The following is a 55805-nucleotide window of genomic DNA, read 5'->3' on the forward strand; positions in this document are numbered from 1 at the left end:
CATCGCGAGCAGGCTCGCTCCCACATTTAACCGAGTTCCTCCAGAAGGAATGCGATCAAATGTGGGAGCGAGCCTGCTCGCGATGGGGCCAGCCCAGCCGCCGCTAAACCTCAACCGGAACAGTGAGCTTCGGGCTGCCGAGCGCATGCGTCTTCGAATCAAAAAACCGCAGCTCACTCCCGGTCCCTTCAAACACCTTCGCGTAATGCCGCTTCTGATGCTGGATAAACGCCTTGCTGCGTGGATAAATCGAGATCGCCACCACCTTCGGTTGCGCCTGGCGCAACGCATGGATGATGTGGCTGTCCTGCTCACCCAAGGCATGCCCGAACAGGCACAAGCCGTCGCCATGGCTCAGTAACTGGTCGTAGCAAAACGACAAGTAATCCGAGCTGCGAATGGTCTTGAGCTTGTCCGCGCTTGGTCCTTCGTTCACAAACAGTGGCACGTCATCCAGCGTCTTGATCGTATTGTTGATCGCAAAACTGCCCAGCAACGTGCCCTCGGTCGACATCAGTTTGCGTGCCGTGCCGTCCTGATTGCGCACCAGATGCAGCCCGCCGTGCAGATACAACAAACGGGTTTTTTCGGTCGCCGTGGCGCTCAAGTCAAAACCCGGTTCGGTCCCCTGGAACAGATCGGTGATTGCTCCTGGCTGATGCTGGATCGCCCAATAATTGAGCAAGTCGTAGTTGGTGGTGAACACCGTCCGATAACGGCCCAGTTCCTGACTGATGGTCGCCAGGGTCGAAGGCACTACCAGCCGCCAAGGGATGTGCACTGCGTGGACCGTGTTGATCAGCGCTTCCTTGATCGCGTAGTAACGATTGCGCGGCGCGGCAGAGCTGACGGCCAGCGCCTTGTTGACGCGGCTGGTGGTTTTCAGCGCGCTCAGCACCTGCTCGAAACTGCGCGTCTGCATAGCGTCGAACACGCTCAGCTCAGACTGGCTCAGGGGCTTTTCTTCAACGGTGCGGGCGTTTTCGAACAGCGAGTCGTAACCGAAATCGTCCCACACCGCACGGCTGGCGCCGTTGCCCACCAGCAAGCCGCTGAACGAGGCTGCGGTGCGCAAGGCGTTCCAGTCTTCAAGTTGGGCATCAACATCCTGGAAATCGGTCATTGCGGTTCAAAGTCTCAAGGCAAAGGGGCTGATGGGCGGCGACTTTATCACGACCGGGAGTTGAGCCAGATCAAGTTACTGCGTAACCGATAGGTCGATCCTGTGGGTACCCGCTGGATCGGCGCTGCCGATTCGGCCCAGCCCAGGAGAATCACTCATGAGCACCACGTTTTTCATTCCCGCCGTGAACATCATGGGCAACGATTGCCTAGACGAAGCCATGGACGCCATTGGCAAGTACGGCTTTCGCAAGGCGCTGATCGTCACCGACGCCGTGCTGGCCAAGGCCGGCGTGGCGAAGATGATTGCCGACAAGCTGGCGATGCAGGACATCGACTCGGTGATCTTCGACGGCGCCAAACCGAACACGAGCATCGCCAACGTCGAGCGCGGCCTGGGCCTGCTCAAGGAAAGTCGCTGTGATTTCGTGGTGTCGCTCGGCGGCGGCTCACCCCATGACTGCGCCAAGGGCATCGCGTTGTGTGCGACCAACGGCGGGCAGATCCGCGATTACGAAGGCGTCGACCGGTCCACCCAGCCGCAACTGCCGCTGATCGCCATTAATACCACCGCCGGCACGGCCAGCGAGATGACCCGTTTTTGCATCATCACCGACGAATCGCGCCACGTGAAAATGGCCATCGTCGACCGCAACGTCACGCCGCTGCTGTCGGTCAACGACCCGGTGCTGATGGTCGCCATGCCCAAGGGCCTGACCGCTGCCACCGGCATGGACGCGCTGACTCACGCCATCGAAGCCTACGTGTCCACCGCGGCCAACCCGATCACCGATACCTGCGCACTGAAGGCGATCACGTTGATCAGCAGCAACCTGCGCCTGGCTGTACGCGACGGCAGCGACATGGCCGCACGGGAAAACATGGCTTACGCGCAGTTCCTCGCCGGCATGGCGTTCAACAATGCATCGCTGGGGTATGTCCACGCCATGGCTCACCAGTTGGGCGGGTTCTACGACTTGCCCCATGGCGTGTGCAACGCGGTGCTGCTGCCCCACGTGCAAAGTTTCAATGCGCTGGTGTGCGCGCCGCGCCTGAAGGATGTGGCCCACGCGATGGGTGCCGATACCCGTGGTGTTAGCCCGGAAGAAGGCGCTCAAGCAGCCATCCTCGCGATCCGCAGCCTGTCCAGAGACGTGGAGATTCCTGCCGGTTTGCGTGAACTCGGCGCCAGGCTAAACGACATCCCGATTCTCGCCACCAACGCGCTGAAAGACGCCTGTGGACTGACCAATCCACGGGTGGCCGATCAGCGCCAGATCGAGGAGATTTTCCGCAACGCGTTTTAATCGGTTAGACGACCGCGCGCGAGCATCACGCAGAGCATCGCGCTCAAGGCCAGCAAGGTGCAAAACAGCGACAGTGGCCATGCCTGCTGGCTGGCGATCAGGCTGGTAATCGCGCCGATGACGGCAGCCATCAGTTGGTGAATGAAACCGCTCAACGCCATCGCATACGCCCCGCCGACCGGCGAGCCGTCGTTGGCCAGGGCCAGGCTGATCGGGTAGTTCAACGACTGCCCGAACACGGCAAAGCAGTACGGCAACCAGAACAGCAGCGCCACGGATGTGCCCGCGATGCTCCCCAGCAACATCACCGCGCAGCCGCCCAGTACCAGGCCCACGCCCGCTGTCATCAGCCAGCGTCGACCGGTGCGAAGCACGAAGGCATTCACCCCCAACGCCCCCAGGAAATACGCCGCGCTGATCGGCCAGCCCAACAGCCCGTATTCCACGGCCGACCAGTTGAACGGGCCTTGCAGAATCAGCGGCGCCGCGGTGTTGAACGCGATGATCACGCCATAACCGAGGCCGCCGGTGAGGGCCGGCAGCAGGAACGCTCGATCCCGCAGAATGCGCCAGTAACTCGGCCAGGCGGACGACAGAACATTGTCTTCAGCCAGCAGCGCAAACGTGACCCGCGACACGACCAGCGCCATCAACAGGCTCACACCACCCAACAAATAGAAAATCGCCGACCAACCCAGCGCCACCTGAATGATCGACCCCAGGTACTGGCCGATGCCCAGCGCCACCACGAAGGAAATCGAGATCCAGGACAGCGCCTTGGCCAGCAAGTCACCGCGGAAACTGTCGCGGATCAGCACCCGCGCCATGACGGAAATCCCGCTGGCGCCAATCCCCTGAACCAGCCGCCACACCAGGAAAGATTCAAGCGTCTGCCCCAAAGGCAGGGCCAGGTTACCCAAGCCGTAGATCCCGAGTGCCGCGAGCAACACCGGTTTGCGGCCAAGGCGCTGACCGAGGCTGCCCCAGAACAGCATCGGCAACGCCATGCCGATCAGGTACACCGCCAATCCCCAGGACACTTGTGAAGCCTCTGCGGACAGATGCCGGGCAATGTCCGGCAGCGCCGGCAGGTAAATGCTCATGCCCAATTGGGCGAGAAACACCGTGCTGCAGGTGACGAGGAGGGTGGTGCTGCTCTTCATTGAGTCTTCCTTGGATTTCAGAAACCGACGTCCCCGTCGTGGGTGCGTAAAGCTACATCAAGTCGCACGACTTTTTCAGCGATCTCCTTGTCGTGATCGGTCAATGAGATTTAAGCGAAGGGCGATGGCGTGTGATGCTGTGGGCTAAAACCGGGCTATCCTGCCGACTCAGCCGACCTGAAGTCATCGAGCCCTCCATGTTGCAAAAAAGCCTGATCCGCCGCCTCGACCTGATCACCCTCCAGCTGTTTGTCGCCGTCCACGAAGAAGGCACTCTGACCCGTGCCGCGACCCGCGAAGCGATTGCGGTGTCGGCAGCCAGCAAACGGCTGATGGAGCTGGAGGAGGCGCTGGGCATCAGTCTGTTCGTGCGCCAGGCCAAAGGCATGACCCTGACGCCGGCCGGTGAAACCCTGCTGCATCACGCCCGACAGATGTTGTTCAACGTCGAGAAAATGGGCCTCGAACTGGGCGAGCACAGCCATGGCATTCGCGGTTATGTGCGGATGCTCGCCAACTTGTCGGCGATTATTCAGTTCTTGCCCGAAGACCTGCGGGACTTTTCCGAGCGTCATCCCCAGGTCAAGACTGACCTGGAAGAACGTCCCAGCAGCGGGGTGATTCAAGGTGTGCTGGACGGTGTCGCGGACCTTGGGATCTGTTCCAGTGACAGCGACGTCAAAGACTTGCACAGCGTGCTGTATCGCCAGGACAAACTGGTGGTGTTGATGCTGCCCGATCATCCGTTGGCCAGTCGTTCCAGACTGGCCTTCGCCGATACGCTTGACAGCGATTACGTCGGACTGCATTCCGCCAGTTCTATCAACATGCGCACCCACGCGGCGGCGCGCAAGGCGGGCAAGGTGCTGCGGTTGCGGATTCATGTGCCGGGTTTTGATGCGATGTGCCGGATGGTTCAGGCCAACATGGGCATCGGCATCCTGCCGCAGAAGGCCTATGAATTGTTTGGCCGGGCGTTGGGGTTGCATGCGGTGCCGTTGACGGATGACTGGTCGGATAGGGCGTTGATTCTGGTGGTGCGCGATGAAGCGGCGTTGTCGCCGGTGAGCCGGATGTTGTTTGAGCAGTTGCGTGGGCCGGTCTGATCAATCTCGGTTGAATGGGCGGGCCTCATCGCGAGCAGGCTCGCTCCCACAGGGGGTTATGTGTTCGCAACAGATCCACTGTGGGAGCGAGCCTGCTCGCGATGGCGGCCTCAAGGTCGCGAAAATTTCAGAGCGTTCGCGTTTCGCGAACGAACGTTGCCAACTGAAGGTTGGATTCATCGCCCCCGGGTCCTCTAGCCTTGGCTCATATTCCAAGAACAACATAGAGGTACCCCGCGATGACTGCCCCCTTGAGTGCAATCAAAGTGATCGAGATCGGCACGCTGATCGCCGCGCCGTTCGCCGCGCGCATGCTCGCCGAGTTCGGCGCCGAAGTGATCAAGATCGAAGCCATGGGCCAGGGCGACCCGCTGCGCAAATGGCGCAAACTGCATGAAGGCACCTCGCTGTGGTGGTACCTGCAATCGCGCAACAAGAAATCCCTGGCGCTCAATCTCAAATCCCCCGAAGGCATCGAACTGGTCAAGCAACTGGCGACCAGCGCCGACGTGCTGATCGAAAACCTGCGGCCGGGCGCTTTGGAAAAACTCGGTCTGGGCTGGGACGTGTTGCACGCCCTCAACCCCAACCTGACGCTGGTGCGCATTTCCGGTTACGGCCAGACCGGCCCGTACCGCGACCGTCCGGGTTTCGGCGCCATCGGCGAGGCCATGGGCGGGATCCGCTACACCACCGGCAATCCCGACTCGCCTCCGGCGCGGGTCGGCGTCAGCCTCGGCGATTCGCTGGCGTCGCTGCACGCGGTGATCGGCGCTTTGATGTCGTTGCTGCGGGTCAAGACCGGGCAGGGTGGCGGTCAAGTCGTCGATGTGTCGCTGGCCGAAAGCGTGTTCAACGTCATGGAAAGCCTGGTGCCCGAATACGACATGCTCGGCCATGTGCGTGAGCGCAGCGGCGGCGCCTTGCCGGGCATCGCGCCGTCCAACACTTACCTCACGGCCGACGGTGCCTACGTGGTAATCGCCGGCAACAGCGACCCGATCTACAAGCGTCTGATGGAAGTGGTCGGTCGTCGCGACCTGGCCGAAGCGCCGGAGTTTGCGCACAACGACGGTCGTGCATTGAAAAGTAACGTGCTCGATGCGGCGATCACTCACTGGACCAGCAGCCTGCCAATCGATGAAGTGTTGTCGGCGCTGGAGGCTGCCGAAGTGCCGGCCGGGCGCATCTATTCAGTCGCCGACATCGTCGCCGATCCGCACTATCAGGCGCGTGACATGCTGCTCAGCGCCGACCTGCCTGGCGGCGCCACGGTGAAGATGCCCGGCATCGTGCCGAAAATGTCCGAAACCCCCGGCGGCGTGAACTGGTCCGGGCCAAGTCTGGGCCAGCACACCGACGGCATCCTCGCAGGGCTGGGCCTTACGGCGCTGGACATCGAACGGCTGAAAGCAGAAGGGGTGGTGCAATGATCACTGATTTTTCCGAGACCCTGATCGTTCAGGAAGTCTCCCCCCGCGACGGCTTGCAGATCGAGCCGACCTGGGTCGAAACCGTCGACAAGATTGCGCTGATCGATCAGCTGTCGCTGGCCGGTTTCAGCCGCATCGAGGCCGGTTCGTTCGTGTCGCCCAAGGCTATTCCGGCGCTGCGCGATGGCGAACTGGTGTTCAAGGGCATTACCCGGCAACCGGGGGTGATCTACGTCGCGTTGATCCCCAACCTCAAAGGCGCGCAGCGGGCGCTGGCGACCCGGGCCGATGAGCTGAACCTGGTGATGTCCGCCAGCCAGACCCACAACCTGGCCAACATGCGCATGCGTTGCGAAGCCTCCTTGGCGGCGTTCGGCGAGATCGTGCAATTCGTCGGTGGCACGCAGGTGCGACTCAACGGCAGCATCGCCACCACCTTCGGTTGCCCGTTCGAAGGCAAGATCGATGAGGATCGCGTGCTGCAAATCGTCGAGGCCTATCAGGAACTAGGCATCCAGGGCATTACCCTGGCCGACACCACCGGCATGGCCAATCCGCGGCAGGTGGACCGGTTGGTAAGACGAGTTCTGCAACGGGTTTCGCCGACGGATCTGACCCTGCATTTCCATAACACCCGCGGCCTAGGTTTGTGCAATGTGCTGGCGGCCTACGAGGCCGGTGCCCGACGTTTTGACGCAGCGCTCGGCGGCCTTGGTGGTTGCCCGTTCGCGCCGGGCGCCTCGGGCAATATCTGCACCGAAGACCTGGTCAACCTGTGCGATGAAATCGGCATTCATACCGGCATCGACCTGCCGCTGTTGCTGAAGTTGTCCCGAGGATTGCCGGCACTGCTGGGCCACGAAGTGCCCGGCCAACTGGCCAAGGCCGGACGAAATTGCGACTTGCACCCAGTGCCTTCCTGAACACCGCAAATACCCTGTGGGAGCGAGCCTGCTCGCGATGACTGAGTCACATCCAACAGAGATGTCGACTGAACCACCGCTATCGCGAGCAGGCTCACTCCCACAGAAAAAAAGCATTCACACCGACCCTCTCAACCAGACAACAAAAACAATCGGACACCCAAGGGAAGTCCGCCTGGAGAAAGCACCATGAGCCTCAATGTACTGGAGGCGGGCGCGAGCCCGTCCGTTAGCCACGATGACGAAAAAGCCCTGGTCAGCAAGGTCGCCTGGCGCCTGATGCCGCTGATCATGGTCTGCTACCTGTTCGCCTTTTTCGACCGCATCAACATCAGCTTCGCCAAGTTCCAGCTGCAGACCGACCTGAGCCTGAGCGACACCGCTTACGGTCTCGGCGCCGGGCTGTTCGTGGTCGGCTACGTGATCTTCGAAGTGCCGAGCAACATGATGCTGTACAAGGTTGGCGCCCGGCGCTGGATCGCCCGGATCATGATGTCCTGGGGCCTCGCCACCGCCGCTATGGTCTTCGTCAACAGCGAATGGCAGTTCTACGCGCTGCGTTTCGTGATCGGTGCGATGGAAGCCGGTTTTGCGCCAGGTGTGCTGTATTACCTGACGCTGTGGTTCCCGCAGCACTATCGCGGACGCATCACTTCGATGCTGTTCCTGTCGTCGGCATTTGCCGGTCTGGTTGGCGCACCGTTCTCCGGGTTGGTGCTGCAACACCTCGACGGTTTTATGGACATGCGCGGCTGGCACTGGCTGTTCCTGCTGGGCGGCGTACCCTGCATCGGCCTCGGCTTGCTGGTGTTGACCTTGCTCAAGGACCGCATCGAAGACGCCCATTGGCTGACGCCGTCGGAGAAAACCCTGCTGGCCAGCCGCATTGCGCACCATGAACCGCACAAGAGTGGCGGCTCGCTGCTCGCCGCGCTGCGCATCCCGGGTTTCCTGACCCTGGGGCTGATCTACTTCCTGATTCAGGTGGCGTCCTACGGCTTGAATTTCTGGGCGCCGCAACTGATCCGCAGCGCCGGCACCGAGAGCCCGGTGATGATCGGTTTGCTGACCGCCATCCCGTACATCTGCGGCGCCATCAGCATGGTGGTGATCGGACGGTTGTCCGACTCGACTGGTGAACGACGCAAGTTTGTTGCAGGTCTGGTCGCGGTGGGCGCGGTGGGCTTCTTCTGCGCGGGGATCTTCGCCAACCACACGACGTTCCTGATTGTCGCGCTGGGCTTGCTCGGTGCCGGGATCATCGCCTCCATCCCAAGCTTCTGGACCCTGCCGCCAAAACTGCTGGCCGGTGCGGGCGCCGGGGCTGCTGGCGGGATCGCGGTGATCAACACCCTCGGCCAGTTCGGCGGCATCGTCAGCCCGGTCATGGTCGGGCGAATCAAGGACCTGACCGGCAGCACCACTCCGGCGCTGTACGTCATTGCTGTCTGCGCGCTGATCGCGGTTGCGCTGCTGCTGTGGGGGTTGCCGCAGAAGTTGCGCACGCTCGACAAGTTCTAAAATCTGCGGTGCTGTTCAGGCCGCCTTCGCGAGCAGGCTCGCTCCTACACTCGATCTATGCCACGCCTTAGATCAACTGTGGGAGCGAGCCTGCTCGCGATGGCGGCCTGACAGTCAGCATCTCACTGTCAGTCATCCTCAACCCGCCGTCACCAACCCCTTCCCTGGCGCAGCACTGAACTGAATCAACGCCACCCCCGCCATCAACAACACCGCCCCAACCACGCGCGGCAACGTCATCTGCCGTTCCACCAACCCAAACAACCCGAAGTGATCCAGCACCAACGAAGCCACCACCTGTCCCGCCAGCGCCAACGCAATAAACCCCGACGCCCCAAGCTTGGGCAGCAGCATCAGCGCCAACGAAATAAAACACACCCCGAACGCACCACCGGCCCACATCCACAACGGCGCCTTGCTGATGAATGCCAGCGACGGCAGGGGCAAGCGCATCGCCAGCATGATTGGCAACAACACCACGATGCTCACCAGCAATGACGCGAGCGTCGCCCACAACGGATGACCCAACCCACGCGTGAGGTTGGCGTTGATCGCACTCTGAAACGGCACCACCGCCCCAGCCACCACGGCCAACAGCAACAGCCCGCTCCAATGCAACGTACTCATGATCATTCTCCAACAGGTTTTGCTGGACTCTAGAGTATTCGTCGCGCAGATTTAAATTCCAAATTGCTATGCAGAACATGCAGCAGATGAATGATCTACGGCGCATCGACCTCAACTTGCTGGTGATCCTCGACGCCCTGCTCAGCGAGCAACACGTCACGCGGGCGGCGCAACGTTTGCACCTGAGTCAACCGGCGGTCAGTCATGCCCTGGGGCGGTTGCGCGATCTGCTTGGCGATCCGCTGCTCGTACGCGCGGGTGCCACGCTCGTGCCCACTCCGCGAGCCCTGGAGTTGATCGCCCCCTTGGCCGAAGCCCTTGCCCAGGTGCAAACGCTGCTGGCGCCGAACGCCTTCGACCCGGCCACGGCCAAGCGCACGTTTCGTCTGGCGATGTCCGACTATGGCGCCGCTATCGTCCTGCCTGGCCTGATTCGCACGTTGCGCCGGGAATCCCCGGGCATCGACCTGCAAATCAGCCATGCCAGCCGCGAAGGCATGCTCGATGCGGTACTCAACGGCGACATCGATCTGGCAGCCGGCGTCTTTCCAGAACTGCCGAACGAACTGCGCAGCACCCCGCTGTTCGAGGAGCACTACGCCTGCCTCGTGGACCGCAACAGTCTGCCTGCCCATGGCGGTCTCGACCTGCCGACCTACCTCGCGCGGCCACACGTCCTGCTGGAAATGCGCGGCAGCGGCACTCCGGAAATCGAACGCGCCCTGACGGCGTTGCGCGAACGCCGTCGCGTCGCGATCAGCCTGCCGCACTGGAGCGTCGCTCCGGAATTCATCAGCGGCACGGACCTGATCCTTACCGTGGCTTCACGTGGGCTGCGCGAGATTGATGAACGCTCGCTGATCGTGGTTCCGCCCCCGTTTTATATTCCGTCGTTTACGTTTGTGCTGGTCTGGCACAAGCGGCGGGGTGGGGATCAGGCGTTGAACTGGTTGAATGGGCGGATTGGGGAGGGGACAGAGTGCGGCTAATGACAAACGGTTTGTTTTGAAAACTGCGCATTAGCTGATATTCGTTACCCACCTGTTAACGACCGCTTTTACATCCTCAGGGCTCACGAAGTCACCGCTATCCGCCTCTTTCAACGCTTGCTCGATTTCGTCGGTCATCGATGCCTCCTGTGATGAGGGTTTGCGGATTACGTCTGTAGCCACACGCGAACCGCTGTAGCTTTTGGCTTTAGTCTTTTCCATTTTGTTTTGCATTCCGAAAACCGTTGAATACCCATGAGGTTATCAAAATGCTCACCGGCCTCAACCACCTGACCCTCGCCGTCACCGACCTGAACCGCAGCGTGGCGTTCTATCAAGATCTGCTGCAACTGCGCCTCGAAGCCTCCTGGGATACCGGCGCCTATCTTTCACTACCGGGTTTGTGGCTGTGCCTGTCCGTTGATCCACTGCTCAAGCCCGAACCCGCCGCCGATTACACCCACTACGCCTTCACCATCAGCGTCACCGATTTCCCCTTATTCGTCGAACACCTGCGTTCCGCCAAAGTGCAGGAATGGCGCGATAACCGCAGCGAAGGCGCGTCCTTCTATTTCCTCGACCCGGACGGCCACAAGCTCGAGGCCCACGTCGGCGACCTGGCGTCGCGGCTGGCAGCCTGTCGCGAGCGTCCGTATGCGGGGATGAAGTTCTTCGACGATCAGTCAGTCGATATTCCGGAGACCTGAGATAGACTTGCGCCCACTCACCAAATAGTTCAAAAGGATTTCCCATGACCCCATCGCTGCTCATGGCCGTTCTCGCCTCGGGCTTTATTTATGGCATCACACCGGGGCCGGGTGTATTGGCGGTGTTCGGGATCGGCGCGGCGCGGGGTCGACGGGCAGGGGCGGGGTTTCTCTGCGGGCATTTGCTGGGGGACGTGGTTTGGTGCAGCACGGCGCTGATCGCCATTGTCGGCGCACGGGAAATCGGCAGCACGGCGTTCGATGTGTTGGGCGTGCTCAGCGGGTTGTACCTGTTTTGGCTCGGTTTACGCGCAATACGGGCGAAGCGCAGCAGCGCCGATGCCCCGCAAGGCCCGGCTCGCCAGCCCTTCTGGCACGGCATTCTGTTCGGCCTGACCAATCCAAAGGCTTACCCCGTGGCGGTGGCGACGTTCACTGCGCTGCTGTCCAGCCGTGCGGAATTGCTGCACTGGTCGATGCTGCCGTGGTTGATTGTCCTGAGCTTTATCGGTGGCCTCATGGCCTACGCTATCCTCATTGGCATTGTCGGTGCGCGGCAGGTTCGCACCTTGTATCAACGCCATGAACTGGCGATCACCCGGTTATGCGGGGTGATGTTTATCGGTTTCGCCATCAACGCCCTCGCTCATGCGCTGCCGGGGCTGGTGACGAACAAGGCTTGAGGTTGAGCGCACGGATGCGTCAGCTGTACTGAACGGGTCAGGGAGGGTTCTTTTTGCTGCATTGTCCGGACACGCTCATCGCACCATGGCAACCAGAAATTCCGCGCCGTTGGCGAGCTACATCGATCTCTTGCTGGACGCCGTCTGTGCGGTGGATAAACAAGGTCGCTTCGTATTTGTCAGCGCGGCCTGCGAGCGTATTTTCGGCTACACACCGGACGAGCTGATCGGCCAGCCGATGATTGACATGGTGCATCCCGCCGATCGTCAGCGCACCCTCGACGCGGCACGCGAGATCATGGGCGGCGAGCCCAAGCTCAACTTTGAAAACCGCTACCTGCGCAAGGACGGCGCGGTGGTGCATATCCTGTGGTCGGCGCGCTGGTCCGAAGTCGATCAACTGCGCATCGCCGTAGCCCGAGACGTCACCGAGCGCAAGCAGGCGGAGTCCCGGCAAGCGGCATTGTATGCAATCTCCGAAGCGGCCCATGCGGCGGAGGATTTGCTGGCGTTGTTCAAGCGCATCCACTTGATCATCGGCGAATGGCTGCCAGCGCTGAATTTCTCCGTGGCGCTGTATGACGAGCACTGCGCGCAGCTGAATTTTCCCTATCATGTCGATGACTACGAACTGCAACCCGAGCAACCCGGAACCATCACCGGGCGCCTCTGTGCCGAGGTGATTCGCACGGGCCTGCCGATTTTGCTGACCCCGGACCAGCAAAGTCCGCCAGAAGGATTCGAGGTGCTGGTCGCCGGACCGGATTCGCCTTGCTGGCTGGGTGTGCCGTTGAACTCGCAGAACGGTACCATCGGCGCGCTGATCGTCAAAAGCGTACCCGGGGGCGAGCGTTACACCGAGCAGGACAAGGAATTGCTGCAATACGTCTGCGCCCAGGTCGCGACCGCGATCGAGCGCAAGCAACTGCATGCGCGACTGCAGCGCATGGCCCAATACGACCAACTGACCCAACTGCCCAACCGGGAGTTGCTGCGCGACCGGCTCAAGGATTCACTGACCCTGGCTCGGGCGGATGGCGGACGGATGGCGCTGCTCTACGTCGACCTCGACCGCTTCAAGGAAGTCAACGACACGCACGGTCATGCGGTCGGCGACATGCTGTTGCAAGCGGTCGCCAATCGGCTCAAAGGCTGCGTGCGCGAGACCGACACGGTGGCGCGCATCGGTGGGGATGAATTTGTGGTGTTGTTGCACAGCATCCACGCGGCGGAAGACGCTGATAGCGTTGCGGGAAAAATCCGTCAGGTTCTGGCGCAACCCCTGCGCCTGGATGGGCACAGCGTGAACATCCAGCCAAGTATCGGCGTCGCGCATTACCCCGAACACGGCACAGAAGAAAACCAGCTGTTCCGGCATGCCGATGAGGCCATGTACGCTGCCAAACGCCAGCATCACCAGCGCCTTGGAGCCTGAAAAATCGGCCACCGTTCGTCGCGGGGATTCCATTTTTTCTAAACCTTTGCGGTGATCGAAATTCAGATTCTATGCGGGCTCCTGCTCGCTGCGATCATCACCAAGAGGTAGAGAATCATGCCTAATTCAAGAAACTCGAACTCGGGAAACTTCGCCAACGATCGAACGAAGGCGTCTGAAGCCGGTCGCAAAGGTGGGAAAACTACCACCACGACTGTCGATAAAGACCCTGCGAAACCCGATATGGGCCGCAAAGGCGGTCAGAAGTCGAAGTAGTCGGTGAAGGTAGTTTTGATTGAGAGGCGGGGGCGAAAGCTCCCGCTTGAATTTTTTCAGAAGGAGGGCGCGACCATGAGCCGGATGGCCACCCGATTACGCACTGCCAGTTTTGCTATGTTGCTGGGCCTGTTTGCCAATAGTGCCTTCGCCCAGTCGCCCGCCGAATTCATCAACGATGCCTCGGCTATAGGCATGGCCGACATCGAGGCCAGTCGCCTGGCGCACCAGAAAACCGAATCCAAAGAGGTCAAGGACTACACCATCGTGGTCATCAATGACCGTACGACCGCCAACCAGCATCTGGCGAAAATCGCCAAGCAGCTGGACCTGCCGGTTGCCCCACGGGAAGAAGTGGTCGACAAGGCCAAAACCTTGATGCCTGAAGTGAAGGACGGAACGTCCTTTGACCAGGCTTATACCGCTAGCCAGGTGAAGACGACCCAGGAAGCCATCGAGCAGCTTCAACAAGTCGCTCAGACAACCGACGTGCCGGAAATCAAAGCCTTCGCTGAGGAAACGCTGCCAAAATTGCAAAACCATCTGCAAATGGCCAGGGCGCTTCAAGCCGGTCGATAGCACCGCGTTTGACGACGTTAAAAGCAAACGGCGCGTGATTCACATCACGCGCCGTTTTTGTTTGTGCTCAGCACTCATTCAGATCCTGTTTGCGCTTGCTCGAAGCTGCCAGCCCCGCCAAGCCATGCACGTCTTTTTCGCCCATGGCGCGATAGTGTTTACGCAACGCCTCCAGTTGCTTGAGGTCCAGTGCCTCAAGCCCCAGCATCGCGTTTTGTGCCTCCTTGTTAACCCGCAGCAACTCATCGATTTTCAAGTGCAGGATGTCGGTGTCGCGGTTCTGCGTGTTCTGGATCAGGAACACCATCAGGAACGTGATGATGGTGGTTGAGGTATTGATGATCAGCTGCCAGGTGTCGTTGTAATCAAAAATCGGCCCGCTCAACCCCCACAGCGCAATCAGGATCAACGCCCCCATAAACGTCTTGGGACTGCCGGCCCACAGGGCGAGTTTCTGCGAGATTTTTGCGAATTTCATTACCGTGTTCCTTATAGGGATGCGCCTGAATTTCAGACAGCGACGGCGTGTTGAAAATTCGACTTAAAACACCAATTCTGCGATGTCCCCTACCTTTGTACGGAGGCACCTATGGCCCAGGGTGTCAGCTTCACATCGACTGCCCAGCGGAAGTAGCCCAACGCCTCGCAGCTCTTATCAATCAGCATGAAGTTCAGCTCACACGCCTCAACCCCCGCGGCCAATTGCGTGCACTGCCAAAAATGATCATCGGCCGTGTGGCTGCCCGGTTCGGTCGGGTTTTCGGGGTCGGGTGCAGGCACGGTCAGGTTTTCCTTCACCACCAATTCAGGTGACGAAAGTACGCCGGCATCGCCAACAGTCATTTCATAAAACACCACGCTGTGCTCAGCGAGCAAGCTGACGGTTCTGCTGCGGATATGGATAGTCGATCCGGTGCCGAGGCTTAGCGTAATAGAGCTGTCATTTATTGTACTTTGCGGTGTCGAAGATCCGTTGATGGCGAAGATAAAGCCGTCGGCAATAGACGTCGGTTTATCGGGCTCAAGGCTGGGATCTGGATAGCGTGAAAGCAGGGATTCAGCATCAACAACCAGCAACACATTGTGGGTGGTCGCGACACTGGATGAAGGGGATTTGATCGGTTCGGAAGTCATCATGGATTCCTTTCATGATGTTGACGTTACTACGGCAGCCGCTTCGGTTCATGCAAGACATCCCGTTCCTGTCGAGGCGGCATCGAACTCGGCTGGCCCCTTGTCGCCAAGGGGCCAGACCATCGTCAGTTACGGATGGTGATGAACGGATCCCACGAACAGCAGCCGACGATCTTGCAGTCGCGATCCACGATCAGGAAGTGAAAGTGGTAGGTCACGCTGCCGCACGACAAGGTTTCCGAAGACCAGTAATGGTTATCGACTTTCTGGCAGCTCGGCACCGACGGATTGCTGGTGTTGGGAACAGCGACGCAGGCGGTAGCCTTGCGCGGCGTGGGTGTGGAGATTAATTCGTTGCCGACGTTGCCAATGAATTTGTAGAAAATCACTGCCGTCTCGAAGCTCTGCGACAGGCTGGTTTCACGCCAGCGAATCAGGTCGCCCACCTGGGCTTTCAAGTTGAGCTCGCCACCGGCCTGGCCATTTATCACGTTGTCGCGGTTGGTCACCATGTACACATGATTGACGTCGATCAGCGTCGGCGAGGCGGGATTTTTGCTGATGTTCGGGTAGTTTTTCAGAATGGTTTCAGTGTCGATTGAAACAAGAACATCCGTGACTCGAGACATAATAAAGCTCCTTGTACATAGTGAGCGCCTGGCATCTTTCCAGGCACAACAACGCTTGCTTGCCTTGCGGCCGCTGCGAAAACACTACGGTTGGAACCCAATGATCACGGGAGTAAATTGGCCTTGCTCCTGCGTGCAAACTGATGAGTCGGGTTCCTTCCGACAGGCCGCGATTAGGACTATAGATGCGATATGCAGGCTGTCAAAATTGCTTGGTTGCTGGCTCGACGAACGGTCGGTTTTGTTATGGCGCAAGAAGATTTCGCGATAAAAATGCTCAATAAGATTCCTGACTTTTGCAACGCTATCCAAACGTCGGGATAGGGCGCGCGCACCGGTCGAGGTATCGTAGCGAACCGGTTGTGCGCCGCTGCCCACAACAACGCACCGACAGGAGAACGCAATGAGTTGGTCCGCCAAACAATACGTCGCTTTTGAAGATGAACGCACACGTCCGGCCCGTGATTTGCTCGCGGCGATTCCGCCCGTGGATGCGCGTTCGGCCATCGACATCGGTTGCGGCCCCGGCAATTCGACCGAGTTGCTGGTGGAGCGCTTCGCCGATGCCACGGTGCGTGGCCTGGACAGTTCGACCGATATGATCGAGGCCGCCCGCAAGCGATTGCCGCAGCTGCAATTCGACACGGCGGACATCGATACCTGGAACGAACCGGGTCCGTTCGATGTGATTTTCGCCAACGCGGTGTTGCAGTGGGTACCCGATCACGCGACGTTATTGCCTTCGCTGGCCGCCCGATTGACTCAGGGTGGCAGCCTGGCCATTCAAATGCCCGACAATCTCAACGAACCGTCCCATCGCCTGATGCGCGAAGTCGCCGCCGATGGGCCGTGGGCCGGCAAGCTGGCGGACGCGGCAGGGCAACGCACGGACATGGCGAGCCCCAGCGATTATTACTCGATGCTGCGACCGCACTGTGCGCGAGTCGACGTGTGGCGCACCACCTACCATCACCCGCTCGCGGGCGGTGCGTCGGGTGTGGTCGAGTGGTTCAAGGGCAGTGGCTTGCGGCCGTTTCTCGAACCGCTGAATGACGCGGAGAAGGCGCACTACCTCAAGCAGTATCACGCCGCCATCGAGCAGGCTTATCCAGCATTGAGCGATGGGTCGGTGCTGCTGCCGTTCCCGCGGTTGTTCATCGTCGCGACGCGCTAGGGCAAAAAGGGACGGATCACGCCGAACGTTATCTGTCCCTTTGCTTGGCACTCAGGTATTCAAAAATAAACGAAGCAAAGCCGAACAACCCGATCATCGAAATGATCATGATCCCCAACTCTGAATGGTCCATGTTGATCTCTAGGTGAAAGGTGAGCCGGCAGAATAAGGTATCTGTGGACCGGCCCAACGCCGCGATACGTAGTCTTTACCGGGTATCGGGAATTCTTACGCAAAAGTTACGATCACCCGGCATCGCTCTCAGCGCTGCACGCTGACCAGCATCATCATCGGCCGCTCCCGCTCTTCGGCCAGGGCCGGTTGCGCCGTCACCTCTGCATCGCTCGGGCCCCATTCATTGACATGCCGGATGCTGAAACCTGCGTCAATCAGCGTATTAAGCAACGTGCCGATGGTGCGGTGCTGCTTGATCACGCCTTCGGCCAGCCAGTTGGTTACCCGCTCGCCTTCCCGTTGATAACTGTCCACTGGCCAGCGCTTGTTCCCTTCGCTATCAATCAGCCAGCCCGGATTGCGCGGGGCCATGAAGATTGGGTGTTCGATGGAGAATACGAAGTGTGAACCGGGTTTAAGGGCTGCGTGGATTTTGGCGAACAGGCCAGGGATATCCTTGATGTAGTGCAGTGCCAGAGAGCTGTAGACCAGATCGAAACTGGCTGCGGGCAGATCGAGTTGTTCCAGATCGGCGCGGACGTACTGGACGTTGGTTGTCGACGTCGTCTTGCGTGCCTGCTCCAGCATTTTTTCCGAGACGTCCAGGCCGAGCACGCTATCGGTACCGTTTTCACTGGCCCAGCGGCAGAACCAGCCATAACCGCAGCCGAGGTCCACGACCTTCAGGCCTTTCATGGGCGGCAGCATTGCTTTGAGCGCAGGCCATTCAGGCGCTGCGTCGAGACCGCCAATGGAACGCGCCATCTGGCTGTAGCCCTGGAAAAATGCTGGGTCGTCGTAGATGTTTTGAGTCATGTTTGGAAGGCTCTGTTGAGATCGTTCATGGGCGGCACTTGATGTGCGGCCGATTGGGTTCCCTCGAAGAGTGATGGCGCGTGTTCGTCGATGGCCGCGCCGGGGAGAGGGTGGTTGAGGATAGGGGTGATGCTAGCGGGTTGGGCGGGGAGGGGGAACGGGTTGAGCGTTGGGGGGGTGTAAGCTCTATTCAATTACAAACAGCCATCCAGAGCGATGTAAGGCAGTTAAGCGTGACACCGAACCTGTGGCGAGGGAGCTTGCTCCCGTCGGACTGCGCAGCAGTCCCTTTTTGGGGCCGCTTCGCGACCCAGCGGGAGCAAGCTCCCTCGCCACAGTGATAGAGCGCTCGTGCAATCTCTTGGTGACCAATGACAGCCGGTCATGACACGCAAAGGGCGCCTCGAAAGACGCCCGCTCTAAGTCAGAACTATTCCGCATCCATGCGTCGAGCGATCACGTCCAGCACATCGCAACCATCGCGCAAGGGCACGCAGCAGAGCAACGCAAAGTCGCTCAGGATCACCGCGTCAGACGTGATGTCGCCTCGCATAGCGAGGTTTTCAAGAAGCTGCGTCACGGCCCGGATTCTGTAACTGGCGGTGCTGAGCAGTGAATGCAGCGGTTGGGTGGTGTTGACGAACAGGGAGGGAAGATCGTCGGCGTTGCTGGTTAAAGCCATGTATTCGTTCATGAGTGATTACCGTTAGTAGGTGAAAGATCTACCACTCAATCGTCGCCAAACAATAGGGTGGCAGCTGCACGCGGGTTGGCGAACCGGACAACGGTGAAACCGGCAGACCCGAAGGTCTCCCACGCACAGCTACCAAAAAAAGCGCAGCAAAGTGCAGTCAGAAAAAACTCCGAAAAAGCTCGGAGTGTTTCTGAATCGTTGTCATCGAGTCGCCAAACCCAATACGCCATTTGGGCGCGGAACGGACTATAGGCCTCGTGACAACAGTGCAGCAATGCGCAAGTCTACGGACAATTCCCACCGTAGTGTAGGACCTTGCCTTTTCGATAATTGGCCACTTTCATGCCACTGGCGATTGGGCTCGACAGCTAATGGCAGGCGTTGATTGAGCGTTCAGGATGAAAAATCAGCGGTTCACTTACTCCCGATCTCGAAGAGTCAGGCCTTTCTGATCCATACGAAATTTAATGGCCTCAATCGGATCGGAGGGTGGTATTGGGTAATGCTCGTCTTCGTATTTTTCGATGAGCAGCGCCAGAGTTTCCAGGTCATCACCTTCAGGCGAACCAATGTCTGCACCCCACAGCAGTTCCACACGAGCAAATGCAGCGTTCAGGTCTTCTTGGCTGCGAATTGACTTTAGGTTCATTCCACGGTCTCCGCGTTGATCTGGTCAGACTGGGCAAAGGGTGACGACAAAAACGTTACTGAGGCAAGAAAAACGCTAACAAAACATCGGTTTTGCGCGAAAACGTTAATTTCCGCCTTCGAATCACAAACCCCAGACACAAAAAAACCGGCCATCAAGGCCGGTTTTTTCTTTACCTGCATCCCCCGTCAAAAAACCACGTGAGACAAAAATTCGATTGGAGCGGGTGAAGGGAATCGAACCCTCGTTATCAGCTTGGGAAGCTGGAGTAATGCCATTATACGACACCCGCTCAGAGCGGCTGACTTTGTACCAGATGTGCGCGTGGAAATGAAGTTTTTCTTTGTGCGCGATGCGTTTAGCGCAGGTGAAACGGTCTATCGCGGGCAAGCCTCGCACCTACAGGAATGCGTTCAACACTGTAGGACGAAGCTCGCTCGCGATGACGCTGTTTCAGATGGCCAATGCATGTTGGTCCTGGACGTAGTGGTAACGCGGTCGGCTGGCGTGTTGCGCCGGTTTCAGGAAGCCCAGCAGTGCGTCGCGGCTGTCTCGGCAGGCGGCTTTGTGCTCCATGTCGAGAAAGTGGCCGGTGGCCTGAAGGGTGCTGAAGGTGGCGTGTTGCACGTGGTTGGCGAACAACCGGGCGCCATCGGCGGCGGTGTATTCGTCCCATTCGCCGTTCATGAACAGCACCGGTACGTTGATTTTCTCTGCGGCTTTGAGAAAGCACTGGCGATCGCTGTTGAGCAGGTCGCTGATGTGAAAGTGCATCTGCCCGTATTCATGCTCGGCCAGGCTGCTGACGTGGCGGTAGTTGAAGCGCTTGAACAACGTTGGCAGGTGTTTGCCGATGGTGCTGTTCACCAGGTTGCCGACCCGGTCACCGTCACGGCTGCCGAGGTAGTCAACACCGCGCTCGAGATAGTCGAGCATGTGCGAGTTGATCTCCGGAGAGAACGAGCTGATCACGGCTTTTTCGATGCGTCGTGGCTGTTGGGCCAGGGCGACCAGGGTCGCGGCGCCACCCCAGGAAAACGACAGCACGTGTTCGGCGGCGAAGTGGTCGATCAGCTCCAGCAGGATCTGCCCTTCGACTTCCTTGGTCAGCAATTTCTCATGCCGGTTGTGGGCTTTTGACCTGCCCGCGTAGGGCTGGTCGTAGCAGACCACGTTGAACTGCGGATGAAGATTTTTCACGGTTTGTGCAAACGACGCAGTCGTGGCCATCGAGCCGTTGACCAGAATAATGGTCTTCTCTGCGGCGTCTGCGCGATAGAACTCCGTGTAAACCCGATACTGACCCTGTATATCCAGCACAGCGATTTCTGGCCTCATGTCATAAGACTCCAAGCAAGCGGGTATGCGCGCAAATGAGATTGCACGAGCTTTGTGACAGGTAGGCATACGCCTGAAATTTGGAGGCCCATGTCGATCCGGTACAGCAGGTCGACGGGTATTATTATTGGCGGGCAGTCTGCCGGTCTGAGGCGGAACCTGAGGGTTCTCTAACCGGCAAAAAGTTTCTTAGAAGTATGTTGTGACTCGTCGGTCACATTTCGGCCGACGTCCTGATTCAAGCAGGGGTCACGTCATCGCGCAAGTGTCATTCGTAAATTGTTCGACAACTTCTGCTGAGCGGTCGCCTGCTTAGATCAAATGGATCTCTTCGGTGCGCAATGCGCGGTACTCGCCCGGTTTTAGCGCGTTATCGAGCACCAACGGGCCCATGCGTTCGCGGTGCAGGCGTAGCACCTTGTTGTCGAAGTGGCCGAACATCCGCTTCACCTGGTGATAACGGCCCTCGACGATGCTCAGCCGCGCCGACTTCGGCCCGAGCACGACCAGCTCGGCCGGTTGCGTGGTGAGGTCTTCGAACGCGAAGTACAGACCTTCGGTGAATTTCAGCGCGTATTCCGGGCCAATCTCCTGCTCGGTCTCGACGTAATAGACCTTGGGCAGTTTGGTCTGCGGCTGGGTCAGGCGCCGCGACCAGCTGCCGTCGTTGGTGATCAGCATCAGGCCGGTGGTATTGAAATCCAGGCGCCCGGCGATGTGCAGGTCATCGCTGTCCGGCTCATGGATCAGGTCGAGTACGGTCGGGTGTTCAGGGTCGCGGGTGGCGCTGACGCAGCCGGGCGGTTTGTGCAGCATGAAGTAGCGCGCGGGTTTGCCGGCTTGCAGCACTTCGTCATCCACTTCGATCCGGCTGAATTCCAGTACCTCGGCATGCGGGTCGCTGATGATTTTTCCGTCGACCCGTACGCGCTTTTCCACCAGCAACAGGCGAACCTGCTTACGGTTGAAGCGGGGCAGGTTGCTGAGGAAACGGTCAACGCGCATGAGTCGAAATCGGCAGAAAGCGGGCCGCGCATCTTACGTGATCGGCCACAAGGATGCTTACAGCTGCGCTTCTACCTGCGCGCAGCGTGGGCACAGGCAGGATTTGTCGCGCAATTCGGGCGGCAGCGCTTCGAGGACCGCCGGGTCGATGCTGACACCGTAGCACCAGCAGGTCCGATCAGCGGTTCGCGGGTCGGCCAGGGTGCAGTCGTTGTACGCGCCGCAGGCCGGGCAAAATTCAGGTTTGTTCATGTAGGACTATGCATAACTGGTGTGAGGCATTTCCGCGCAAGTACGGTTTCGGCCGGATTGCTTGGCCCGATACATCGCATGATCGGCCCTGGAGAGCAGGGTGTGCAAGGTTTCATCCGGTTGCAGCGTCGTGAGGCCAATGCTGACCGTCAGCTGCAAGGCATGATTGTTGTAGGCATAACGCTGTTGCTCGACATGTTGACGAATTTTCTCGGCGATGATCAGACCGGTCTCACCGTCAGTGTCCTTGAGCAGCACGATGAACTCTTCGCCACCCCAGCGGCAGACGATATCTGAGTGCCGCAAACAACTCTCCAGATCCCGGGCAAAGCCGATCAACACCTGATCGCCGGCCAAGTGGCCGTAGGTGTCGTTCAAGGTCTTGAAGTGATCCAGATCCAGCAACATCGCAGTCAGCGGCTTGGGCTCGCGCTCGGCTTCGAGCATGGCTTGTGCAGCCAACAGGTCGAAACCGCGACGATTCGGCAGTTCTGTCAGGCTGTCGAGCGTCGCCTGCGCCTGGATTTTGCCCTGGTAGCGCTTGATCACGCGGTTGAGCAGGGCCAGCACGATCAGCGTGACGAGCAGGCAAATCAGCAGATTGAGGTACAGCGACTGGCGAATTTCACTGAGGGCGCCATCTTCGCGCTTGTCGACGAACAGGTACCAGTTCAGCTCCGGAATGAACCGCACATTGAGGAAATGTCTCTGGCCGTGGACGGAATATTCGTAGCTGCCGCTGTGGGGTTTGGGTAGCTGGCGGACCAACTCTTTCATGTTGTCCAGTTCGTCGAGTTTCTGGCCGATGTGCGCACCTTGTGGTCCGCCCTCGGCGCCGGTGAGTACCAGGCGGCCGAAGTTGTCGACGAAGTACACGCTGCGCTGGTAACGCTGCTGGTATTTGTCGATCAGCTTGATCACCGCGTCGACCGTCAGCCCGACGCCCGCGGCGCCGATGAACCGGTTGTTGTAGTCGTACACCTTGTAGTTGATGAAGAAAGTCTGGTTGTCCTTGTTGGCAAGGTCCGGGTCGACATTGATCTCGTAGGGATCGGCCATATCGCGTACGCGGAAATACCAGGCGTCGCGGGGCTCCGTGGATTTGACCTGTTTGAGTACGCCTTTGGCGTGGTAGTAGGTGAGGCTGGTGTTGGAGACAAAAAATGCGGTGTAAGCGCCATAGTGAGTCATGACCTCGTTAAGGTAGCGGGTCATTTTCTCGGGGTCTTGCTCACCGTTTACCACCCAGTCACGCATGAAGGTGTCGCGGGACATCATCGAGGAAATCAGGATCGGTCTGACAAGGTCTTTCTGGATTTCCGAGTAGACCGTGTCTGATGTCAGCGGCAGCTCGGTGTTGATGATGCTGTCGCGGATGGAGGCTCGCGAGGCGTAGTAGCTCAGGAACGAGGTCGCGAGAAAGCCTGCACCCAGCAACGTGACAAGCGTGAGGACCAACGAACGTTGCGAATACAGCGGCGAGCGAAGCGGCATGACGATTCCGTTGGCAGTGACCCGATGGCAGGCATTCTAATGTCACAGCGGGGAAATAACTCCTGCATTTGTGAGGGGAATGGTGTCAGGTAGGGCCACCCCTCACTCCAGCCCTCCCGAAGCGTCGGACCGCCCCAGAGGGGAGAGGGGGAAAGGGGGCCGATCTTCATGCTTCTAAAACCTGAGTTCGACTTCGAAATTTCAGGTCGATGTAACTTGAACAGTCACCTCGGTCAGTCCCCTCTCCCCCCGGGCGGTCCGACGTTTCGGGAGGGTTAGGGTGAGGGCTGATTCCGGATCAGACACCAGCCTCAAGATACGCACGCCACCCACCAAGGTGACTAATATCCACCGCCCCCTCCAACCCATACCCCTCACAAATAAACCCACTCTCCCAACGCCCATCCGCCAGTTGCACCTTGCCCAACCCCAGCGGCGCCGCAATCCCGGTCAGAAACGATCCCAACTCACTGCTCGGCAACTCCCACACCTCCACGGCAATCGCCACACCGCCATCCATCACCCGAACCATGCCCGGACGAAACGGCGGGCCGCCGGCCAACGCATACAGCTGATAGTCAGGCGAACTAAACGTCGTTTCGACCAACCGGGCGCCGCGTTTCTTCAATTGCCAGTTCAACGCCAGCCCATCCAGATGCGCGCCACACACCACCAGTCGTGCGCGATCATTACGGGCGACAGTCGTCGGGGCAGGCTCAGCCGAACGGCGCTGCAAAGCATCCGCCACACTCAACAAATACTGATCGGTGAACGCCCGACCAAACACCGTCACGCCCCACGGCAATCCATTGCCCATGAACCCGTTGGGCACGGCGACGGCGGCGTAATCGAGCAGGTTCATGAAGTTGGTGTAGTAACCCAGTTCCGAATTTCGCAGGACCGGTTCGGCGTCCAGTTCCGCTAACGTAACGGGGCGGCCGATAGTGGGCGTGACGACACAATCAAGATTTTCCAGCGCCTGGTCACACAGCGCTTTCAACGCTTGCAGCCGATACTGGGCGCGGAACGTCTGCACGCCGCTCACCGCCGGTGCCTTGGCCAGCACCGCGCGAATCACCGGCAGTACGGCTTCAGGATTCTGCTCCATCAACTCGCCGGCCACGCTGTAGCGCTCGGCCACCCACGGCCCTTCATAGAGCAGCCGCGCCGCTTCGAGGAACGGCGACAGATCCAGTTCCACGGCTTCACCGCCCAACGCCTTGAGCTGGTCGATGGCATCGCCGAACAACAACGGGCCTTCAGTGCAGCCAAAGAATTCCAGGTCCTGCGCACGTGGCACGCCGAACCGGAAAGGACGCGGAGCGCCAAACGCCGAGTCGTCATTCCACATCGGGTTGCGGCGGCTGTATTCATCTCGCGGGTCGAGGTGTGCAGTGAGCGCCAGCAACTGACTGGCCTCCCGGGCTGTTGCGGTGAACGTCGTGACGCAATCGAGCGTGCGACAGGCCGGCACCACACCCGCCGTGGAGATCAGGCCTTTGGTGGCTTTCAAGCCGACCAGATTGTTCAGCGCCGCCGGCACACGTCCCGATCCCGCCGTGTCGGTACCCAACGAAAAACTCGCCACACCCAGCGCCACCGCCAGGGAAGATCCGGCGCTGGAGCCGCCCGACGGATACTCCGGCAATACGCTGTTCGGACAGGCGCCATACGGTGATCGGCTGCCATTGAGGCCGGTGGCGAACTGGTCAAGATTGGTCTTGCCCAACGGGACCGCACCCAGCGCCAGCAACTGCTCGACGACGGTCGCCGACCGTTGCGGCACATAGGCAAACGCCGGACACGCCGCCGTGGTCGGAATGCCCGCCAGGTCGATGTTGTCCTTGATCGCAAACGGCACACCAAACAGCGGCAAGCTGTCGAGTTCGCGGCCGTCGAGCGCGGCGAGGTACGGTTCCAGTTCTTCAACACTCAGCAAGTGGATGAACAGGTGATAATCCGGATTCAGCGCCGCGGCTTTATCGCGCAGGCTCAGCAGCAGTTGCCGAGGCGTGGTGCTGCCGTCACGGTAAGCATTGCGCAGGGCGTCGAGTTGCAGATTGATGTTCAAGGCGTCATTCCTTTTCCAAATGGGATCAGTCGAGTTCCAGCACGACGACGCGCTGTCCGGCGCGCACCGCCGAACCCGGTTGCACGCGGATCTCGCGCACCACGCCGGCCATGGGCGCGAGCAGCGGAATTTCCATCTTCATCGACTCCAGAATCACCAGCACATCACCGGCGGCGACGCGGCTGCCGGTCTCGACCTGAACCTGCCAGAGGTTGCCGGCGATGTGGCTGTCGACGCTCATTTCACCGTTGGCCAGCGGTGCATCTTCGGCCGCTTCCGGGGCCGGTTCTTCACTGTCGAAATGCGCCTGGCCGCTGGCGATCCAGCGTTCGCGCTCGGCGTTGAACGCGCCTTGTTGCTGATCGCGAAACGCGGCGATGGTCTCGGCTTCTTGCGCCAGAAACGCCTGATAATCTGCCAGGTTCAGCTGACTGTGTTCGATGTTCAGATCGAAACGCCCGAGCGGGAAGTCCCGGCGAATGCGCAGCAGTTCATCGGCGCTCACCGGGTAGAAACGGATCTGGTCGAAAAAGCGTAGCAGCCACGGTTTGCCATCGAACGCGGCGACTTCGCGGTAGCGGTTCCACATCTGCAGCGTGCGACCGACAAACTGATAACCGCCGGGGCCTTCCATGCCGTACACACACATGTAGGCACCACCGATGCCCACCGAGTTTTCCGCGGTCCAGGTGCGGGCCGGGTTGTATTTCGTGGTGACCAGACGATGACGCGGATCGAGCGGGGTGGCGACCGGTGCGCCGAGGTAGACGTCACCCAAACCCATCACCAGATAGCTGGCGTCGAACACCGTGCGCTGCACTTCGTCGAGGTTCGGCAGGTCGTTGATGCGGCGGATGAACTCCAGGTTGCTCGGGCACCACGGCGCATCCTTGCGCACGGTGGTCATGTATTTCTCGATCGCCAGTTGGCAGGCCGGGTCGTCCCAGGACAGCGGCAGATGCACGATGCGCGATGGGACTTGCAGGTCTTTGGCGGCGCATACGGCGTCCCATTCACCGGCGACGATGCCGAGCAGATCGGCCAAGGGAAGTTGCTCGGGCTGGTAGTGCACTTGCAGCGAGCGGATGCCCGGGGTGAGGTCGATGACGCCGTGCAGGGTTTTGCTTTCCAGGGCTTGCATCAGGGCGTGGGCGCGGAAGCGCAGGACCAGATCGAGTTCCGGCGCGCCGATTTCCAGGAGCAAATGCGTATCCCCCGACAACCTCGCAACCAGCCGCGTATCCCCCAGACCCAAATCCAATACCACAGGCGACAAAAGACCCTGTGGGAGCTGGCCTGCCAGCGATGAAGCTGATGCGGTGTCTGGTCGGTCCCCATCGCTGGCAGGCCAGCTCCGACAAGGGGTATTCCATTTCAAGGCGAGATTTCGGGCGGTTTTGATGTCGACTGGTGAGAACTGGACTTTGTCCCCGGCCTTGAGTTGGCCCAGTTGCCAAAGATCCGCCTCAATCACCGTCACCGGGCAAACAAACCCACCGAGGCTAGGGCCGTCGGGACCGAGGATTACTGGCATGTCCCCGGTAAAATCCACTGCCCCAATGGCATACGGATTGTCATGAATATTCGACGGATGCAGCCCCGCTTCCCCCCCGTCGGCCCGCACCCATTCCGGCTTCGGCCCGATCAATCGCACGCCGGTACGGCTGGAGTTGAAGTGCACTTCCCATTGAGTAGCGAAGAAGGTGCCGATGTAGTTTTCAGTGAAGTATTCCGGCGCACCATGCGGCCCGTAGATCACCCGGATCTGCCGCACGATGGGTAACTCGGTGACGTGGTCCAGTTGCTGATCGACGTTGCGGTCGATCAAGGCAGGCACATGCAACACATCACCCGCTCGCAACGCACGACCGCCATGGCCACCAAACTGACCCAGCGTGAACGTGCTTTTACTGCCCAGGTAGTCCGGCACTTGCAAACCGCCGCGCAGGCACAGATAACTGCGAGCGCCAGCACCGGCAATCGTGCCGAGGCTTAACGTGGCGCCGGCCGAAATCAGCAGCGTCGTATTCATCGCTACGGCTTCACCGTTAAGCGTCAGTGAAATCACCGCGCCGGTCACCGCCACTACCGCATCGCAATTGAAGCGCAGCAACGGCCCGCTCATGGTGATTTCCAGCGCTGCGGCACCTTCATCATTTCCCAGCAGAAGATTGCCCAGACGCAACGCGCGACTGTCCATCGGCCCCGACGGCGGCACGCCCACCGCCCAGTAACCGAGCCGGCCGGGATAGTCCTGGACGCTGGTCTGAGTACCGGCGCTGAGCACTTCAAATGTATTGGCCTGATACACCAGACCTTCCAGGCAACGGGTCCACGGCTGCCCGCTGGCGAACGGCGCATCCAGCAGAATTTGCCGCAGGTAATCACGGTTGGTTTCCACGCCATAGAGGACGCTGTCGCCCAACGCCTGATGCAAATCGGCTGCCGCCTCTTCACGGCTTGGCGCCCAGCTGATGACCTTGGCGATCATCGGATCGAAGTACGGCGGGATCTCGCAACCGGCCTCGACCCAGGTGTCGATGCGCAGGTGTTTGCCATCGGCAACAGGGAAGTTCACGGCGGTCAGCAAGCCTGGGCTCGGCTGGAAACCGCGGCCCGGATCTTCGGCATACAGCCGCGCCTGAATCGCATGGCCGTCGGCTTTCAAACCTTGGCTCAACACATTCAATGGCGGCAAATCACCGGCCGCCAGTTCCACCATCCAGCGCACCAGATCGACGCCCCACACTTGCTCGGTGACACCGTGTTCCACCTGCAAGCGGGTGTTCACCTCGAGGAAGTAGAAACGCTGAGCCTCACTGTCGAAGACAAATTCCACGGTCCCGGCGCTGCGGTAATTCACCGCTTTCGCCAGTTTGATTGCTGCCGTGCAGAGCTCTTCAGCCATGCCTGCGGGCAGGTTCGGTGCCGGGGTTTCTTCGAGGACTTTCTGGTTGCGCCGCTGCACCGAGCAGTCGCGCACGCCGAGGGCAATCACTTCGCCGCGGCCGTCGCCGAACACCTGGACTTCCAGATGCCGGGCGCGCTGGATGTATTTCTCGATGAACACACCGGCGTCGCTGAAGTTGTTCTGGCCGAGACGTTTCACCGCTTCGAAAGATTCGCTCAACTCGGCCGCACTGCGGCACACGCGCATGCCGATGCCACCACCGCCGGCGGTGCTTTTGAGCATCACCGGGTAGCCGACCTGTTCGCCTGCGATCAGCGCCGCGTCGAGGCTGTCGAGCAGTTCGGTGCCTTCGAGCATCGGCACGCCGTGTTGCCTGGCCAGGGCGCGCGCGGTGTGCTTGAGGCCGAACACCCGCAGCTGCTCCGGCGTCGGGCCGATGAAAGCGATGTCGGCGGCTTCGCAGGCTTCGGCGAACGCGGCGTTTTCCGAGAGGAAGCCATAGCCGGGATGGATCGCCGTGGCGCCGGTGGCTTTGGCGATGGCGAGGATTTTGTCGACCGCCAGATAGGTGCCGGCGGCTGCGCCTTCACCGAGGCTGTGGGCTTCATCGGCTTGCACGAGGTGCAGGCTTGCGGCATCGGCTTCGGAGTAAACGGCAACGCCTTTGACCTGCACTTCTCGCAGTGTGCGCAGGATGCGGCAGGCAATGGCGCCACGGTTGGCAATCAGGACTTTTTCGAACATGGCATAACCCCTGAAGGGGATGCGGGCCGTCCCGCAGTTTTTCGATGTGCGCCGGGGTCGTCCCCGACGGCAAAATCACAACTCTTCAGAACACCACTGAACCCCTGTGGGAGTGAGCCTGCTCGCGATGGGGCCAGCACATTCGACATTGATGTCGACTGACACACCGCTATCGCGAGCAGGCTCGCTCCCACATTTGGATTGTGGTGTTCTTACTTTTTCAGGCACTGCCCGGAACGGGCCTGGCACAAGGCAAACAACCACTGCCGCAACCGCGCCATTTTCAGTTCCATACCAGCAGCTCCGCAGGGGTGGGGTTATAGGCGTTGCACGGATTGTTCAGCTGCGGACAGTTGGAGATCAGCACGATCACGTCCATCTCGGCCCGCAGGTCGACGTACTTGCCCGGTGCCGAAATCCCGTCCTCAAACGTCAGCCCACCGTCAGCGGTCACTGGCACGTTCATGAAGAAATTAATGTTCGGCCCGATGTCGCCCTTGCCCAGTCGCCCGTCGTGGACGCAGGCGCGCAGGTAGTTGTCGCGGCAGCTGTGCATGTAGCGTTTCTCCAGCGCGTAACGCACGGTGTTGCTCTCTTGCGCGCAGGCACCGCCGAGGGTGTCGTGACGACCGCAAGTGTCGGCAACGATGGTCAGCATCGATTTGCCGAGGTTGGAATACAGCACGCTGCCGGTGCTCAGGTAGACGTTGTTCTGCCGGCGCAACGTGCGCTGCACGTCGTAACGTTCCTTGGGGTTGGCGACGCTGTAGAACAAGGTATCGACGGCCTGATTGCCTTCCAGGTCGAGGATGCGCAACGTCTGGCCAGCCTTGACCTCCATCAGCCACGGTTCGCCTGCCGGGATTGTCGCGCGGTAGACCGCAGCTTCTGGATGCTTTTGAGTAGTAGCGATTGCAAGTGACATGGCAGCGATCCTCAGGCGAACAGGCGGTCGGTGTTGATGAAGCCGCGCTCGTTTTCCGGGCGCGAGGTGCGGCAGTGTTCGGCGACGCTGGCGTCGGCATTCATCCAGCTGAGCTTCAAGGGTTTGGGGGCATATTCCGGTGACGGGTCCATCGGATGTTGCAGAGCGGTGAGCACCACCAGCGTGTCCATCGGCGCGTACAACTCGATATAGTCGCCGGCCTTGGAATGGCCTTCGACGAAGTGGAAACGCCCGGCTTCATCGACGTTCACGCGGCTGAACAGGTTGAGCGTCATCAGCAGGTCGGACAGGCCCAAACCCCACTTGCCCAATTCCACCAACAGGTTGTCGGTGCCGTTGCGGAAGAAGCCGTTGCGCAGTTCCTGATAACGACCGGCGCCGTATTTTTCCGCGACCTCTTCAGCGCAGAGCACGCCGCCGAGGCTGTCGCTCCAGCCGCAGGTGTCGGCGGTGATCGCAGCTAGCACGCGACCCATGTCCGAGTAGAGGCAATGGCCAGTAGTGAGCTTGGCAGTGTGTTGGCATTTGAGGCTGTCGGGCAGGTTCAGGCGCTCGGTTTTTTCGTTGGCGTTGAGCAATGTCAGGCTGACATTGGCGCCGCCGCGCAAGTCGGTAAGTCGCAGCAGTTGGCCGCGCTTCAACACGAAAGAACGATGGCCGCCGCCGGGGATCATTTCTTCAGCGAAGGGGGGGAACAGTTGAGTCGAATCAGTCATGTGCAAATCCTCTAAGCGATACGAAGCGTGCCCGCCAGCTCAGCCGGCAAGGCGTCGACGGCGGCGCGATGGGCGCGGCGGTCGCTGTTCAAAGGGATGTCGTAGGTGATGCGCGCGCCATAGGCGCCGGGGGCGTGCGGGTCGATGCGGACCTTGTCGAACACCAGCAGTCGGGTGCCAAGACTGAAACCTTCGGACAGGTCATGGGTGACCATGAACACCGTCAGTTGCGTCTCGCGCCACAGCTCCAGCAGCAAGGCGTGCATGTCTTTGCGGATGCCCGGATCGAGGGCGCCGAACGGTTCGTCGAGCAGCAACACGCGGGGTTTCATGATCAACGCCTGGGCGATGGCCAGCCGTTGTTGCATGCCGCCGGACAGCTGCGCCGGGTACTTGTCCAGCGAGTGGCCGAGGCCGACTTTGTGCAGCAGCACCGAGGCTTGTTCCCGTGCATCGCGTTTGGCGCTGCCGAACAAGCGCCCGAGTAACGGCGAACGCGGCAGTTCGAGGCCGAGGGCGACGTTGTCCAGCACGGTCAGGTGCGGGAACACCGAGTAACGCTGGAACACCACGCCACGGCTCGAATCCGGTTCGCCGGCCAGGGCCTGGCCATCCAGCAGAATCTCACCGCGACTGGCGCGTTCCTGACCCAGCAGCAGCCGCAGGAAGGTCGATTTACCGCAACCCGAGGCGCCGACCAGGGTGCAGAACTCACCCTCGTTGACGCTCAGGTTCAACCCTTCCAGCACCACCTGATCGGCGTATTGCTGCCAGACGTTTTTCACCGTGATGAAGCTCATGCCCGCGCTCCTTCATACCAAGGGAACGCACGCTGAGTCAGGCGCTTGAGCCCCCAATCCATCAGCCAGGCGAGGAGGGTGATCCACACCACGTACGGCAGAATCACGTCCATCGCCAGGTAGCGACGCACCAGGAAGATCCGGTAGCCAAGACCGTCGGTGGACGCGATGGCTTCGGCGGCGATCAGGAACAACCACGCCGAACCGAGCATCAGTCGCAGCGAGATCAACAAGCGTGGCAACAGTTGCGGCAGTACGACGCGCAGCATCAACGTCCAGGTCGATGCGCCGAGGGTCTGGGCCTTGATCAGCAACTCGACCGGAATTTCCCGGGCGCGCTGTTCCAGATCACGGGCCAGGCACGGGGTGATGCCGATCACGATCAGCATCACTTTCGACAACTCCCCCAACCCGAACACGATGAACAAAATCGGCAGGATCGCCAGCGGCGGCACCATCGACAGCACCGTCAGTAACGGCGACAACGGCGCGCCAAACAGCGGCAACGTCCCGGCGGCGATGCCCAGACATAGCCCGGCCAGCGCGCTGATGCCGAGGCCGATGGCCAGGCGGCGCAGGCTGGACGCGGTGTCTTGCCACAGCAGGTATTCACCGGTGCGCGTATCGGCGGTGAAGGCCAGGCGTTTCACCGCGTCGGTCATCTGCACCGCGCTCGGTAGCAGCTTGTCGTTGGGATTGTCCGTCAGCCGCTCGGCCGAGCCCATGAAGTAGGCGAACAGCACCAGGGCGAACGGCAGGATCACCAACAGCAGGCGACTCGGGCGATCCGGGTGGCGATTGATCAGGCGCATGGCCAGTCCTCCGGTTTACAGCTTGGCGTCAGCGGCCATCTGCACGTAGGTCGGGTCGAAGCGCAGCTTGAGGTTGGTCTTGTCGCCGCTGGTCACGCCATTGGCGAAGGCCATGCCGACCGCGCTGGTGTCCTTGGCGCCTTCACCCAGCAAGCCGTGCTGGAACGAGAACTCGGCAACTTTGCGCATGGTTTCCGGCAGCTGCTTGCTGGTGGAGAAGTCCAGGGCTTCTTTGGGCGTGGCGAACAATTTGGTGGTGTCGAGTTGCGACTGGAAACCGGCCAGATCGGTGCCCGAGGCTTTGGCCATGTGTTCGAGCGCGGTTTTGCTGGCGGCGTTTTTCGCGTTCATCAACGCGACCACTTCGAACCAGGCACCGGTCAGCGCTTTGCCCAGGGCCGGGTTGTCTTTGAGGGTGGCGCTGTTGACCACCATCATGTCCATGATTTCGCCGGGGATCTGGCTGGAGTTGAAGACTTCGGTCACCCCGGGCTTGGCCTTGATGTCCGAAAGCATCGGGTTCCAGGTGGTGACGGCGTTGACCTGATCGGTGTTGAAAGCGGCGGAGATGTCGGCGTCGGAGGTGTTCACCACTTTCAGGTCTTTCTCGGTGAGATCGACCGAGTCCAGCGCCCGGGCCAGCAAGTAGTGGGAAACCGACAGCTCGACCAGATTGACGTCCATGCCCTTGAGGTCGGTGACTTTCTTGTCGTCGCCCTTGAGCACGACGCCGTCGTTGCCGTTGGAGAAGTCGCTGACGATCAGCGCGGTGCTGTCGACGCCACCGGCCGCCGGAATAGTCAGCGCGTCCATGTTAGTCATGGTGCAACCGTCGAACTGGCCGGCGGTGTACTGGTTGATGGATTCGACGTAATCGTTGAGCTGCACCACATCGATCTTGATGCCGTACTTCTTCGCCCATTTGTCGACGATGCCTTGGCTGCCGGCGTATTCCCACGGCATCCAGCCGGCGTAGATGGTCCAGCAGACGCTGAAGTGGTCTTTCTGTGCGGCCTGGGACGAGACGCTCACGAGGGCTGCAAAAGCAGCGGCGAGCAGGGCGGGTAAACGAAGCTTGAGCATGGGTGGTTCTCCAGTTGATCAAGGGCGGGCAGGAGTCAACGCGGCACCGCGAACGGTGGCTTGTCTCCCGGGCTTTTGTCCCGCCGTGTAACCCCAACTGGAGGTCGCCAACTCTCGGACCAGCCACTCGCCTTAGCGAGCCGGAACCCTAGTCAGCCATTGCAAATTGTGGTGCCGCGAACCTGTGATGACTCCTGCACGGGTTTGCTAAAGCGAGAGCCGTGCCAAGTCGGCTTGAGGGCTCTAGTGTGGGGAGTTACGCGGTTCGTGCGCTGGGAAGGGCGAGCGGGTTGCCTTTTGATGGTGCGTGGGTGCACTGCAATGGATCGGATTGGCCGCTGATCTGAAGGTCCGCGCCGCTCGGCACTCGGTGCAGCGTTGCCAGTCAAAAGGGATGTCAGCCGGCCTGATCCGGTTGTGGTCTTTCAGGAGGCCGCCATGTTCCGTCGACTGTTGTTCGGTGTCGTTCTCGGTCTGGGCTTGTCTGGCTGCTATTACTACGCCGGTGGCTACGATGTTTATTCCGCGCCTTATTACTACCCCGGCTATTCACCCTATTCCTACTATTACGGACCGCGTTACTACTACGGCCCGCGCTTTTATGGTGGCTATCGTTACTTCTATTGGGGCGGGCACGGGCCACGTCATTACGGTGGTGGATATCGCGGTGGCCACCATTAATCAGCGGGTGAATAGATGAAAAACCTTTCATCGGCGACTTGTTTCAATCTGTTTCAAGAACGCACCGGATTCCGAAATCGATGTCTGATCTTTCGACAGTCACCGAATAATTGACTGTCGCCTGCCAGCGTCGCTGGTGTGGCTCACTCGCGGTCCAGGAGGCCGCCATGCTCTGTCGAAAACAGGTCCACCGAATTCTTCTGATTGCAGTATTGGGATTGTCTCTTGGTGCGTGCGTGCCCTATTCCGATGGAGGAGGCAGCTACTACAGTTCCGAGGTCTATACCTCGCCAGCGCCCGCCTATTATTCCGGTGGCGGCCCTTATTATTCAGGCGGCGGGGGTTATTACACGCAGCCCCGCCGGTACTACGCGCCACCCGCGCGGTACTACCAGCCAACACCTCGGTACTACCATCAGCCGCGGGTTTATCAACCGGCACCCCGTTATTACCAGTCGCAACGGAACGACTACCGGGCCCATCAGAATCATGGCTGGGACGGCCGCAACCGTGGCGGATGGAACAATGACTACCGTGGCAATGGCGGGCGCAACAATCACGGCGGGCGAGGTGACCATGACGGTCGTCGCGGCGATCACAATGGCCGAGGCGGTCATCGTTAATATGAGCTAGACGCAATACCAATGTGGGAGCGAGCCTGCTCGCGATGGCGGACAGTCAGTCAACATATTGTTGGATGACACACCGCTTTCGCGAGCAAGCCCGCTCCCACATTTTTATTCAGTATTCCGTCAGATCCGCCAATGGATGTCGGCCTTCCCAGACTTTATGAAAGTGCGCTTCCACCACCGCATCCGGCACCGTGTTGATGTCCGGCCAATGCCAATGCGGTTTCTGATCCTTGTCAATCAACCGCGCCCGCACCCCCTCGCTGAACTCCGGATGACGGCAGCAGTTGAGGCTTATCGTGTATTCCATCTGAAAGACCTGAGCCAGCGACATGTGCCGGGCGCGGGCGATCTGTTCCCACACCAGATGCGCGGTCAGCGGCGAACCCTCGGTCATGGTTTTCGCCGCACGGCTGAACAGCAGATCCGTATGGTCACGCAGATGGCTAATAGCTTTCCAGGCGCAGTGCACATCGCTGACATCCAGCAGTTCATCGATTTGCTGGCGCCGGGGCAGCCACTGAGCTTCGGGCATCTGCGACATGGCTTCCTGCTGCAAAGCCTTGAGCAGACTGTTCAGCTGCATTGGCGTCTGTTCCTGCCAGTTCAGCTGCAGCAAGCCTTCGATCAGCTCTTCTTGCTGTTCATCGAGCAGGAAACGGTCGGCGAGGTCCAGATCGATCGCATCGCGACCGTTCATTTGCGCGCCGGTCAATCCAAGAAACAATCCGAGCTGGCCGGGCAGCCGTGACAGGAACCAGCTGGCGCCGACATCCGGGTACAGACCGATGCTGATCTCCGGCATCGCCAGGCGACTGCTCGGCGTGACAATCCGGATGCTTGCGCCTTGCAGCAGCCCCATGCCACCGCCCAGCACATAACCATGGCCCCAGCAAATCAGCGGTTTTGGATAGGTGTGGAGGTTGAAGTCCAGGCGATATTCCGCCGCGAAGAAGTGAGCGGCCAAGGGCGGAACTTCCCCCGGGTGAGCGCGGCAAGCCTCCACCAGGCTGCGCACTTCGCCGCCGGCGCAAAAGGCCTTGGCGCCGTTACCACGCAACAGAACGCAGACGATTTGTGGGTCCTTGGCCCATTCGTCCAGCCGATCGCGCAGGGCGTTGATCATTGGCAGGGACAGCGCATTGAGCGATTTTTCGGCATCCAGGCTGGCGACGCCGATGCGCGCGCCGTCGGTGCCGGTGAGTTCTTCGAAGTGCAGATTCATCGTGACCTCGATTGGGAATTTGAGCGTTCAGTATGATCGCTGTGCAGGAAAGTGCCGGATCTGTGTCAGATCAATTGACAAGCGTGATGGGCTTTCCTAGGGTTCGCCCCATTGTTTTTGCCGGATGTAACCATGACTGCTGATGACCGTATCAAACTCGAACCGGGCTGGAAGGAGGCATTGCGTGCCGAATTCGACCAGCCTTACATGGCAGAGTTGCGTAATTTCCTGCAACAGGAGCGCGCGGCGGGCAAGGAAATCTATCCTCCGGGGCCGATGATTTTCAACGCACTTAACTCCACACCGCTGGAAAAGGTCAAGGTCGTCATCCTCGGCCAGGACCCGTATCACGGCCCGGGACAGGCCCACGGGCTGTGCTTCTCGGTGCAGCCGGGCGTACCGGCACCGCCGTCGCTGGTGAACATCTATAAAGAGTTGAAGCGCGACCTGAACATCGACATTCCCAATCATGGCTATCTGCAGAGCTGGGCTGATCAGGGCGTGTTGATGCTCAATACCACCATGACTGTTGAGCGCGCCAACGCCAATGCGCACAAGGACAAGGGCTGGCAGTTTTTCACGGATCGGATCATTGAAGTGGTCAGCCAACAGCAACCGCATCTGGTGTTCATGCTGTGGGGGGCACATGCCCAGAGCAAACAGAAGCTGATCGATGCAACCAAGCACCTGGTGCTGACCTCGGTGCATCCGTCACCGCTGTCCGCCTATCGCGGTTTTCTGGGGTGCGGGCATTTCAGCCGGACCAACAAGTTTCTTGAGCAGAATGGCGAAACGCCGATTGAGTGGCGGTTGCCAGCGTTGGACTCACAACCATGAGCGCTTAAGCAAAAGAGACTGCTTACCTAATCAGGCAGAGCATCTACGAGAATATCTACAATGCTTTCGGCCTCGGTACGATCCTCGTTATATAGACGCTGAAATGAATTAATGCATGAGGTGAACTGGCTTCGGGGGCTGCAAAGCGAAGCGATAACTCTTGTCGCTATTTTTTTAGCAGCAGTTGACGCGTCTGTGGAGTTCGCCGTTTCCATTGCTATCCATAAATTGATGATTTCCTGAGCTCTTCGCGACGTCAGGTCCTCATGATTAAGCTGAAAAAACTCGATGTTGGTGACTGCTCGTTCGTAGGCCGGTCCAGCGCTGTGCGTTGGGACGGCTAGCACCCCGTCGAAGGTAATGATGTCTTGAGGGTCGTCGGGGTCGGTCATTGAAACCGGATATAGCAACAGTGCCGACTCGTCGAGCATCTTTGCCGGATCGCCGTTCTGAGTGTCGCGATTGCCGCGAATCGGAAAGTAGCTGGATTTAAGCGTCGAGTTGCAGCGGGTGCAGGCAATCGCATAGTTCAGGGGGTGGTAAGCGAGCTTGTAGTAGCCAGTGTTGCTGGCCGTTCCCGTGGCCCAGGCAGGCTTGAACTTTTTCCAGTGATCAACGTTGTGGTTTGGCCACGCCTTGACTTCGCTCTTGGGTCGATAGTGTTCAACTTCGTGGACTTTGCTTGCCAGGACCGCCCCTTGAAGCTTGGTTTCGCAGTATGCGCATTTTTCATATTGCAGCGTAATGTAGACCTGTTTGATTTCTCCCCAGAAATCCGAGTCATCGGTATAACCGCCCGCGTCGATGTAATTCTGGATGCGCTTCTTGGCGCGACCCATCCAGCTCGGTTTTTCGCTTTTGATCAATTCAATCAGTTCAGCCTCCGAGATGGCGTATCGAATCATATTCCTGGCCCCGACGACCCCGACGGCTTTTTAACCGCGCGTCGAGCGGCGGTCGGCTTCGGCTTCTCAGCTCCGGCCATGCTTTCGACGCTCATTCCTTTGGCAAGAATTTTAAGATAATCGACAGACGCTTTGGTATTGCCGGAAACCGCACTGCGCGCCAGTTTACTGAGGGCCGTTGCAGTGGTGGCGGCCCGGGTGCTTTCCAGGCCGAAATAAGGCGATAGCAGAATTTGCTCGGCGCTTTTCCCTCGGACATGTTCAGGCAGGCGTTTAACAATGCTCGAGCCGTTTTCCTCGGCCAGCACAAACAGGTTTTGCGACATCAGTGAGCCGACAACCAGCGGGCTATGGGTTGTCAGGATGAACTGAACGTTGGGCAGGGCCTTGGCCAGCGTGGGGACAACGCTGCGCTGCCATTCGGGATGAAGGTGCAGATCGATTTCGTCGACCATGATCACGCCGCGCATTTCTCGCAGCTTCAAACCGCTGGCGATGCCTTTGCAGACGTGGAACAACATGTCGCCGATCCAGCCGATGTAGGCTCTGTAACCGTCAGACAATGCGCGGAAGGGCAGAACGAAGCCGTTCATTTCGAACAGGTGCTCACGGCCCGTGGGCATGCTCTGAATCTGGCAAGCCGGCGGGAGCAGCTCGTTGATCAGGTTGATGACTTGCTTGTACCGACCCTTGTTTTCCACGGAAAACGCCGGCAACCAATAAGACAGCGGCATGAGTGTCAGGTGGTCTTCGAAAAGACCTGCAACACGTTCATAACGACGAAGACGGGATCGGGTTCGGGCGCTTTCGTCTACTCGTGCTGATGCTTCTACGCGTCGGGTGGCTCCGTATCCGACAATGAAAAATGCTGGGCTTTTTTCATCGAGTTGCATCGCCTCGATGGTTTCATCCGCGTTTTTCGGAGAAATATGCCAGCTCATCCGCTCTACCGAGCTGACCGTACGGACTTCTGTGCTCACCGAAAACTTTTCGGGCATGGACTCCGTCGGATCTTTCTGCGGTTTTTCTTCTACTGTCGAGAGGATGTCAGCGGTCAGAATCGCTGTATTTTTTTTGAGGTTGATCTTGCCGCCAACTTTCGCCGGAGCGCGCCGGATCAAACCTTCGGGTACAAAACCGGAGTTGCCACTCAGCAGAGGTCCCAATACCGCCAGTGCAACGGCTTTGAGAATGCTGGTCTTGCCGAGGCCATTGTCCCCCAGCAATACGCTGACGTTGGGATATTGCAGACCTTCAGTGCCCGGCAGATTGAACTCAAGGGTGGCATTCTCGAAAGACCGCAAGTTTTCTATCTGTAGTTTGCTGATGTGCATCTATTCACCTCTCCCGAAGTAGAGATGGTAGCAAACTCTTTCTCAGCGGGTATAACAAGCCGACTGGCAATTGCAGGCTAGGGCTCCGGCTCGCGATTCCAATACCTGAACAACGGCTCTGCCAGAAACAACACAAACAACAGCCGCATCACCTGCATCGCCGTCACCAGCGGTACAGACAATTGCAGGGTCTCCGCCGTCAGGCTCATCTCCGCAATCCCGCCAGGCATCATGCCCAACGTCAGCGAACGCAAATCCAGATGCGTCAGCGCGCTCAATCCCAATGCTGCCGCCGTGGCGATCAACATGGTCAGCACCGTCCCGATCAAGGTTCGGCCCATAAAGGAAGGCGCCCGCCGGAAAAACTGCCGATTGAAATGACAACCCAAGCCGCTGCCGATCAGCCATTGGCCGATCTGGCTGCCGCCATTGGGCAAGCCGATGTGCAAATCCCAACCAATGCTCACCGCTGCACTCACCAGCAACGGCCCGAACAGCCACGGATTGGGTTGACGAAGACGTTCCCAGAGCCAGGCTGCCAATGCACCTGCCGGGAATAGAAGGGCCAGCCACCACCAATTCACGGTGCTTGGGTGCAAGACCGGTGCGCCGTAACCCAGCAAATATTTGAATGCTGCTGGCACACACAGCACCACCACCAACACTCGCAGACTTTGCCCCGCCGCGACGCGACTGAGCACCGCGCCGTTGCGCGCGCCGAGGTTGACCATCTCCCCGGAGCCCCCGGGCATGCTTGAGAAAAATGCGGTGGCGCGATCCTCTCCGGTGCGCCGCATCAACCAGACCCCGACCACGGCGGACAGGCAGGTGATCAAGGCACCGAAGAAGATCAGGCCGAAGTGACTCAACACTTGCTCCATCACCACCGGGGTGAAGTGCAGGCCGATGCCGATACCGACAACCCACTGGCCGCACTTGCGGCCGCCAGGGATTTCCGCCAATTGCCACGGGGTCAGGCAGCGCACCAGGATGATCGCCAGCAACGAGCCGACCATCCACGGCAGCGGCCAGCCGACCAGGCTGGCCAGGTAACCGCCCAGCGCGCCGACCAGCGGCGTACCCCACCAGGCTTTGAAGGGTGTTCGATCAGACATCGGCGACTACGCGCCGGGCAACCGAACGTTTGCGCCAGATCCGCAGGATCGGCACCAGCAACATCACCGCGATCAACGCCCAGACACCCATGGTTATCCCGCTCGACCAGAGTATTTCCAGCGAACCGTTGGAGATCGACAAGGCGCGGCGCAGATTCTGTTCCATCAAACCTCCGAGGATGAAGCCCAGCAGAACGGGCGACAGCGGAAAGTCGAGCTTACGCAGAATGTAGCCGAAGATGCCGATGCCGATCATCAGGAACAGGTCGAAGGTGGTGGCATGCACCGCGAAAACACCGATGGCGGTAATGATCGCGATCATCGGCACCAGCGCCCAGTTCGGCACGGCGAGGATGCGGGTGAAGATGCGGATCATCGGGATGTTGAGGATCACCAGCATGATGTTGGCGATGAACAACGACGCGATCAGGCCCCAGACGATGTCCGGTTGCTGTTGAAACAGCAGCGGGCCCGGCGTGATGTTGTACAGCGACAGCGCGCCGATCATCACTGCCGTGGTGCCCGACCCTGGAACACCCAATGTCAACATCGGCACTAGCGCACCGCAAGCTTCAGCACCGATGGCGGTTTCCGGGGCGGCGAGACCGCGCTTGTCGCCTTGTCCGAATTTTCCGCTGGGGCCAGCGATACGTTTCTCGGTCATGTAGGCCACGGCACTGGCCAGTGTCGCGCCGGCACCCGGTAGCACGCCCATGATGAACCCGAGCACACCGCAACGCATGTTCACCCAGAACACCGACGCCGCTTCCTTGAAGTTGAACATCATCCGGCCGGTGGCTTTGAACGCTTCCTGGCCACGGTGGGTTTTTTCCAGCAGCAAAAGGATTTCGCTGATAGAGAACAGGCCCAGTACCAGCACCACAAACTGAATGCCGTCAGTCAGGTGAATGTTGTCACCGGTGAAGCGGTAGACACCGCTGTTTGCATCGATGCCGACGGTGGACAGGAACAGGCCGATCAACGCCGCAATAAACGTTTTCAGCGGTCGATCACCGGCCATGCCGCCCAGGCAGACAATCGCGAACACCATCAATACAAAGTATTCCGCCGGTCCGAAGGCAATCGCCCATTTCGCCAGAATCGGCGCGAAGATCACCATCCCGCAGGTGGCGATGAAGGCGCCGATGAATGAGCTCCAGGCTGACAGCGACAGTGCCACGCCCGCCATGCCTTGACGGGCCATCGGGTAGCCGTCGAGGGTGGTCATCACGGTGGAGGCTTCGCCGGGAATGTTCAGCAGAATCGAACTGATCCGGCCGCCGTACTCGCAACCCAGGTAGACCGCTGCCAGCAGGATCAACGCCGATTCCGGCGGCAGACCGAGGGCGAAGGCAATCGGTATCAACAACGCGACGCCGTTGATCGGGCCCAGGCCCGGCAGCAGGCCGACGACGGTGCCGATCAGCGTGCCGCACAGTGCGGTGATCAGGTTGTAAGGGGTGAGGGCGACGCCGAAGCCGTGACTCAAATAACCAAGCGTATCCATATCAGTTCTCCAGAACGTCGAGCAGGCCCAGAGGCAGTGGCACGTCCATGACTTTGTCGAACAGCAGGTACAGCCCGATACTCATCAGGCTGATAATCACCGCGCCCGGCAACCAGCGTCCGCCGTACAGGCGGGCCATCGGAATCCCGATCAGCATGCTGCTGAGAATGAAGCCCAAGGGCTCGAACAGCCCGGCGAAGATCAGCAGCAGCAACACGCAAAGGCCAATCTTGGTCAGGGTTTCGCGATCCATCGGCGGATCTTCATCGGTGTGTTTGATAGGCGAAGGGCGGTACACCATGTAAACCAGCCCCAAGCCCATCAGCCCCAGCATCAACAGCGGGAAGGCCCGTGGTCCGATCGGTTCGTAGGAAAAAGGCGCCTGGTAGGGCCAGGCCATCAGCACCAGGCTGAGGCAGGCCAGCAACAGCACCGAAGCAAAAATGCGTTGTAAGAGCATGGGAAACTCCTGGGCCGCAGCCCCCGACAGTCAGGGGCCGCCACCACTAGAAAGAGGCGATCACTGGATCAGGCCGAACTCTTTGGCCAGCACTTTGTAATCCGACACTTGCTTCTTCACGTAGGTGTCCAGTTCCGGGCCGGTCATGGCGAACGGGAAGAGCTCACGCTGATCGCGCAGCTTGGCGAAGTCTTCGGACGCCAGCAGTTTGTCGAAGGCCTCTTTCCACCAGGCGTAGTCTTCGTCGCTGACCTTTGGCCCGAGGTAGAAACCGCGAACCACTGGCCAGACGATGTCGTAGCCTTGCTCTTTGGCGGTTGGAATGTCTTTCATTTCCGGCTCGTCCAGACGCTTCTCGGAGAACACCGCCAGCAGGCGCATATCGCCGCTCTGGATGTGCGGCATGGAGTCGGAAATGTCGGTGCTGCCGACCTGGATGTGGCCGCCGAGCAGGGCGGTGGCGATTTCACCGCCGCCTTCGAGGGCGACGTAACGCAGGTCGCGCGGGTTGATCCCGGCGGCCTTGGCGATCAGCGCGGTCTGCATCCAGTCCTGGCTGCCGACGGTGCCGCCGGAGCCGATCACCACTTTGCTCGGATCTTTCTTCAGCGCCTGGACCAGATCGTCCAGGGACTTGTAGGGCGAATCGCTTTTCACCGCGATAGCACCGTAACTGGTGCCAACGGCAGCCAGCCAGCGAACGTTGGTTTCATCGAAACGACCGAACTTGCCCTGGGCCAGGTTCAGCAGCGAACCGCTGGACCACGCCACTAACGTGCCGGCGTCGGCCGGACGCTGAGCGACCACCGCGTTGTACGCCACCGCGCCGACACCGCCGGGCATGTAGGTCACGCGCATCGGTTTGGTCAGCAGTTTTTCGTTCACCAGCGCGCTTTGCGCCAGTTTGCAGGTCAGGTCGAAACCGCCGCCAGGCGAGGCCGGGGCGATGCATTCAGGGCGTTTTGGCTCAGCCATCAGTTGACCGGCGAACAGCATGCAGCTGGCGGCGAGGGCGAAACGGCGCAGTGATCGATTCATTGTTGTCTCCACGGGAGTTTTTGTTTTTGGGGATGTTTCAGGTGCGACGGTTTCGCGTCGTGCAGCCGGTATCGGCGCTGACAAGCGTGAACGATGGGGATTGAAAAAACGGGCGGGGCGGGTAAACCTGAAGCTGTCTGGCCAGCATGGTGCAGTACCTCGTTATTGTTCTTATTGGCGAAAACGCATCAAGGCGTTTTTCGGGAGCTACATTTCAAAGCACGATCGGGTGGTCCGCAGTCGAAACCATCCGTGGGCCGACTCTAACGGGCCAACCTTTCACTAACCTTTCAGTTGGCTTTCACAGTTTTCAGGCTTCACAGCGGCGGATGCGGCTGTAAACTCCGCGCCGAAGAATGGCGTCGACCATCCCTGAATGAGGTAAAGATCCATGCGTGTCCTGCTCGTCGAAGACCATCTGCAGCTCGCCGAAAGTGTCGCCCAGGCGCTCAAGAGCACCGGGCTGACCGTGGATGTGCTGCACGACGGCGTGGCAGCCGATCTGGCCTTGAGCAGCGAGGAATACGCGGTAGCGATTCTCGATGTGGGCTTGCCGCGCATGGATGGTTTCGAAGTGTTGGCGCGTTTGCGAGCAAGGGGCAAAAACCTGCCGGTGCTGATGCTGACCGCCCGCAGCGACGTCAAGGACCGGGTTCACGGGCTCAACCTCGGTGCTGATGATTACCTGGCCAAACCGTTCGAGCTGACCGAACTCGAAGCACGGGTCAAAGCCTTGCTGCGGCGCAGTGTGCTGGGCGGTGAGCGTCAGCAGCGCTGCGGCGTGCTGGCCTATGACCTGGACACCCGGCGCTTCACCCTCGGTGAAGAATTGCTGACCCTGACTTCCCGCGAACAGGCGGTTCTTGAAGCGTTGATCGCCCGGCCCGGTCGGGTGATGAGCAAAGAGCAGCTCGCCTCCCAGGTGTTTGGCCTGGATGAAGAAGCCAGCCCGGACGCCATCGAAATCTACGTCCACCGCCTGCGCAAGAAACTCGATGGCCAACCCGTCGCCATCGTGACCTTCCGCGGCCTCGGCTATTTGCTGGAAAGCCGCGATGCATAAGCCCAGCAGCCTGCGCTGGCGGTTGTTGTGGAACCTCGCGCTGTTGTTGGTGGTATTAATGCTGGCCAGTGGTTTGAGCGCGTACTGGAATGGTCGCGAAGCCGCCGACACGGCTTATGACCGGACTCTGCTGGCGTCGGCGCGGACCATTGCCGCAGGCGTGTCCCAGCGCGATGGCAGTCTCAGCGCCGACGTGCCTTACGTGGCCCTCGATACCTTCGCCTACGACAGTGCCGGGCGCATCTTCTATCTGGTCAACGACATCAATCAGAAGCTGATTTCCGGTTACGAAAACCTCCCGCCGCCGCCCCCGGGAACCCCGCGTACCGATGACTATCCGGCACTGGCACGTTTCTATAACGCCCAATACCGTGGGCAAAACGTCCGCGTGGTAAGCCTGCTCAAACCCGTGAGCGAGCCGAACATGAACGGCATGGCAGAAATCCGCGTGGCAGAAACCGACGAGGCCCGGGTCGCCATGGCTCGCAGTCTGGCGGCGGACACCTTGCTGCGTTTGGGCATGCTGGCGGTCGGTGCATTGCTCATGGTGTGGTTTGCGGTCAGCGCGGCGTTACGTCCACTGGAACGCTTGCGCACAGCAGTGGAGGAGCGTCAGCCGGATGATTTGCGGCCATTGCCGCTGGTGGAAGTGCAGCATGAATTGTGGCCGCTGGTGCGCGCGCTCAATCACTTTACCGAGCGCCTGCGCGGACAATTCGAGCGGCAGGCGCAGTTCATCGCCGATGCCGCCCATGAACTGCGTACGCCGTTGGCGGCGCTCAAGGCGCGACTCGAACTGGGCCTGCGCTCAAACGAACCGCAAACCTGGCGCAGTACCCTGGAAACCGCTGCCCAGGGCACGGATCGCTTGACTCACCTGGCCAATCAATTGCTTTCGCTGGCGCGGGTAGAAAACGGGGCCCGGGCGATTGCCGAAGGCGGCGCGCAGTTGTTGGATCTGAGTCAGTTGGCGCGCGAACTGGGTATGGCCATGGCGCCGTTGGCCCACGCACGCGGCGTAGCCCTGGCGTTGGAGGCGGACGAACCGGTGTGGCTGCGCGGTGAGCCGACGCTGTTGAACGAACTGCTGAGCAATCTGGTAGACAACGCCCTCGCGCATACGCCGCCGGGCGGCAATGTGATTCTGCGGGTCACGGCGCCGGCGGTGCTGGAGGTCGAGGATGACGGGCCGGGGATTCCGATTGATGAGCGGGATCGGGTGTTCGAGCGCTTTTACCGGCGCAATCAGCAGGTCGCTGGCTCAGGGCTGGGGTTGGCGATTGTCGGCGAAATATGTCGCGCGCACCTGGCGCAGATCAGTCTTCACGATGGTGAACAGGCGGGTTTGAAGGTGCGGGTGAGTTTTATTGCCGGAGAGTGAGAACCCCATCTGTGGCGAGGGAGCTTGCTCCCGCTGGGCCGCGAAGCGGTCCCACTCCATACCTGGAAAAGAAGGGGACTGCTGCGCAGTCCAACGGGAGCAAGCTCCCTCGCCACAGAATTCAGTAAAACATCGACCGCGACTCTTCCAGATCCCGGCACATCGCCTCGTTCTCCGGATCGATCCCCAGTTTCTTGAAGGCCGGCACGCTGAACGCATCAATGCGGGCCAGCGGGTGGTCGGTGTCTTTATGGCAATACAGGCTGGCCACCTGAACCAGATCGACATAATCGACCCGCTCGGACTGGCGTTTGAAGTCCAGGTACAGCCCTGGCAACTGCACCAGCATTTCCGGAAATTCCCAGACCCTGAGCAGCTTGTCGCCGATCAAGGGGTGAATGCGGTCGATGACATGGTTGAGGCTGACCGGATCAGACAGCAATTCATAATGGTCTTCGGCGTAGGTCAGAATAGGCAACACGCCAATCTGATGCACCAGCCCGCCGAGGGCTGCCTGATCAGGTTTGAGTTGTGTGTAACTACGGCACAGCGCATAGCTGACGCCGGCGATTTCCAGGCTTTTGCGCCAGACATCGCGCATTTTCTGTTCCACCACCTCCGAGCGGGCATGGAAAATCTGTTCCATCACCAGGCCGATCGCCAGATTGCTGCTGTAGTTGACGCCCAGTCGTGTGATCGCCGTGTGCAGGTCAGTCACTTCCTGAGTCGCGCGCAGCAGCGGGCTGTTGACCACTTTGATCAGGCGCGCCGACAACGCCGTATCACGGCCGATCACTTTGCTCAGGGTACTGACACTGATCTCCGGATCTTCAGCGGCCTTGCGAATCTGCAAGGCTACTTCCGGTAATGTTGGCAGAACCAGGTCATCGTTATCGATGGCCTCAACCAAATCCTGTTGGACCTTATCCGCCAGCTCGCTCATTTCTTTTCTCTAGGGTGTTGCAACAAGTGCTGCGGTTAACGCTGGATTTCGCGATCGCGATCCAGTTGATAAGGCAGGTCTAGCAGGTGCAAGGCTGGCCCTTCGAGGGTGCCCAGATGAATATCGCCACCCTCTGCTGCTTCGGCTTGCAACACGGCCAGGAGTTCAATGTGTTGCCCGGTTTTGGCGGCCAGTACCACTTCGCCGATAGAACTGCCGTGGGACGGGGAAAACAGTTGGGTGCCGGGCTCGGGCAATTCGCTGGCATCGAGTGTCAGGCGATACAAGCGGCGCTTGAGTTTGCCCAGGTACTGCATGCGCGCGACGATTTCCTGGCCGGTATAACAACCCTTTTTGAAACTCACGCCACCGACGGCTTGCAGGTTGAGCATCTGCGGGATGAACAACTCGCGAGTGCTCGGCATGACCTGGCCGATCCCTGCGCGGATCTGGCCCAGCAGCCATTGATTCAGATCGCCTTCACTCAACAGGGCGGACAGCTTGCCTTTAATGGTATCGGCCTGATCGACCGCGACCCACAGTTCGGCGCGATCCGGCGAGACGCGAATGGCGATCAGGCCTTCATGGCGCGCGACGCTGTCGGTGTCTGTCGGCAGCTCAAGACCCAGGCTGCTCAGTGCGGTATCGCCATGATCAAGGCCGAAGCGCACCCAGGCGGCGCTTTCATCGGTCAGTCGGGATTTGGAGAACACGGCGTACTTTTTCAGGTCCGCCAACTGCGGTTCGAGCAATTCGGTGGCCATCGCCAGCAGAACGCCGTCACCTTCAAGCAGAATGCGGAAACTCGATTGCATCCGGCCTTTCTGCGTGCAGCGGGCGCCGAGACTGGCCTGGGTGTCGCTCAGGTAATTGAGGTTGCAGGTCAATTGGCCTTGCAGGAATTTGCTGGCGTCCGCGCCGCGGACTGCAAGAACGCCTTCATGGGACAGGGTGCAGAAAAAAGCAGAATCGGCCATGGGTCATCGCAGGGTAAAGAGTCTGGGGGACATCATAAGGGGGCGCTCTCGAAATGGGTAGTTCACAAAGGATCGATGGCGCCCGACCAAAGCCGACTGTTCGACCGTGTCTGGGGCTGTATACTTGCCGCCTATTTGAGGAGCGCTCCATGGTCGAAGATGTTGAACTGAATCGCCTCTACTGGCACAGCCGCCGTGGCATGCTCGAGCTTGACGTGTTGCTGGTGCCATTCGTGAAAGAGGTCTACCCGCACCTCAACGACGTCGACCGCGATTGCTACCGCAAGCTGCTTGAATGCGAAGACCAGGACATGTTCGGCTGGTTCATGGAACGCGCCGAATCGGAAGATCCGGAACTTCAGCGCATGGTTCGCATGATCCTGGATCGTGTCCAGCCCAAGTAATGCGTTCGAATGCCGCTGGCATGCCTCGCGGCAGTTGCTGGCGGCATATCTTGTGGCCCAGCTGTTCGCGCTGGGTTCGTTGTTTCTTCTTTCTATTCCAGTCTGGGCGCTTTTGCTCGGTATTACGCTGTGTGTAATTCACGGCGTCTGGCTGCTGCCGCGGCAGATTTTGCTGACACATCCAATGGCATTTCGCGGCTTGCGTCGCGATGCCGATGGCTGGCAGTTGTGGAATCAAGTGGCGGGTTGGCAACCGGTGCAGTTGCTTCCGGACAGCCTGGCGCTGCCGTTGGTCGTGGTGCTGCGTTATCGACTGCGAGGCGAACGACGGGTTAGATCGATCTGCGTTCCCCACGATTCGCAGGCGGCAGATGTGCACCGACGCCTGCGGGTTCGACTCAAGTTCAGTCGGCGTAGGTGGGCGGCACCAGAATAGTGTCCAGTGCGACCGGCAGCAGGTTCGGGTAGTCGAGGGTGTAATGCAGACCGCGACTTTCCTTGCGCTCCATGGCTGACTGGATCATCAGCTCCGCCACCTGGGCCAGGTTGCGCAACTCGATCAAATCCCGACTGACCTTATAGTTGCTGTAGAACTCGTCAATCTCGTCCAGCAACAGCCGCACGCGATGCTGCGCGCGTTGCAAGCGTTTGTTGGTGCGCACGATGCCAACGTAGTCCCACATGAATCGCCGCAGTTCATCCCAGTTGTGTGCAATGATCACGTCTTCGTCGGAATCGGTGACCTGGCTTGCATCCCAGACGGGCAGGGCGATCGGAATCGAAACCTGCGGCAACTGATCCAGTATGTCCGCCGCCGCCGAACGGGCGTAAACGAAGCACTCCAGCAGCGAGTTGCTGGCCATGCGGTTGGCGCCGTGCAGGCCGGTGAAGCTGGTTTCGCCAATGGCATACAGTCCCGGCACGTCGGTGCGACCGTTCTGATCGACCATCACGCCGCCGCAGGTGTAGTGCGCCGCAGGAACCACCGGGATCGGTTGCTTGGTGATGTCGATGGAAAACTCCAGGCAGCGTTCATACACCGTCGGGAAGTGCGTCTTGATGAACGCTTCGGGCTTGTGGCTGATGTCCAGATAGACGCAGTCGATACCCAGGCGTTTCATCTCATGGTCGATGGCGCGGGCGACGATGTCCCGGGGCGCGAGTTCGGCACGCGGATCGAAGCGTTGCATGAACCGCTCGCCGTTGGGCAGCTTCAGGTGCGCACCTTCGCCACGCAGGGCTTCGGTAATCAGGAAACTCTTGGCCTGCGGGTGATAAAGGCAGGTCGGATGGAACTGGTTGAATTCCAGGTTTGCCACCCGGCAGCCGGAACGCCAGGCCATGGCGATGCCATCACCGCAGGCGCCGTCGGGGTTGCTGGTATACAGGTAGACCTTGGCCGCGCCGCCGGAGGCGAGGATCACGAACCGTGCGCCGTAGGTGTCGACTTCGCCCGTGCTGCGATTCAGCACGTAGGCACCCAGGCAGCGATCGCCTTCCAGGCCCAGGCGTTTTTCGGTGATCAGGTCGATGGCGACCCGCTGTTCCAGCAGTTCGATATTCGGTCTCAGTCTGGCCTGGGCGAGCAAAGTTCTGAAGATCGCTGCGCCCGTGGCATCGGCGGCATGAATGATACGTCGATGACTGTGACCGCCTTCGCGGGTCAAGTGAAATTCGAATCCACCGTCTTCGGTGCCGGATTGTTCGTCGCGGGTAAACGGTACGCCTTGATCGATAAGCCATTGAATGGCTTCTTTACTGTGCTCGACGGTAAAACGCACGGCGTCTTCGTGGCAGAGCCCACCGCCGGCATTGAGGGTGTCGTCGACGTGGGATTCGACAGTATCGGTGTCATCCAGAACGGCAGCGACGCCGCCCTGGGCCCAAAATGTCGAGCCGTTGGCGAGGTCGCCTTTGCTCAGTACGGCGATGCGCAAATGACCGGGCAAGGTCAGCGCAAGGCTCAAACCGGCAGCGCCGCTGCCAATGACCAGAACATCGTGTTGAAACTGTTGGCTCATTTCAGGATTCCGCTCAAAGCGACCCGGGTCGGGGTTGGCGCAAGACTGCTGGAACGGCGAGTCAAGGCAGCCACACAGCCCACTAGTATATAGAGGGGGGGAGCGGCACAATACCCGAGCGCATATGGCATTGTGAAACTACTGTGACGGAAAATCCTTGACGCTTCGTCGGATGGTTTTTTGGACGGTTAGGCGACAAGGCGACTGTATCAACGATTTAACAGTCTTTTTCTGTTCACGGTTGCACAATGTCCCTTTCGTCCGGCTATAAATATTTGGAACTTTTGCCAAAGGCCCAAGATCAATAGACGGTGCCTGAAAAGAAGGACAGTGTCGGTTTCAGGACGGGACTAGCGGTTTGGTCCTTGCGATTGAATCCGATGACAAGATTATTCGCGCAGCCGGGTCATGCCGAGCTGCGCTTTTCGTGCGTGCCAAATCAGAGCCCGCAGGAAACTTGCTTGGAGGGGGAGAACTTTTGCGAAAAGCCCGAGTCTATGTTTGCAAGTCTGGTCGTTTAGTTATGCAAGCCTCCTCCGAGCTTATCGAGGAGTGTTCATGCTAACCCAGGAAGAGGATCAGCAGCTCGTCGAGCGCGTTCAACGCGGCGACAAGCGAGCTTTCGATCTGCTAGTGCTGAAATACCAGCACAAAATTCTCGGGTTGATCGTGCGTTTCGTGCACGACACCCATGAAGCCCAGGATGTGGCACAGGAAGCCTTTATCAAGGCATACCGCGCACTTGGAAATTTTCGCGGAGACAGCGCGTTTTATACGTGGCTTTACCGCATCGCCATCAACACGGCGAAGAATTATCTGGTTTCACGCGGCCGTCGGCCGCCGGATAGCGATGTCAGTTCCGAGGATGCAGAGTTCTACGATGGCGATCATGGCCTGAAGGATCTCGAGTCGCCAGAGCGTGCATTGCTGCGGGATGAGATCGAAGGCACCGTCCATCGAACCATCCAGCAACTGCCAGAAGATTTGCGTACGGCTTTAACTTTACGTGAATTCGATGGTCTGAGTTACGAGGACATTGCGGCAGTCATGCAATGTCCGGTGGGTACCGTGCGCTCCCGGATTTTCCGCGCTCGGGAAGCCATCGATAAAGCCCTGCAGCCGTTGTTGCAGGAAAACTGAGACAGCGGCGATAGCCAAGAGAGGAACGCCATGAGTCGTGAAGCCCTGCAGGAATCGCTGTCCGCAGTGATGGATAACGAAGCGGACGAACTGGAATTGCGTCGGGTATTGAATGCCTTTGACGATGTTGAAACCCGTGAAACCTGGGCTCGTTATCAAATCGCTCGGGCAGTTATGCACAAGGATCTGCTGCTTCCACGTCTGGACATCGCCGCGGCAGTTTCTGCTGCTTTGGCCGACGAAGCCGTACCGGCAAAAGTTTCCCGTGGTCCATGGCGCAGCCTGGGTCGTTTGGCTGTTGCTGCCTCGGTGACCGTTGCTGTGCTGGCAGGTGTGCGTCTGTACAACCAGGACGAGATCGCTGGTGTCGAACTGGCTCAGCGGTCCACTCAACCGGGTCTGGCCGTTCCTCAGGTCAAGGGTCCAGCTGTATTGGCAGGCTACAATGAGAGTTCGGAAGCCACTGGCCCTATGGCCAACGGCGTATTGCAAGGTCAGCCAGGCTGGCACGATCAGCGTCTGCCAGGGTACTTGCGCCAACATGCTCAACAAGCTGCACTGAAAGGTACTGAAAGCGCTCTGCCTTATGCTCGTGCAGCAAGCCTGGAAAACCGTTAAGGAGGATCATGCGCGCCATACCTCTACTTTCGCTTCTGCTCGGTGGCTGGTTTGTTGTTCCAGCCCACGCCGATGAAGCCCAGGACTGGTTGACCCGTCTTGGTCAGGCCGAGCAACAGCAAAGCTTTCAAGGCACTTTTGTTTACGAGCGTAACGGTAGTTTTTCTACCCATAACATCTGGCACCGCGTCCAGGATGGCAAGGTCCGCGAGCGATTACTCCAGCTCGACGGCTCAGCACAGGAAGTCGTGCGCATTGATGGGCATACTCAATGCGTCAGCGGCACCCTGATAGCAGGGCTTGGGGATTCCCCCAACTCCTCTGGTCGTGCACTCGATCCACAAAAGCTGAAGAATTGGTATGACCTTGCCGTGATTGGCAAGTCGCGTGTGGCTGGGCGTGCGGCAGTGATTGTTTCACTGACGCCACGTGATCAGCATCGTTACGGGTTTGAGCTTCACCTTGATAAAGAGACCGGCTTGCCGCTGAAGTCATTGTTACTCAATGACAAGGGGCAATTGCTGGAGCGCTTCCAGTTCACTCAACTGAATACCGACAATATGCCGTCTGACCGCGACTTGCAGGCAGGCGACGATTGCAAGGCAGTCAATCTCGACGGTGACAAGGCTTCCGCCGTAAAAGCCGCCCAGGTCTGGCATTCGGACTGGCTTCCACCCGGTTTCGAGTTGACCAGCAGCAGCGCCCGCAAGGATCCAGAGACTAAAACCCAGGTCAACAGTCTGATGTATGACGATGGTCTGGCGCGGTTCTCGGTATTCCTGGAGCCATTGAACGGTGCGGCTATCACCGACACCCGCACCCAGTTAGGCCCGACCGTTGCTGTTTCTCGTCGCTTGACGACCCCTCAAGGCGAGATGATGGTGACCGTTGTCGGTGAGATTCCGATTGGTACCGCTGAACGGATTGCGCTGTCCATGCGCTCCGATGCCACTGCAACCAAGTAGTGAGCTGATACCGAAATGTTTGGTGAGCATTTCAATTTGCAAAAAAACCTGAATTTTTCTATAGGTCAGAGCCTCACGGCTCTGGCCTTGTTTTGTTGTTCCCGGAACAAAAATACCGGCGTATCTTTCCCGGTGTTCCTTGCTCCATATCGCTTAACCATGCTCGTCGTAACGGGAGCCGTATGTCGATACCACGCTTGAAGACTTATCTTTCCATTTTTGCCACCGTGCTGGTCCTCGGTCAGGCGGTCACTGCTCAGGCCGTCGAATTGCCTGACTTCACCCAACTGGTCGAGCAAGCCTCGCCTGCGGTGGTGAACATCAGTACCACGCAAAAACTGCCGGACCGTCGAGTGTCCGGTCAGATGCCAGACCTTGAAGGCTTGCCGCCAGCGCTGCGCGAGTTCTTCGAGCGTGGCATGCCGCAGCAGCCACGCTCGCCTCGCGGTGATCGTCAGCGCGAGGCGCAGTCCCTGGGCTCCGGTTTCATCATCTCGCCAGATGGCTACATCCTGACCAACAACCACGTGATCGCCGATGCCGACGAAATTCTCGTTCGTCTGTCCGATCGCAGTGAGTTGAAAGCCAAGCTGGTTGGTACGGATCCACGTTCCGACGTGGCGTTGCTGAAAATCGAAGGCAAGGATCTGCCAGTCCTGAAACTGGGTAAATCCCAGGATCTGAAGGCCGGTCAGTGGGTGGTGGCGATCGGCTCGCCGTTCGGTTTCGACCATACCGTGACCCAAGGCATCGTCAGCGCTGTCGGTCGTAGCCTGCCGAACGAAAACTATGTGCCGTTCATTCAGACTGACGTGCCGATCAACCCGGGTAACTCCGGTGGTCCGCTGTTCAACCTGGCCGGTGAAGTGGTCGGGATCAACTCGCAGATCTACACCCGCTCCGGTGGCTTCATGGGCGTTTCGTTCGCGATCCCTATCGATGTGGCAATGGACGTTTCCAATCAGCTGAAAAGTGGCGGCAAAGTCAGCCGTGGCTGGTTGGGGGTAGTGATTCAGGAAGTGAACAAGGATCTGGCGGAGTCGTTCGGTCTTGAGAAGCCGTCCGGTGCGCTGGTGGCCCAGATCCAGGAAGATGGCCCGGCTGCCAAGGGTGACCTCCAAGTCGGCGACGTGATCCTGAGCATGAACGGGCAACCGATCGTCATGTCAGCCGATCTGCCGCACCTGGTGGGCGCACTGAAAGAAGGCGAGAAGGCCAAGCTTGAAGTGATTCGCGACGGCAAGCGCAAGAATGTCGAGCTCACGGTCGGCGCGATCCCTGACGAAGGCAAGGAACTGGACTCGAAACTCAAGTCAGGCGTTGAAACCAACAGCAACCGTCTCGGCGTTGCCGTCGCGGATCTGACCGCTGAGCAAAAGAAAACCTACGACCTCAAAGGTGGTGTGGTGATCAAGGAAGTCCAGGACGGTCCGGCATCGCTCATCGGCTTGCAGCCTAATGATGTGATCACTCACCTGAACAACCAGGCAATCAACGACAGCAAAGAATTCGCTGAAATTGCCAAGGCACTGCCGAAGAATCGCTCGGTATCCATGCGGGTTCTGCGTCAAGGTCGTGCCAGCTTCATCACCTTCAAACTGGCTGAATAAACCGGTTGTCGGCTGAATAAAAAACCGCCTCGAAAGAGGCGGTTTTTTTGTGCCTGAAGCTTTTGTGTTGCTGAAGCAGGTCAGCCCATCATGTCCTTGACCATGCGCTCCTGCTCCATCAACTCACGTTGCCGGGCGTCAATACGCGACGACAACGGGAAGTTGGTGCCGGCCTTGCGCTTGGCGAAGTCCAGTTGTTGAATGGCCTGACGATAATCGCCAACCAGGGCAAAGTACTCCGCGCGAGCCTGATGCAGGCCGATGATGTTGCCTGACAGACCGCGCGTCTCGGCCACTTGATACCACACGTCCGGATCATCCGGGCGCGACTTGAGCAACCCTTCCAGCGCCTTCTCGGCATCGGCGGCACGGTTTTGTTTCAGCAGCAGATCGACACGCACCTGGTTCAGCGGATAGTTACCCGGGTATTGGGTCAGCATCCGGTCAACCCGTGTTTGAGCATCGGGCAGACGATTGTTGGTGATGTCCAGATCGACCTGCGCCAGGTTGTAGATAATCTCGTTCGGTGATTTGGCCAGCAGCAGCTTGAGGTTCTCGCGAGCTTCATTCAGCTGGCCACCCTTGATCTGGGCAATCGCCAGGCCATACCGGGCGACGTCGTTTTTCGGGTTCTCGTCGAGCTGCGCGCGGAAACGCTTGGCGCCCAGGCCTGGGGTTTCTTCATAGACCAGCTGAACGCGTGCACGAATCAGCTGATAACGCATCGTGTCTTCGATGCCGCCCGGTTTTGCCTGTTCGGCGCGGTTGCGGGTGTCGGCGATCCGGGATTCGGTCACCGGGTGAGTCAGGAGGAATTCCGGCGGCTTGGCGTCGAAGCGGTATTGACGCATCAACCGCTCGAACATGGTCGGCATCGAGCGCGGGTCGTAACCGGCCTTTTCCAGGTTGACGATGCCGATGCGGTCGGCTTCCTGTTCATTCTGACGTGAGAAGCGTCGTTGTTCCTGAATCGCCGCCGCCTGAGTACCCGCAATGGCCGCGATCCCGGCGTCGCCGGCACCGGCAGCCGCAATGACAATACCGGCCAGCAGGGCAGCCATCATCGGCACTTGCATGCGCTGTTGGGCTTCAACGCCACGGGCAAAGTGGCGTTGCGACAAGTGAGCCAATTCGTGCGCCAGTACCGAAGCGTATTCGCCCTCGGTCTGCGCATTGAGGAACAGACCGCCGTTGACCCCGACGATCCCGCCTGGCGCCGCAAAGGCGTTGAGCTGCGGGCTGTTGATCAGGATGAACTCCAGGCGTCGGTCATTGACCTGGCTGGTTTCCACCAGTCGGTAGACGCTGGATTCGACGTAATCCTTGAGCTGCGGATCGTTGAGTTGCGAGACCTGGCTGCGCAACAGTGCCAGCCACGCACGGCCCAATTGGTATTCCTGTTGCGGCGAGACAATGGCAGAACTGGCGTCGCCGAGTGACGGCAGGTCGTCGGCGAAGCCCGGTGAGGCGAGCAGGCAAGCGAGCGTCAGCAGGGTAGGGCGCAAAAAAGTCATGCACAAAGCCTTAGTCGACAAAGACCTTACTGTAGCCGGACAGTACGCTTCGGACCAGATATTCTAAGCCGCTCAACCACCTGACCCGGAGTGACGCAATGACCGACGCTGTAGCCCATGACCTG

The 55805-nt window shown here is 59.5% G+C and carries 54 protein-coding genes, 1 tRNA gene, 1 pseudogene and 1 riboswitch (1 of these 57 running past the window's edge); of the genes and pseudogenes, 24 read left to right on the forward strand and 32 right to left on the reverse strand.

The genetic code is table 11. The features are described from left to right. Positions 1–103: 103 nt before the first annotated feature. Positions 104–1123 carry a DUF4917 family protein gene (locus ACRC4F_RS17675; protein WP_438660511.1) on the reverse strand — a complete coding sequence of 340 codons (1020 nt, stop codon included), beginning with the start codon at positions 1121–1123 and terminating at the stop codon, positions 104–106. Positions 1124–1280: 157 nt separating this feature from the next. Between ACRC4F_RS17675 and yiaY the strand changes: the two genes are divergently transcribed. Continuing rightward, positions 1281–2429, forward strand: a complete 1149-nt coding sequence (gene yiaY, locus ACRC4F_RS17680; protein WP_438660512.1) for an L-threonine dehydrogenase — start codon at positions 1281–1283, stop codon at positions 2427–2429. Here the strand turns inward: yiaY and ACRC4F_RS17685 are convergent. Next, on the reverse strand, positions 2426–3592 hold the full coding sequence (locus ACRC4F_RS17685; RefSeq protein ID WP_438660513.1) for an MFS transporter: 1167 nt from the start codon (positions 3590–3592) through the stop codon (positions 2426–2428). The genes yiaY and ACRC4F_RS17685 overlap by 4 nt on opposite strands. A 197-nt stretch (positions 3593–3789) precedes the next feature. Here ACRC4F_RS17685 and ACRC4F_RS17690 point away from each other — a divergent pair, with 197 nt between their 5' ends. The 4 genes from ACRC4F_RS17690 (at position 3790) to ACRC4F_RS17705 (ending at position 8575) form a co-directional block, all read left to right on the forward strand. After that, positions 3790–4698 (forward strand): LysR family transcriptional regulator, encoded by a 909-nt coding sequence (locus tag ACRC4F_RS17690; RefSeq protein WP_438660514.1) that lies wholly within the window; start codon positions 3790–3792, stop codon positions 4696–4698. A gap of 239 nt (positions 4699–4937) precedes the next feature. Beyond that, positions 4938–6131, forward strand: a complete 1194-nt coding sequence (locus tag ACRC4F_RS17695) for a CaiB/BaiF CoA transferase family protein (RefSeq protein WP_438660515.1) — start codon at positions 4938–4940, stop codon at positions 6129–6131. Next, positions 6128–7054, forward strand: coding sequence for a hydroxymethylglutaryl-CoA lyase (locus ACRC4F_RS17700; protein WP_438660516.1), 927 nt, complete (start codon positions 6128–6130; stop codon positions 7052–7054). The genes ACRC4F_RS17695 and ACRC4F_RS17700 overlap by 4 nt, the downstream gene beginning before the upstream one ends. A 189-nt stretch (positions 7055–7243) precedes the next feature. After that, positions 7244–8575 carry an MFS transporter gene (locus ACRC4F_RS17705; protein ID WP_438660517.1) on the forward strand — a complete coding sequence of 444 codons (1332 nt, stop codon included), beginning with the start codon at positions 7244–7246 and terminating at the stop codon, positions 8573–8575. A 138-nt stretch (positions 8576–8713) separates the two neighbouring features. Here ACRC4F_RS17705 and ACRC4F_RS17710 read toward each other — a convergent pair whose 3' ends face one another. Further along, entirely contained in the window at positions 8714–9202 is a 489-nt protein-coding gene (locus ACRC4F_RS17710) for a DMT family transporter (protein ID WP_438660518.1), read from the reverse strand. Between the two features lie 77 nt (positions 9203–9279). On the opposite strand from ACRC4F_RS17710, the gene ACRC4F_RS17715 reads away from it, so the two are divergent. The 6 genes from ACRC4F_RS17715 (at position 9280) to ACRC4F_RS17740 (ending at position 13871) form a co-directional block, all read left to right on the forward strand. Further along, positions 9280–10191 carry a LysR substrate-binding domain-containing protein gene (locus tag ACRC4F_RS17715; RefSeq protein WP_438660519.1) on the forward strand — a complete coding sequence of 304 codons (912 nt, stop codon included), beginning with the start codon at positions 9280–9282 and terminating at the stop codon, positions 10189–10191. A gap of 269 nt (positions 10192–10460) precedes the next feature. Then, positions 10461–10898 (forward strand): fosfomycin resistance glutathione transferase, encoded by a 438-nt coding sequence (fos, locus tag ACRC4F_RS17720; RefSeq protein WP_438660520.1) that lies wholly within the window; start codon positions 10461–10463, stop codon positions 10896–10898. Between the two features lie 44 nt (positions 10899–10942). Beyond that, positions 10943–11581, forward strand: a complete 639-nt coding sequence (locus tag ACRC4F_RS17725) for a LysE family translocator (RefSeq protein WP_438660521.1) — start codon at positions 10943–10945, stop codon at positions 11579–11581. An 85-nt stretch (positions 11582–11666) separates the two neighbouring features. Beyond that, positions 11667–13016: a diguanylate cyclase domain-containing protein gene (locus tag ACRC4F_RS17730; RefSeq protein ID WP_438660522.1), complete on the forward strand. Its 1350-nt coding sequence runs from the start codon at positions 11667–11669 to the stop codon at positions 13014–13016. 117 nt (positions 13017–13133) lie between these two features. Continuing rightward, complete coding sequence (locus ACRC4F_RS17735) at positions 13134–13292, forward strand: KGG domain-containing protein (protein WP_010462447.1); 159 nt, start codon at positions 13134–13136, stop codon at positions 13290–13292. 75 nt (positions 13293–13367) lie between these two features. Continuing rightward, positions 13368–13871, forward strand: a complete 504-nt coding sequence (locus tag ACRC4F_RS17740) for a DUF4142 domain-containing protein (protein ID WP_438660523.1) — start codon at positions 13368–13370, stop codon at positions 13869–13871. Positions 13872–13938: 67 nt separating this feature from the next. Here the strand turns inward: ACRC4F_RS17740 and ACRC4F_RS17745 are convergent, their stop codons facing one another. From ACRC4F_RS17745 to ACRC4F_RS17755, 3 genes are all read right to left on the reverse strand, one after another. Beyond that, positions 13939–14349 (reverse strand): low affinity iron permease family protein, encoded by a 411-nt coding sequence (locus tag ACRC4F_RS17745; protein WP_438660524.1) that lies wholly within the window; start codon positions 14347–14349, stop codon positions 13939–13941. Between the two features lie 89 nt (positions 14350–14438). After that, positions 14439–15005, reverse strand: a complete 567-nt coding sequence (locus ACRC4F_RS17750) for an AidA/PixA family protein (protein ID WP_438660525.1) — start codon at positions 15003–15005, stop codon at positions 14439–14441. 125 nt (positions 15006–15130) lie between these two features. Beyond that, complete coding sequence (locus tag ACRC4F_RS17755; protein WP_090181110.1) at positions 15131–15634, reverse strand: inclusion body family protein; 504 nt, start codon at positions 15632–15634, stop codon at positions 15131–15133. A gap of 403 nt (positions 15635–16037) precedes the next feature. Between ACRC4F_RS17755 and tam the strand changes: the two genes are divergently transcribed. Then, on the forward strand, positions 16038–16808 hold the full coding sequence (gene tam / locus ACRC4F_RS17760) for a trans-aconitate 2-methyltransferase (RefSeq protein WP_438660526.1): 771 nt from the start codon (positions 16038–16040) through the stop codon (positions 16806–16808). 261 nt (positions 16809–17069) lie between these two features. On the opposite strand, the gene ACRC4F_RS17765 is transcribed toward tam, so the two are convergent. From ACRC4F_RS17765 to ACRC4F_RS17835, 15 genes and pseudogenes are all read right to left on the reverse strand, one after another. Further along, a complete protein-coding gene (locus ACRC4F_RS17765) occupies positions 17070–17798 on the reverse strand; it encodes a class I SAM-dependent methyltransferase (protein ID WP_438660527.1) in 729 nt (242 codons plus the stop codon). A gap of 430 nt (positions 17799–18228) precedes the next feature. Continuing rightward, positions 18229–18492, reverse strand: a complete 264-nt coding sequence (locus tag ACRC4F_RS17770) for a short-chain dehydrogenase (RefSeq protein WP_438660528.1) — start codon at positions 18490–18492, stop codon at positions 18229–18231. 421 nt (positions 18493–18913) lie between these two features. Continuing rightward, positions 18914–19141 (reverse strand): annotated as a pseudogene (locus ACRC4F_RS17775) (helix-turn-helix domain-containing protein); the annotation flags it as partial. A 218-nt stretch (positions 19142–19359) separates the two neighbouring features. Continuing rightward, positions 19360–19433 (reverse strand) — tRNA-Gly (locus tag ACRC4F_RS17780). A gap of 161 nt (positions 19434–19594) precedes the next feature. Further along, on the reverse strand, positions 19595–20479 hold the full coding sequence (locus tag ACRC4F_RS17785; protein ID WP_438660529.1) for an alpha/beta fold hydrolase: 885 nt from the start codon (positions 20477–20479) through the stop codon (positions 19595–19597). Between the two features lie 312 nt (positions 20480–20791). Next, entirely contained in the window at positions 20792–21484 is a 693-nt protein-coding gene (locus ACRC4F_RS17790) for a pseudouridine synthase (protein ID WP_438660530.1), read from the reverse strand. A gap of 57 nt (positions 21485–21541) precedes the next feature. Continuing rightward, positions 21542–21736 (reverse strand): cysteine-rich CWC family protein, encoded by a 195-nt coding sequence (locus ACRC4F_RS17795; RefSeq protein WP_438660531.1) that lies wholly within the window; start codon positions 21734–21736, stop codon positions 21542–21544. 6 nt (positions 21737–21742) lie between these two features. After that, the gene (locus tag ACRC4F_RS17800; protein WP_438660532.1) at positions 21743–23230 is read right to left on the reverse strand and encodes a sensor domain-containing diguanylate cyclase; all 1488 of its coding nucleotides are present in this window, start codon (positions 23228–23230) and stop codon (positions 21743–21745) included. A gap of 298 nt (positions 23231–23528) precedes the next feature. Further along, positions 23529–25301 (reverse strand): allophanate hydrolase, encoded by a 1773-nt coding sequence (gene atzF / locus ACRC4F_RS17805; RefSeq protein ID WP_438660533.1) that lies wholly within the window; start codon positions 25299–25301, stop codon positions 23529–23531. Positions 25302–25326: 25 nt separating this feature from the next. Continuing rightward, positions 25327–28956 (reverse strand): urea carboxylase, encoded by a 3630-nt coding sequence (gene uca, locus ACRC4F_RS17810; RefSeq protein ID WP_438660534.1) that lies wholly within the window; start codon positions 28954–28956, stop codon positions 25327–25329. A gap of 283 nt (positions 28957–29239) precedes the next feature. Next, positions 29240–29881 carry an urea amidolyase associated protein UAAP2 gene (locus ACRC4F_RS17815; RefSeq protein ID WP_438660535.1) on the reverse strand — a complete coding sequence of 214 codons (642 nt, stop codon included), beginning with the start codon at positions 29879–29881 and terminating at the stop codon, positions 29240–29242. A gap of 11 nt (positions 29882–29892) precedes the next feature. Further along, complete coding sequence (locus ACRC4F_RS17820) at positions 29893–30618, reverse strand: urea amidolyase associated protein UAAP1 (protein WP_438660536.1); 726 nt, start codon at positions 30616–30618, stop codon at positions 29893–29895. Positions 30619–30629: 11 nt separating this feature from the next. Continuing rightward, positions 30630–31418 (reverse strand): ABC transporter ATP-binding protein, encoded by a 789-nt coding sequence (locus ACRC4F_RS17825; RefSeq protein WP_438660537.1) that lies wholly within the window; start codon positions 31416–31418, stop codon positions 30630–30632. Further along, positions 31415–32230 (reverse strand): ABC transporter permease, encoded by an 816-nt coding sequence (locus ACRC4F_RS17830; RefSeq protein WP_077749608.1) that lies wholly within the window; start codon positions 32228–32230, stop codon positions 31415–31417. The genes ACRC4F_RS17825 and ACRC4F_RS17830 overlap by 4 nt, the downstream gene beginning before the upstream one ends. Before the next feature lie 15 nt (positions 32231–32245). Then, on the reverse strand, positions 32246–33313 hold the full coding sequence (locus ACRC4F_RS17835) for a putative urea ABC transporter substrate-binding protein (RefSeq protein WP_438660538.1): 1068 nt from the start codon (positions 33311–33313) through the stop codon (positions 32246–32248). A 62-nt stretch (positions 33314–33375) separates the two neighbouring features. After that, a riboswitch (guanidine-I (ykkC/yxkD leader) is annotated at positions 33376–33476 on the reverse strand. Positions 33477–33751: 275 nt separating this feature from the next. Here ACRC4F_RS17835 and ACRC4F_RS17840 point away from each other — a divergent pair. Together ACRC4F_RS17840 and ACRC4F_RS17845 are read left to right on the forward strand one after the other, a co-directional pair. Beyond that, a complete protein-coding gene (locus ACRC4F_RS17840; protein WP_438660539.1) occupies positions 33752–33994 on the forward strand; it encodes a hypothetical protein in 243 nt (80 codons plus the stop codon). 167 nt (positions 33995–34161) lie between these two features. Continuing rightward, the gene (locus tag ACRC4F_RS17845) at positions 34162–34617 is read left to right on the forward strand and encodes a hypothetical protein (RefSeq protein ID WP_438660540.1); all 456 of its coding nucleotides are present in this window, start codon (positions 34162–34164) and stop codon (positions 34615–34617) included. A gap of 118 nt (positions 34618–34735) precedes the next feature. Here the strand turns inward: ACRC4F_RS17845 and ACRC4F_RS17850 are convergent, their stop codons facing one another. Next, complete coding sequence (locus ACRC4F_RS17850) at positions 34736–35848, reverse strand: enoyl-CoA hydratase/isomerase family protein (protein ID WP_438660541.1); 1113 nt, start codon at positions 35846–35848, stop codon at positions 34736–34738. Positions 35849–35980: 132 nt separating this feature from the next. Between ACRC4F_RS17850 and ung the strand changes: the two genes are divergently transcribed. After that, positions 35981–36685 carry a uracil-DNA glycosylase gene (ung, locus tag ACRC4F_RS17855; protein ID WP_438660542.1) on the forward strand — a complete coding sequence of 235 codons (705 nt, stop codon included), beginning with the start codon at positions 35981–35983 and terminating at the stop codon, positions 36683–36685. A gap of 26 nt (positions 36686–36711) precedes the next feature. On the opposite strand, the gene ACRC4F_RS17860 is transcribed toward ung, so the two are convergent. The 6 genes from ACRC4F_RS17860 to ACRC4F_RS17885 all read right to left on the reverse strand — a co-directional run bounded on the left by ACRC4F_RS17860 (position 36712) and on the right by ACRC4F_RS17885 (position 43044). Then, positions 36712–37590 carry a hypothetical protein gene (locus ACRC4F_RS17860; RefSeq protein WP_438660543.1) on the reverse strand — a complete coding sequence of 293 codons (879 nt, stop codon included), beginning with the start codon at positions 37588–37590 and terminating at the stop codon, positions 36712–36714. After that, on the reverse strand, positions 37587–38924 hold the full coding sequence (locus ACRC4F_RS17865; RefSeq protein WP_438660544.1) for an AAA family ATPase: 1338 nt from the start codon (positions 38922–38924) through the stop codon (positions 37587–37589). The genes ACRC4F_RS17860 and ACRC4F_RS17865 overlap by 4 nt, the downstream gene beginning before the upstream one ends. 77 nt (positions 38925–39001) lie before the next feature. Then, complete coding sequence (locus ACRC4F_RS17870; protein ID WP_438660545.1) at positions 39002–40039, reverse strand: AbrB family transcriptional regulator; 1038 nt, start codon at positions 40037–40039, stop codon at positions 39002–39004. After that, positions 40032–41546: a tripartite tricarboxylate transporter permease gene (locus ACRC4F_RS17875; RefSeq protein ID WP_438660546.1), complete on the reverse strand. Its 1515-nt coding sequence runs from the start codon at positions 41544–41546 to the stop codon at positions 40032–40034. The genes ACRC4F_RS17870 and ACRC4F_RS17875 overlap by 8 nt, the downstream gene beginning before the upstream one ends. Position 41547: 1 nt before the next feature. Further along, entirely contained in the window at positions 41548–42006 is a 459-nt protein-coding gene (locus tag ACRC4F_RS17880; RefSeq protein WP_438660547.1) for a tripartite tricarboxylate transporter TctB family protein, read from the reverse strand. Between the two features lie 60 nt (positions 42007–42066). Next, entirely contained in the window at positions 42067–43044 is a 978-nt protein-coding gene (locus ACRC4F_RS17885) for a Bug family tripartite tricarboxylate transporter substrate binding protein (RefSeq protein WP_403098951.1), read from the reverse strand. A gap of 391 nt (positions 43045–43435) precedes the next feature. On the opposite strand from ACRC4F_RS17885, the gene ACRC4F_RS17890 reads away from it, so the two are divergent. Together ACRC4F_RS17890 and ACRC4F_RS17895 are read left to right on the forward strand one after the other, a co-directional pair. Further along, positions 43436–44107, forward strand: coding sequence for a response regulator (locus tag ACRC4F_RS17890; protein WP_038358340.1), 672 nt, complete (start codon positions 43436–43438; stop codon positions 44105–44107). Continuing rightward, a complete protein-coding gene (locus ACRC4F_RS17895; RefSeq protein WP_438660548.1) occupies positions 44100–45488 on the forward strand; it encodes a sensor histidine kinase in 1389 nt (462 codons plus the stop codon). The genes ACRC4F_RS17890 and ACRC4F_RS17895 overlap by 8 nt, the downstream gene beginning before the upstream one ends. Before the next feature lie 121 nt (positions 45489–45609). Here ACRC4F_RS17895 and ACRC4F_RS17900 read toward each other — a convergent pair whose 3' ends face one another. Together ACRC4F_RS17900 and ygfZ are read right to left on the reverse strand one after the other, a co-directional pair. Next, positions 45610–46431, reverse strand: coding sequence for an HDOD domain-containing protein (locus ACRC4F_RS17900; RefSeq protein ID WP_438660549.1), 822 nt, complete (start codon positions 46429–46431; stop codon positions 45610–45612). Between the two features lie 35 nt (positions 46432–46466). Continuing rightward, the gene (ygfZ, locus tag ACRC4F_RS17905) at positions 46467–47408 is read right to left on the reverse strand and encodes a CAF17-like 4Fe-4S cluster assembly/insertion protein YgfZ (protein WP_438660550.1); all 942 of its coding nucleotides are present in this window, start codon (positions 47406–47408) and stop codon (positions 46467–46469) included. Between the two features lie 149 nt (positions 47409–47557). Here ygfZ and ACRC4F_RS17910 point away from each other — a divergent pair, with 149 nt between their 5' ends. After that, entirely contained in the window at positions 47558–47812 is a 255-nt protein-coding gene (locus ACRC4F_RS17910) for a succinate dehydrogenase assembly factor 2 (RefSeq protein ID WP_007944081.1), read from the forward strand. Further along, complete coding sequence (locus ACRC4F_RS17915; protein WP_438660551.1) at positions 47796–48248, forward strand: protein YgfX; 453 nt, start codon at positions 47796–47798, stop codon at positions 48246–48248. The genes ACRC4F_RS17910 and ACRC4F_RS17915 overlap by 17 nt, the downstream gene beginning before the upstream one ends. Here ACRC4F_RS17915 and nadB read toward each other — a convergent pair. Continuing rightward, complete coding sequence (nadB, locus tag ACRC4F_RS17920; protein ID WP_438660552.1) at positions 48217–49833, reverse strand: L-aspartate oxidase; 1617 nt, start codon at positions 49831–49833, stop codon at positions 48217–48219. The genes ACRC4F_RS17915 and nadB overlap by 32 nt on opposite strands. Before the next feature lie 558 nt (positions 49834–50391). Here nadB and rpoE point away from each other — a divergent pair. The 4 genes from rpoE to ACRC4F_RS17940 all read left to right on the forward strand — a co-directional run bounded on the left by rpoE (position 50392) and on the right by ACRC4F_RS17940 (position 54166). Continuing rightward, on the forward strand, positions 50392–50973 hold the full coding sequence (gene rpoE, locus ACRC4F_RS17925) for an RNA polymerase sigma factor RpoE (protein ID WP_007944079.1): 582 nt from the start codon (positions 50392–50394) through the stop codon (positions 50971–50973). 30 nt (positions 50974–51003) lie between these two features. Then, positions 51004–51591, forward strand: coding sequence for a sigma-E factor negative regulatory protein (locus ACRC4F_RS17930; RefSeq protein WP_438660553.1), 588 nt, complete (start codon positions 51004–51006; stop codon positions 51589–51591). 8 nt (positions 51592–51599) lie between these two features. Continuing rightward, the gene (locus ACRC4F_RS17935) at positions 51600–52556 is read left to right on the forward strand and encodes a MucB/RseB C-terminal domain-containing protein (RefSeq protein ID WP_438660554.1); all 957 of its coding nucleotides are present in this window, start codon (positions 51600–51602) and stop codon (positions 52554–52556) included. A 182-nt stretch (positions 52557–52738) separates the two neighbouring features. Next, positions 52739–54166: a DegQ family serine endoprotease gene (locus tag ACRC4F_RS17940; protein ID WP_438660555.1), complete on the forward strand. Its 1428-nt coding sequence runs from the start codon at positions 52739–52741 to the stop codon at positions 54164–54166. Between the two features lie 80 nt (positions 54167–54246). Here ACRC4F_RS17940 and ACRC4F_RS17945 read toward each other — a convergent pair whose 3' ends face one another. After that, positions 54247–55680, reverse strand: a complete 1434-nt coding sequence (locus ACRC4F_RS17945; protein ID WP_438660556.1) for a M48 family metalloprotease — start codon at positions 55678–55680, stop codon at positions 54247–54249. 98 nt (positions 55681–55778) lie between these two features. Between ACRC4F_RS17945 and ACRC4F_RS17950 the strand changes: the two genes are divergently transcribed. Next, positions 55779–55805: the beginning of a sulfurtransferase TusA family protein gene (locus tag ACRC4F_RS17950; RefSeq protein ID WP_059406676.1), read on the forward strand. Its footprint extends 213 nt past the window's final position; only the first 27 of its 240 coding nucleotides appear in the window; its start codon is at positions 55779–55781; its stop codon lies beyond the right edge, outside the window.

The organism is Pseudomonas sp., from assembly GCF_051660785.1.
Classification (GTDB): Bacteria; Pseudomonadota; Gammaproteobacteria; order Pseudomonadales; family Pseudomonadaceae; genus Aquipseudomonas.

Coding starts and splice junctions, on each gene's coding strand:
- ACRC4F_RS17675 (WP_438660511.1), bottom strand. CDS start 1,123: ATGACCGATTTCCAGGATGTTGATGCCCAACTTGAAGACTGGAACGCC.
- yiaY (WP_438660512.1), top strand. CDS start 1,281: ATGAGCACCACGTTTTTCATTCCCGCCGTGAACATCATGGGCAACGAT.
- ACRC4F_RS17685 (WP_438660513.1), bottom strand. CDS start 3,592: ATGAAGAGCAGCACCACCCTCCTCGTCACCTGCAGCACGGTGTTTCTC.
- ACRC4F_RS17690 (WP_438660514.1), top strand. CDS start 3,790: ATGTTGCAAAAAAGCCTGATCCGCCGCCTCGACCTGATCACCCTCCAG.
- ACRC4F_RS17695 (WP_438660515.1), top strand. CDS start 4,938: ATGACTGCCCCCTTGAGTGCAATCAAAGTGATCGAGATCGGCACGCTG.
- ACRC4F_RS17700 (WP_438660516.1), top strand. CDS start 6,128: ATGATCACTGATTTTTCCGAGACCCTGATCGTTCAGGAAGTCTCCCCC.
- ACRC4F_RS17705 (WP_438660517.1), top strand. CDS start 7,244: ATGAGCCTCAATGTACTGGAGGCGGGCGCGAGCCCGTCCGTTAGCCAC.
- ACRC4F_RS17710 (WP_438660518.1), bottom strand. CDS start 9,202: ATGAGTACGTTGCATTGGAGCGGGCTGTTGCTGTTGGCCGTGGTGGCT.
- ACRC4F_RS17715 (WP_438660519.1), top strand. CDS start 9,280: ATGCAGCAGATGAATGATCTACGGCGCATCGACCTCAACTTGCTGGTG.
- fos (WP_438660520.1), top strand. CDS start 10,461: ATGCTCACCGGCCTCAACCACCTGACCCTCGCCGTCACCGACCTGAAC.
- ACRC4F_RS17725 (WP_438660521.1), top strand. CDS start 10,943: ATGACCCCATCGCTGCTCATGGCCGTTCTCGCCTCGGGCTTTATTTAT.
- ACRC4F_RS17730 (WP_438660522.1), top strand. CDS start 11,667: ATGGCAACCAGAAATTCCGCGCCGTTGGCGAGCTACATCGATCTCTTG.
- ACRC4F_RS17735 (WP_010462447.1), top strand. CDS start 13,134: ATGCCTAATTCAAGAAACTCGAACTCGGGAAACTTCGCCAACGATCGA.
- ACRC4F_RS17740 (WP_438660523.1), top strand. CDS start 13,368: ATGAGCCGGATGGCCACCCGATTACGCACTGCCAGTTTTGCTATGTTG.
- ACRC4F_RS17745 (WP_438660524.1), bottom strand. CDS start 14,349: ATGAAATTCGCAAAAATCTCGCAGAAACTCGCCCTGTGGGCCGGCAGT.
- ACRC4F_RS17750 (WP_438660525.1), bottom strand. CDS start 15,005: ATGACTTCCGAACCGATCAAATCCCCTTCATCCAGTGTCGCGACCACC.
- ACRC4F_RS17755 (WP_090181110.1), bottom strand. CDS start 15,634: ATGTCTCGAGTCACGGATGTTCTTGTTTCAATCGACACTGAAACCATT.
- tam (WP_438660526.1), top strand. CDS start 16,038: ATGAGTTGGTCCGCCAAACAATACGTCGCTTTTGAAGATGAACGCACA.
- ACRC4F_RS17765 (WP_438660527.1), bottom strand. CDS start 17,798: ATGACTCAAAACATCTACGACGACCCAGCATTTTTCCAGGGCTACAGC.
- ACRC4F_RS17770 (WP_438660528.1), bottom strand. CDS start 18,492: ATGAACGAATACATGGCTTTAACCAGCAACGCCGACGATCTTCCCTCC.
- ACRC4F_RS17785 (WP_438660529.1), bottom strand. CDS start 20,479: ATGAGGCCAGAAATCGCTGTGCTGGATATACAGGGTCAGTATCGGGTT.
- ACRC4F_RS17790 (WP_438660530.1), bottom strand. CDS start 21,484: ATGCGCGTTGACCGTTTCCTCAGCAACCTGCCCCGCTTCAACCGTAAG.
- ACRC4F_RS17795 (WP_438660531.1), bottom strand. CDS start 21,736: ATGAACAAACCTGAATTTTGCCCGGCCTGCGGCGCGTACAACGACTGC.
- ACRC4F_RS17800 (WP_438660532.1), bottom strand. CDS start 23,230: ATGCCGCTTCGCTCGCCGCTGTATTCGCAACGTTCGTTGGTCCTCACG.
- uca (WP_438660534.1), bottom strand. CDS start 28,956: ATGTTCGAAAAAGTCCTGATTGCCAACCGTGGCGCCATTGCCTGCCGC.
- ACRC4F_RS17815 (WP_438660535.1), bottom strand. CDS start 29,881: ATGTCACTTGCAATCGCTACTACTCAAAAGCATCCAGAAGCTGCGGTC.
- ACRC4F_RS17820 (WP_438660536.1), bottom strand. CDS start 30,618: ATGACTGATTCGACTCAACTGTTCCCCCCCTTCGCTGAAGAAATGATC.
- ACRC4F_RS17825 (WP_438660537.1), bottom strand. CDS start 31,418: ATGAGCTTCATCACGGTGAAAAACGTCTGGCAGCAATACGCCGATCAG.
- ACRC4F_RS17830 (WP_077749608.1), bottom strand. CDS start 32,230: ATGCGCCTGATCAATCGCCACCCGGATCGCCCGAGTCGCCTGCTGTTG.
- ACRC4F_RS17835 (WP_438660538.1), bottom strand. CDS start 33,313: ATGCTCAAGCTTCGTTTACCCGCCCTGCTCGCCGCTGCTTTTGCAGCC.
- ACRC4F_RS17840 (WP_438660539.1), top strand. CDS start 33,752: ATGTTCCGTCGACTGTTGTTCGGTGTCGTTCTCGGTCTGGGCTTGTCT.
- ACRC4F_RS17845 (WP_438660540.1), top strand. CDS start 34,162: ATGCTCTGTCGAAAACAGGTCCACCGAATTCTTCTGATTGCAGTATTG.
- ACRC4F_RS17850 (WP_438660541.1), bottom strand. CDS start 35,848: ATGAATCTGCACTTCGAAGAACTCACCGGCACCGACGGCGCGCGCATC.
- ung (WP_438660542.1), top strand. CDS start 35,981: ATGACTGCTGATGACCGTATCAAACTCGAACCGGGCTGGAAGGAGGCA.
- ACRC4F_RS17860 (WP_438660543.1), bottom strand. CDS start 37,590: ATGATTCGATACGCCATCTCGGAGGCTGAACTGATTGAATTGATCAAA.
- ACRC4F_RS17865 (WP_438660544.1), bottom strand. CDS start 38,924: ATGCACATCAGCAAACTACAGATAGAAAACTTGCGGTCTTTCGAGAAT.
- ACRC4F_RS17870 (WP_438660545.1), bottom strand. CDS start 40,039: ATGTCTGATCGAACACCCTTCAAAGCCTGGTGGGGTACGCCGCTGGTC.
- ACRC4F_RS17875 (WP_438660546.1), bottom strand. CDS start 41,546: ATGGATACGCTTGGTTATTTGAGTCACGGCTTCGGCGTCGCCCTCACC.
- ACRC4F_RS17880 (WP_438660547.1), bottom strand. CDS start 42,006: ATGCTCTTACAACGCATTTTTGCTTCGGTGCTGTTGCTGGCCTGCCTC.
- ACRC4F_RS17885 (WP_403098951.1), bottom strand. CDS start 43,044: ATGAATCGATCACTGCGCCGTTTCGCCCTCGCCGCCAGCTGCATGCTG.
- ACRC4F_RS17890 (WP_038358340.1), top strand. CDS start 43,436: ATGCGTGTCCTGCTCGTCGAAGACCATCTGCAGCTCGCCGAAAGTGTC.
- ACRC4F_RS17895 (WP_438660548.1), top strand. CDS start 44,100: ATGCATAAGCCCAGCAGCCTGCGCTGGCGGTTGTTGTGGAACCTCGCG.
- ACRC4F_RS17900 (WP_438660549.1), bottom strand. CDS start 46,431: ATGAGCGAGCTGGCGGATAAGGTCCAACAGGATTTGGTTGAGGCCATC.
- ygfZ (WP_438660550.1), bottom strand. CDS start 47,408: ATGGCCGATTCTGCTTTTTTCTGCACCCTGTCCCATGAAGGCGTTCTT.
- ACRC4F_RS17910 (WP_007944081.1), top strand. CDS start 47,558: ATGGTCGAAGATGTTGAACTGAATCGCCTCTACTGGCACAGCCGCCGT.
- nadB (WP_438660552.1), bottom strand. CDS start 49,833: ATGAGCCAACAGTTTCAACACGATGTTCTGGTCATTGGCAGCGGCGCT.
- rpoE (WP_007944079.1), top strand. CDS start 50,392: ATGCTAACCCAGGAAGAGGATCAGCAGCTCGTCGAGCGCGTTCAACGC.
- ACRC4F_RS17930 (WP_438660553.1), top strand. CDS start 51,004: ATGAGTCGTGAAGCCCTGCAGGAATCGCTGTCCGCAGTGATGGATAAC.
- ACRC4F_RS17935 (WP_438660554.1), top strand. CDS start 51,600: ATGCGCGCCATACCTCTACTTTCGCTTCTGCTCGGTGGCTGGTTTGTT.
- ACRC4F_RS17940 (WP_438660555.1), top strand. CDS start 52,739: ATGTCGATACCACGCTTGAAGACTTATCTTTCCATTTTTGCCACCGTG.
- ACRC4F_RS17945 (WP_438660556.1), bottom strand. CDS start 55,680: ATGACTTTTTTGCGCCCTACCCTGCTGACGCTCGCTTGCCTGCTCGCC.